The organism is Flavobacterium sp. UBA5153, assembly GCA_002413745.1.
GTDB lineage: Bacteria > Bacteroidota > Bacteroidia > Flavobacteriales > Flavobacteriaceae > Flavobacterium.
The window spans coordinates 95,496-153,166 of sequence record DHXP01000003.1; the positions used below are offsets into that span (position 1 = coordinate 95,496).

Genomic DNA, 57,671 nt, shown 5'->3' on the forward strand with positions numbered 1-57,671 from the left:
AAGGTGAAATGCCTGCCGACACTAGAGTAATGGAAACCAACTCTTCTGATCCACAAGCTTACCCAATCAGTGGTTTCACTTGGATCATTCTTTATAAAGAGCAAAATTACAATGGTCGTACATTTGAACAAGCACAAGCAAACTTGAAACTTATAGATTGGATGTTGCAACCGCAAGCTCAAAATATTGCAAAGGAATTAAAATATGCCCCACTGCCAGAAAAAGTCTTAAAAATGGCACAAGATATATTGAAAACTGTGACCTACGACGGGAAAGTAATATTAAAGTAAAAATATAAAATCAAGGATTAGATGAATTACGAATAGATAAAAAGTCATAATTATTTATTACATCCCCATATTTATCCTGTTAGCAAGCAAAAAGGTACCCACTAATTAAAGCGGGTACCTTTCTTGTTTTTGGGAAGTTCGTGGAGTAATATAAATTATACCAATTAATTGATTCAATTCGGTTTTTCATGGGAGAATGCCTGCGTTTATACCGCTAGTTATTTCAAATTAGTCCAATAAAAATTGAACTAAATGAAATATACAGCGGCATTATACCAGAACGATTGGACTAAAACATATTAACCAATGGTATTATTTTTCAAATACTTCAAATAATTCCTTCCAATCAAATGTGGTGTCAAATTGAGGCAATCCTTTATAGTTTTGAATTTCCAAAATATTTTCCATTCTGAAATCGTCTTGTTTTGCATAAGGAACCAATCCTTCTCTTTTTAATTTTTCGGCTAAATATTCTTGTTCATATTGACCTGGAGTTGGAATAAAAAAGGCTTTTTTGCCTAGTTTTGCCAAGTCCATAATCGTTGTGTAACCAGAACGGCATAACACTGTATCACTTTCGTTGAAGGTTTGTTCAAGTTGCCTGGTATTCATAAAGTTATAATAGGTAACATTTTCTATTTGCTCCTTTTTTTGAGCTTTTTCTATAATTCCTTTTATAAAAACAACCTTTCCGTCATATTTCAGAACTTCTCTCTTTAATTTTTCTTCCAGTAGTCCCCGTTGAGGTTCTGGTCCCGAGAGAATAATCATTAAATCAAACTGTTTTGGTGTTTCCTTTTTTTTTATTCGGCTCAACGGGCCAATGTATTTTAGTTCTAAATCTGCCTTTTTTATATGGCCTAGTTTGCCAGTCAAATTTGGAGTTTCTTCAAAATCAGGAATCCAACATTGCTCATATTTTTTTATGATCTGTTGATGCAGTTTGCTGGTAATCCAAGTGGTGTTTCCCGTCATCACGTTTAATTGATGGGTAATAAATACCGAGGGTGCCTTTTTGCTAAAAACCCCCAGTCGATTGTCGGAAATAATTCCGTCGATACCGTATTTCTTGATCCATTTTTTGACCATTTTTTTCTCGTTCAAAACCGCTTCAATCATTTTTGGACAACTTTTCAATAATTTCCATTTAAAATTTTTGCCATTCTTGGCATATTCTATTTGGTATGAAGGCAATTCGAGTGTTTTTATATACGGAAACTCTTTTCGCAATAATTCAAGCGCAACGCCATCGGAAGCTATAATCGGGATATAATTATTTTCCTGCAATGCATTAATAATGGGAATACAACGCGTAGCGTGACCCAAACCCCAATTTAAGGGAGCAATCAAAATAGTTTTATTGGCAGTATCTGAATTCATTTATTGAAATAGGTGTTTATGTCCTTTTAAATGTGAAAGATATAAAAAACAACAGCATTTCATATTTTCAAAGTATTACGATACCATTAAGTTATTTCTCCAATGGGATAGTTCAAGATTGTGTTTAAAATCTGTTGGGAACGAAATTAAGGATTTGTTTTGCCTTATTTTTTCATTTTGTTGAGGGATATTCTTTAAAAATAAGCTCTCAACTGAATGCTTCCTGTATGGATGGTTTGACTGGATTCACTTTTTCGACCTTGATAATTCAGGTTTATGTCCAGAAATTGTGTCAAGTTTTTTTGCAAAAGCAATCTCCAAGTCAGGTTTTGCCCCGACTGTAATCCTTCGAGCATTTGAAATCCAACGGAAGAAAATTCATTCCCAGTGAATTTATTTTGGTAAAAGGAAATTTCGCCATTCATTGTCAATTTGTTATTACCCGCATACGTAAAGGAAGTTCCCAAACGATTTTGTAATAAGGTTTCTGAATTCCCAATTTGATTTTCCTTGTTTTGCAACTCAAAAAATAAATCCCAACTGGTGTTTTTAGAAAATAAATAACTGATTTTTGGTGCCAGTTGATAGCCTTTTATTTTATAATTTTTTTCGTGATAATTTTCGGATAAAATAGAAGTATTTATTGTTTTGGTAAAAACCCCAAAGAGCCAACTTTTCTTGTATAAATGAGAATATTGCAATTGATGAGAACTGTTTTTGGCTTCCTGGGATCCAATGGAAAGTAGATTTTTATTCTGATTCTGTATATATGAATAGGTAATCGAATGGTTTTGTTTGCCTCGATTAAAAAACAAACTGTTCCTGAAACTGGAATTCAATCCCAATACATTTTCATTGGAATTACTAAAAGGATTTAAGTCAAAATTGCTCCCTTCGTTTTTTATTTTCCGATCAATTATAAAGGAAGTTTGATTATAAAAATGCGACAGTGTTCTTTTAATACCTCCCTCGTTTTGCCATTGATTCGGGTTTAGGGTTATCGATTGGGAAAACTTGTTTTGATGCGTTTTTATGTAAATTCGGTTGGGCAAGAACACTCTAATATATTTTGCCTGATCGATAAATGGAGCAACTTCAAATTCCTGTAATTCCTGAATTCCATTGCTGTTGTAGTCATTCCAAGTATAAACGCCCTGTCCGGCTGGAACTTCCAGATAGGTAAATTCCTGTTGCGGAATGGATCCGGAATTAGTCTCAAAAGCAGTTGTGCTTTGGATTAATTGATTGAAAAAACGGTCATTGTACACGATTCTTGAATTCAACGAAGGTTCCTTTTTCTTTGATGCATCAGCAAAAGTCAAAACCCTGTAATTCACATAAAAAGACAAATCACTTTTGTTTGTTTGGATTAATTTCGATTTCAAAATGAATGTTTGAGAATTATTTACACGTTGAATTATCCTCCCGACACTTCGGGATTGCAAACTATCATTCGTTCTTTTTAAATAGCCTAATTCCACAAAAACCTTGGTGCTGTCGCCGCGACCTGTAAAAAAACCATACTCGGAAAAACGTTGGCTCAAAGCAGAAAATTGATTCGTCGATTTGTTTTTTTCTTGGTTGTCTTCTAATCGCAGGCTGGTTCCGATCCAGTTTTTATTGAAATGAAATCGTATTTGGGATTGATTTCTTAAGAATTTTGAAGTTGAAACGGTGGCGTCACTTTTTAAGAAACTTCCCTGGTTTTGGACAGTCCAATTTTTCAATTTAAATATACCGTTCAAAATATGCCGATTTCCAGAAAAGCTCTCGGAAAAATCCAGCTTTTCAAATTGATAGGTCAAAATTCCTTTTTCTGGTAAAGCCAAATTCAATCCCGAGACCCAATAACTTTGATTTCCGATGGCAGTTGTCCCAAGATTCCAATCCCTGTCGAATTCAATGCTGTAAAGACGCTCAACAGACCTGAAATTTTTCTGTACAAACTGATAATTGGCAAAAGCGTCAACATTCCATTTTTTTGAAAACAGCCTTTGTTTTGCATTTATTTTCGCGGCCAATCCTTGATTATTGGCATCATCTGTCGAGGAAAAAAGATTTTTGTCATTGTTGCTTATGCCTATTTCAAAATCAACTGCTGTTTTTTCGGTGGGTTTGTATTTTCCTAAAAAAGTGGCCACTTGAACCTTTGTAGGAGCAACTAATTGGATAATGGGTTCGTAATTTCCCTGCAAAACAGCGTTTATCGGCTCGATATATTCATAAATTCTGCCAATTGCGGCCGCATTTTTCAAAATATAATTTCCCTTATTATTCCCAACCAAACTAAACCGGACGTTGTATAAAATGTCTTGGGGATTATTCGAATATTCGAAAATTTCAGCGGCGTTTACCAAGTTTTTTTTATACAATATTTTATTGTCAGAATAGGAATCCGCATAAGTTGATGGTGCCACCATTAGATCAGGATTATCTCCTGCATTGGCTAAAATATGGGCTTGTTCCGTCGAAAGATTTTGCTGTAAAGGCTGGTTTTTCAAATCGTTTTCGGAATACAAATAACTACCAAACCTCCATTTTTTGTTTTCGTGAGTGACACCGGCATAGGTAACAAACCGGGTGTAATTTCTGTCAGAATATTGGTATTCTATGGCGATTCGCATTTCGGAAGTAATGGTAAAAAGAGGCGTAAACACGATTTCACCCGCATTGTAATCAATGGTATAATCATTGTTTTCTCCTCGTTTTAAAAGAATTCCGTTGACATAAACCCGTTCTGAACCAGAAATCACAAGTACATATAATTCTCCGTTTTGTCCCTTTAATTTATAAGGTCCTTGATTGCCTTCTTGACCAACAAAATTACTTTTGGCATATTGTCCTTTTACCAATGCCGCCGAAGCGAAAACATTCGTTTTGTTGTCTTCGGTTCCAAAGTCGAAATTGGCCGCGATTCCTTGCACTTTTTTGTTGAAATTCAGGAATTGGGTTTTCTTGTTTTCAAGAAAAATATCACCCGCTCGGATATTCCATTTGTCGCTAAAAAGTTCCATAAACACGTTGTCAAATTGATCCAGTTTTTGCGAATAACCGCCATCTTGCATCGGAATGTTGCTATCCTGCAACGAAGCACGCAAACTCACTTTTTCGGATAGTTTCCCCGTGATTTGCAAATCCAGATTCGAGTTTAAAACCGTGTTTTGATTGTTTCCGATGGTAAGTCCGCGTGTGATGCTTCCGGAAGTATTCAGTCCGTCAAAAGGGATGTTTTTTTTCTGGGGATTTTCTTTAATTTTATATAAATTTTCCGAAGTTACTTCGTTGCTCACCACCCGGCTGGCATCATAAATGCGGTATTCTTTGGTTAGAACTTCGGGAAGTTTCAGGTAATGTGCCGTTATGGAATCTGAACTTAAAGGAAATTTTTCGTTTAAAACCAATGTTCCTTTTTGAAAATTTATTTCGTAGAAAGTGGTGTCAATAGGCTTGTCATTGGCGTCAAGCAATTTAAAAAAACTCGAGTTGAGACTAACATTTTCGAGGTGAATGGTGTCGCGGGAAACAAGCAATTTTTTTGTTTTGTACAGCGAATTGGTTTCTTGGGCTTGGAGTCCAGAAAAACATATCATTGCCAACAAAAACAACACTTTTTTTAGCATAAAGAGTATCTCTCGAAAGAATCAAAAGTAGCATTTATAATTGGGAAATTGTAATGAGGGAATTTTTAACTTAAAATCAACCGGCTGGGTAAAAATCAAGGGCTAGAACTTATATTTTGCCTCAAGATTAAAAAAATTACCGCAGATTCACAGATTATAAAATCTGAGAATCTGCGGTAAAATTATTTGCAATTTATGCTATATCTAACTTTCCTTAGTAACAATTTGCATTGTCTCGCGGCTTACTTGTTTTAGAATTACAGTTTTGTTTTCCTCAACGGTTTGTGCTGCTTTTTCGTCGAAGTGACGAATGGTATATAAGGTAACATTTTCGTCATAGTCAACCTTGAATTTCTTGGACAAAATAGCATTCAAATCCTTGAAATTTCCAAATTTATCCTCAACACATACCGAAAAGCTAATGGCAGAATTCTGGATTAAGTTTACTTTTAGTTTAAATTGGTGAAACAAAGCAAAAATTTCGCTAATGTTTTCTTCCATAATAAAGGAGAAATCTATGGAGGAAAGCGAAATCAACAGTTGGTTTTTCTTCACGATGTAACAAGGTAAATGAGGTTCTAAATCGGCACCTTTAGCAACGCGTGTTCCGGGTAACATTGGGTTTATGAACGATTTTACATACAATGGAATTTCCTTTTTTTGTAGAGGCTGCAAGGTTTTTGGGTGAATAACCGTGGCTCCGTAAAATGCTAATTCGATGGCTTCACGATAGGAAATCTGGTTTAATAAACGGGCATTTTCAAAATACCTTGGATCGGCATTCATCACCCCAGGAACGTCTTTCCAAATGGTTACACTTTCAGCATTCAAGCAATAGGCAAAAATAGCGGCGGTATAATCCGAGCCTTCACGACCCAAAGTGGTGGTGAAATTATTTTCGTCAGAACCCAAGAATCCTTGAGTGATATTCAGTGATTTTTGTTTTACGTTTTTTGAAATATTTTTTTGGGTTAATTCCCAATCTACTTCGGCATCTCTATAATTCGAATTGGTTTTTATGAAGTTTCGCACATCGAGCCATTGAGTTTTGATTCCCATAAAATTCATGAAATGACTCAGAATTGTGGTCGAAATCAGTTCGCCATAACTCACGATTTGGTCATAGACAAAATTGTAATTGGGCGATTTGTTGTTTGCCAAGAAATATTCTAAATCAGAAAACTGTGAATTTACTGCGGCAAAAACTTCGTTTTTGTCATCTTCGAATAAATCCAACAGGATTTGATTGTGGTATTTTTTTACTTCTTGAACGGATGATTGTAATTCGGCCGATTTGTCGAAATAGTTTTTTATGACCAGTTCAAGGGCATTCGTGGTTTTTCCCATTGCGGAAACCACCAACAATACATCTTCATAACCCACTTTTTGTAAAACGTCATATACGTTTTTAATTCCTTCGGCGTCTTTCACGGAAGCGCCACCAAATTTGAATACTCTCATTTAAAATTCAGATTTCAGATTTCAGATTTCAGATTGTTAGTATGAAATCAGAAACTTATTTATTTTCACTCTATTTATTTTAATCTATTGTCCACGAAATTGTTAATTCCTGCTTCGTCCATTTGTGCTACTTTCCAATCGTCAAGAACTTTTGCGCCTGATTTTTTATAGAAATCAATTGCGGGCGTATTCCAATCTAATACGTTCCATTCAATTCTTCGAACATTGTCTCTTTTTCCTTGTTTGATAATTTCAGAATACAAGGCATAACCCAAACCTGTGCCTCGCATTTTGTCTTTCACCACTAAATCTTCGAGATGAATCGTTTTTCCTTTCCAAGTTGAATAGCGATAATAATACAAAGCAATTCCCACAATTTGCTTCGCCTGTTCGTCCCGCTGTTGGGCGGGACTCGGGTCTGATTCAACCTCGGCAACAAAAACATAAAATAAAGGAACTGTACCAAAACCATCACGAATTAGATCGTCAACAGTTATAAGAACGGCCTCCGGCTCTTTCTCAAAAGCAGCCAATTCCTGGATAAGCCCTAAAACGGCTTCCATATCTTCTGGATTTCCTTTTCTAATAGTCATAATCTTTTATTTATAATTGCTCATTGGCAATAAAAACCAGCCTTTTGAGGATGTAATTTAATACTTTAAATGGCAAATATACAATTCTGATAAACGAACTAAATAATAATCAAATCATTTTCACAAAAAACACGATATTTGTGACTTGAAAACAACTACAACGATTTCGTAATGGAAGAACACAACAAGACTTTAGGTGAGTTTATCATCGAAAACCAAAATGCTTTTCAATATTCGTCAGGCGAATTATCACGAATCATCAACTCGATTCGATTGGCAGCCAAGGTGGTGAATTATAAAGTGAATAAAGCAGGATTGGTAGATATTGTTGGTGCCGCTGGCGAACAAAACATACAAGGCGAAGACCAACAAAAATTGGATGTATATGCCAATGAAGTTTTTATTCAAACCTTAATCAATCGTGAAATTGTTTGCGGCATTGCTTCCGAAGAAAATGATGATTTTATAACCGTGGCAGGGAACGACCGTGGACATAACAATAAATACGTCGTTTTAATGGATCCGCTCGACGGTTCGTCAAACATTGACGTAAATGTTTCTGTGGGCACTATTTTTTCGGTGTATAGACGAATAAGTCCGATAGGAACTCCAGTTACATTAGATGATTTTTTGCAACCTGGGATCAATCAGGTTGCAGCAGGATATGTTATTTATGGCACATCGACAATGCTGGTTTACACAACAGGACACGGTGTAAACGGATTTACGTTAAATCCCGCCATTGGGACATTTTATTTGTCGCATCCAAAAATGAAATTTTCGGTTGATGGAACTATTTACTCCATCAATGAAGGAAATTATGTACATTTTCCGCAAGGCGTAAAAAATTATTTAAAATATTGCCAGCTTGAAGAAGAAGATAGGCCTTATACTTCGCGCTACATAGGAAGTTTAGTTTCTGACATTCACCGAAATATGATAAAAGGAGGAATTTATTTGTATCCTACCAGCACAAAAGCTCCCAAAGGAAAGTTGCGGTTACTTTATGAATGCAATCCAATGGCATTTATAACGGAACAAGCGGGAGGAAAAGCATCGGATGGGTTTGCCAGAATAATGGAAATTTTGCCCACAGAATTACACGAAAGAGTTCCTTTTTTCTGCGGAAGCCATAATATGGTGGAAAAAGCCGAAGAATTTATGCGATTAGCAGAATTGAGTAAATAGTAATACAAAAATCATCTTTACTTTTTATTTAAAACCCGTTGGGTGTAATTATTAAAAATAAAAGAATTCCAAAAAAGATATAAAATTTAAACACATAGAATCATAGAAAAAAGAGTTTGATAGCCCAATTCTTGGGTTCACATAGCTATAATTTTCTCTAAGAAAGTGAAACGCCTTTCAAAATTCGAAAAATCTATGATTCTATGTGTTTAAAAAACAAGAAATTTTGAATTACACCCAACGGGTTATTTAAAGTTTATAAAATTACCCCAAATTCTTAATGCGACAGTTTGCCTTACAATTTGCGAATTTGCGGTAATTATTTACTTATTCATGTGTTCCATTTCATAAATAAAAGTATCTAAATCTACTTTTCGATCAACCAATGAAAGCGCTTTATCGACAATATAATTTACATTTCCTGGAGTAAAACCTAAAGCCAAACCAAATTTCCGTAACAACGAATCTTGTCTGTCTCCTAAATGGTGATCCACATGAACCATTCTTGCCAAATCATATAGACGTTCTAGTCTTTGAGTATACAAATAGGGAGGATTGATGGGATATTTTAGTGGATTCTCTAGAATTTCTTCGTATTCTATTTCCGAAATCTCAAGATTTCTAGCAAGTCTGTCTAAAAAGGCTTGTTCTTCTGGTGCAATTTTCCCTTCGGCAAGAGCCACGCGAACAATTGCAGAAAAATGGCCTCTGTTTCTTAGTTTGAATTCGCTATCGAATAAATCTGAAATTGACATAATTGGTTTCGTTTAAATGGTTATACAAATATAATTCTAATTTCGATTTTGACAAATATCAAATTCTAATATTTTTAGTTTTTTTCTTCCTTTTAATAAAATAAAGGGGACAATAATTGCTTTTAACAATATCGGTTCAAACTATTTTCAAAATAAATTGTAAGTTTGACGTCCCCTAATCTTTAAAACTATTTGCAATGTCAGAATTTTGGATTTATTATGAAATCGGGTTGAGACATGTCCTTAACATACGTGCTTATGATCATGTTTTGTTTTTGATTGCCTTAACCGTTCCCCACGCATTCAAGGACTGGAAAAGAATACTGTTGTTAGTTTCCCTTTTCACCATTGGTCACACCTTGGCCTTATTGCTGTCGGTTTTTGGAGTAATTGTTATAAAGGTCAATCTAGTGGAATTTTTAATTCCAATAACCATTCTCATAGTCGCTATTTTTAATCTTTTTACTGCTGGAAAATCGTCAAAGCATGAAAGCATCAGTATTGTTGGTTTTATCACTTTGTTTTTTGGGATTATTCACGGATTGGGGTTTTCAAACTATTTCAAATCCATACTTGGCGGTTCACCACAATCTAAACTGTTGCCGTTGTCAGAATTTGCACTAGGAATAGAATCCTCACAAATAATTGTGGTTTTTGTTGTTTTGATACTCTCCTATATTGTTCAAACATTCTTCCGATTTTCAAAACGCGATTGGACATTAGTGATGTCGTCTTTTGTGATTGGTGTAGTTTTGCCAATGATTGTCGAAAACGAAATTTGGAATAGATAAAAAAAGAAATGGAAAAGAAAAAATTAAATAAATACGACAAAGCTTATCTTAGAATCGCCAAAGAATGGAGTCTTTTGTCCTATTGCAAACGAAAACAAGTGGGCGCCATAATCGTTCGTGACCGAATGATAATCTCTGATGGTTACAACGGAACACCATCAGGTTTTGAAAATTGTTGTGAAGATGAAGAAGGATTAACACGTTGGGATGTTTTGCACGCAGAAGCAAACGCCATTCTTAAAGTGGCTCGATCTACGCAAACCTGTGAAGGCGCCACGCTGTATATTACTCTTTCACCATGTAAAGAATGCAGTAAATTGATCCATCAATCCGGAATAAAAAGAGTGGTTTATCAAATTGGCTACCGAGATACTTCGGGAATAGATTTTCTTGTTAAAGCAGGCGTAATCGTTGAACAAATTGAAGTTTTAGAATAGATGAAAATTAATCCCAAATATTTTCCAATACTTATTTTTGCAACTCTTGCCTTTGGGGTTGTTCTCGGTGGAGGATTGAACTTTCCCGGTCAAAATCATTTTTTGGCCAAAAACAATTCAAAAAACAAACTGAATAAACTCATTGATTTTATCGACAACGAATATGTAGATGACGTAAATACGGATTCTATCGTGAATCGTACCGTAGATAATATTCTAGCTCAACTCGACCCACATTCCGTTTATATTCCCCCGAGCGAACAAACCCAAATTGCCGAGAATATGAAGGGCGATTTTGTGGGAATAGGCGTGAATTTCTATATGTATAATGATTCTGTGGCGATAATAAAACCTGTCGAAAATGGTCCTTCAGAAAAAGCGGGAATAAAATCGGGAGACCGGATTTTATATGCCGATAAAACAAAATTGTTTGGACGCAAACTGCCAACCGACAGTTTGTTTTCCAAACTAAAAGGAAAAGAAGGTTCCGAAGTTGAGGTCACTGTTTATAGAAAATCAGAACACAAAAAAATAAAAATAAAAATAAAACGCGGTATTGTTCCCTTAAAAAGCGTCGATGCAGCAGTACTTCTGAATGCAAGCACCGGATATATAAAAATCAATCGATTTGCCGAAACTACTTACGATGAGTTCAAAGCCGGTTTGACCAAATTGAAGCAACAAGGCGCAAAATCTTTAGTCATTGATCTTCGCGACAATGGAGGTGGATATATGGAGGAAGCCATTGCCATTGCCGATGAATTACTGGAAGACAAACAATTAATTGTTTTTACGAAAAATAAAAAAGGAACTATCGAAAAAACATTCGCCACTAAAAAAGGAAGCTTCGAAAGCGGAAAATTATATATTCTAATCAACGAAAATAGTGCCTCGGCAAGTGAAATTCTGGCAGGGGCAATTCAGGATAATGATAGAGGAACAATTGTTGGTCGCCGTTCTTTCGGCAAAGGATTAGTGCAGCGCGAAATGGATTTTGATGATGGATCGGCAGTTCGATTGACGGTTGCCAGGTATTACACGCCAACGGGACGTTCGATACAAAAATCCTATTCGAAAGGAAATAAAGAATATTTCAAGGAATCCGACTCGCGTTTTGCAAATGGGGAATTATACAATAAAGACAGTATAAAAACTCCAAAAACACTAAAATTTATAACTCCAAAAGGTAGAATTGTATACGGCGGTGGCGGAATTGTACCTGATGTTTTTGTTCCGCTCGAAGTAGAACATGGAAATGAAAACACAGCTTATTTGCTGCAGTCAGGCATTGTTGGTCATTTTGTTTTTGAACAATTAGATCAAAATAGAAATGCTTTTAAAGGATTGTCCTTTGAACAATGTATGACTAAAATGTATGGAACCGATTCGTATTTCAATTCTTTCCAGCAATATCTTTCCAAGAATGGATTGGATTTAAAGTTGGACAAAAACAAGGCTTTGGTAAAACGATATATCGCAGCAGAATTTGCCCGACAGTTGTACAGCGAAGGCAAGTATTATTATGAAATTGTATTGAAAGATGATGCGATGATTAAGTCGATAATCAAGAAGGAATAGGGAAGAAAAAAGACGCCTATTTTTCATTATCCCAGTCTTTTCTAAAGCGAATGAGTTCTTTGTCTATCTTATTTTTAGAGGTGTTCAATAAAAATGTTGCATCTTCAGAATATATTGGTGGAAAAAAAGTTATTTTTATTTCAGTTGTAAGTTTACCAAAACATTTCAAAAAATGCGGAATAAATGTGTCATTACCTATAAAGGCATCCGTTTTTTCTTTATAATCAATAGCCACAGGAATAACTGCCGATTTTATTTTCGTGGCCATCACAAATGAACCATAATTAAAATCGACTGTAGTGGGCAAAATATGAGTTGTTCCTTCAGGAAAATTAATTACAGAATATCCCTTACTGAGAACTTCCCGAATATTTTCGGCGGTATCCTGCCTGCTTTTCTGACACTTTCTGTCTACAAACAACACGCCCGAGATTTTACAGAGATATCCAATGAGAGGCCATGACTCTACCTCTTTCTTTCCTACAGGAAAGGCGTGTACTTGATTTACGATGGCGATAGGGTCAAAATAGGAACGGTGATTGGCCACAATCAATCCTTGTACCACAGGTTTTTCTCCATAAACAATTGTTCGAATACCTAAAAGAACATTTGCTGCCCTTATTAAAAAATCGCGTAATAATAGTGCTTTGTGGAAATTAGTTTCTTTGCTCCAAAAAAAACTCAAAAAATAGTATATAACCGAAAAAAAGGAAACATATACAACAAAAATAATGAGCCTTGTGAAGCCTAATAACAATGAAAACATAAAAATAATTTACAGAAAATGTAAATCTACCACTATTTTTCTTGATATTTCAGTAAGTTAAAATCTTACTTCTTAATACTGTCGTGAACTTGCGTTTGAATCCCGTCATTCCATAAAGTAAGAATATCGGTTGCCACTGCAGCTCCGCTTCCTGCGGCAATCGCCACTTGGCTTCTGGAACCGGCAAGTGTCCCGGTCACATAAATGCCTTCGGCAACTTTGTGGTCATTATTTTTTAGTTGGATTCTTTGTTTTTCGGCAAGTGTTTTTTGGTGAGGTTCAACATATTGCATTAATCCTTCAATTGCAAAAGTATTTGCAGCGCCAATAGCCACGACAATCATTTTGGTTTTATAGGTATTCCTGTTAGTGGTGACTACAAATTCGGGGAATTTACCCTCGATTTTCAGAACTTTTTCACTCGGAATTTGCGTGACGTGAGGGTAAGTTTCCGATAAGTGTTGAATGCTTTCAGATAATAAATTGGCACCTAATTTACCTGGAGGAATTCCGTAGGCATTATTGATAACGGCTTCTTGAAGAGCAGCAGTTTTTTGATGGGTAATAATACCTATTTTTTTATCAATGGCAAAGCGCATAGTTTTCGCAGAACCCAAAACAAGTGCACATGACATTCCCGAAACACCACCGCCAATTATTAGAGTATCAAACATAATTAGAATTTATCATTCATTTTTTCTTCAATTTTCTTTGACATTCTAAAAATCAAAAGAATCAAAACGGCACAAAACGAAGCGGCAATTCCAATAAATGCAACCATACTGTCTCCTTGAAGAGGGTGTTTGAAATCGAGCAGACTAATATTGAATACAATTAGTCCCAATGCCAAGGACACCAATACGTTAGTGAAAATTTTCATAAAATAGTGTTTTGTTTTTATAAAAAAACAGAAAGATTTAGAAACAACTTTTATTTTGAATTTCTGTTTTCAAAAAAATCAAGACTGTTTTTGTATAAAAAAATGATGGGGTAAATTTATAAAAAAATATTTTAGGCAAACAAACCTTTAACATTAGCGGCAAATAATTTAACAGCTATTGCCAAAAGAATAACCCCAAACGCCTTTCTAATCACACCCAAGCCATTTTTTCCCAACATTTTTTCGATTTTCGCGGATGATTTCAAGACGATGTAAACCAAAATAATATTCAAAATAATCGCGACAACGATATTTTCTGAATGAAACTGGGAACGTAACGAAAGCAAAGTAGTCATTGTCCCGGCTCCGGCAATTAACGGAAAAGCAATGGGTACAATAGAGGCGGAACTTGCTTCTTCATCTCGATAGATGCGAATACCCAAGATCATTTCCAATGCCAAAAAGAACAAGACGAAGGAACCTGCAACGGCAAAAGAATTCACGTCGATACCGATTAATTTCAATAATTCTTCGCCAATAAAAAGGAAAACAATCATAATAAAACCAGCGACTAAAGAGGCTTTTTCAGATTCGATATGACCGTGTTTTGCTCTCAAGTCGACAATGATGGGAATCGTTCCCACAATGTCAATTACAGCAAATAAAACCATGCTAACAGTAATTATTTCTTTAAAATCAAATTCCATAATTTCTCTATTTATGGGGCAAAAGTATTAAATTCCACATAGTTAAAAGTCAAATTAAGGTTATTATTTGACATAGCCTGTCTGTCTCGACGATTTTCAATAATTATTTTATCCAACAGATTGAATTTTATTTATGTTATTCTCGACCCAAAAAACTCAAAATTTAACATTCGAAATTCAGAATTGCAAAGTATCTTTGCAAAATGTTTCAACTAGGAAAAACCATCGTATCGGAAGATATTCTCGAAAAAGAATTTGTTTGTAATTTATCGGCTTGCAAAGGCGCTTGTTGCGTTGATGGAGACGCCGGAGCTCCACTGAGTGAAGCCGAAACCAAAATTTTGGAAGCCATTTATCCAAAAGTAAAACCATTTTTACGCAAAGAAGGTATTGCTGCCATCGAAGCTCAGGGAACTTGGACAAAAGGAACCGATGGAGATCTCGAAACACCATTAATCAACAATAAAGATTGCGCTTACGTAATCTATGATGGAAAAACCGCGCTTTGCGGCATCGAACAAGCCTATAATCAAGGCGAAGTTACCTTTAAAAAACCAGTTTCCTGTCATTTGTATCCTATTCGCGTAAAAGATTTTACTGAATTTGCCGCCGTCAATTATGACAAATGGGAAATTTGTGATGATGCCTGTTCTTTAGGTAAAGAACTCGAAGTGCCAGTTTACAAATTTGTCAAGGAAGCACTTATCAGAAGATTTGGCGAAGATTGGTATTTAGAGCTCGAAAAAGTGGCTCAGGATATGAAAAAGTAATTCGCCAAAAATTAAAAAATTTCTTATTACCCACTTTTTAATCCCTATGTTTTAAGGTATTTCACATTTTTAACATTTTATAAAATATTGATTTTTAGTATTTTAGAATTTGTATGAAAAACATCCTAATTTTTTCTATTTGTTAAAAACTCAAGCCGATTGTGAATAAGTTTGACTTTTAATAACCATAAGAATTCACAATCTTTGTAATCTACGAAAACATAAATATTCGTTAAAATTTCAAAAAAAAACAAAAAATAGCAATGTCACAAGTTGAACCAATTTTACAAGAAAATAAAAATCGTTTCGTAATTTTCCCTATCAAACACCACGATATTTGGGAATTTTACAAAAAAACAGAAGCCAGTATCTGGACTGCCGAAGAAATTGATTTGGCGCAAGATTTGAATGATTGGAACAATAAATTAAGTGAAGACGAAAAATATTTTGTTAAACATATTCTTGCCTTTTTTGCAGCTTCCGACGGAATTGTTAACGAAAATTTAGCCCAAAATTTCATCAACGAAGTGCAATATGCCGAGGCAAAATTTTTCTATGGTTTCCAAATTATGATGGAAAACATTCATAGCGAAACCTATTCGCTTTTGATCGATACTTATGTTAAGGACGAAGCCGAAAAAGACGAATTGTTTACCGCAATTGAAGTTTTCCCGGCGATTAAGAAAAAAGCGGATTGGGCTTTGAAATGGATTGAATCTGAATCTTTTGCCGAAAGATTGGTTGCCTTTGCTGCGGTTGAAGGTATTTTCTTTTCGGGAAGTTTTTGCTCCATTTTTTGGTTGAAAAAAAGAGGATTGATGCCTGGACTTACCTTTTCCAATGAATTAATTTCTCGAGACGAAGGAGTTCATTGTGATTTTGCGGTGCATTTGCACAACCATCATTTGATTCATAAAGTACCAAAAGCAAGAATCAGAGAAATTATTGTTGACGCATTGAATATCGAAAGAGAATTCATAACCGAATCGATTCCGGTGAGTTTGATTGGAATGAACGCCGTTTTAATGACGCAATATTTAGAGTTTGTAACCGACAGATTATTGGTAGAATTAGGTTGCAAAAGAGAATACAACACGCCGAATCCTTTTGATTTTATGGATATGATTTCGCTTCAGGGAAAAACAAATTTCTTTGAAAAGAAAGTGGCCGAATATCAAAAAACGGGGGTGATGAATACTGATTCTGATGCACAGAAAATTAGCTTTGACGCTGATTTTTAATATTTTTTCGCCACAAAGACGCTAAGTCACAAAGAAAAAAGTGGCTTATTTAATCAGAAAAAAATAAAAAGCTTTGTGGTTTTTTGTTTTTATGGAAAAATGGACAAAGAATGTCAAAAAAAACTTTGTGCCTTAGAGTCTTCGTGGCAAAAATCACAAATACCAAAACCCAAAAACTTTGTGTCTTTGTGGCAAAATAATCACAACGAATACCGGGATTAGCTTCCCAAAAATAAACACAAATACACCAAAATAGAGAAGGGATTGTCTATTTTAAAAAAAAAGTAAGCTTATGTACGTAGTAAAAAGAGATGGCCACAAAGAGCCAGTAATGTTCGATAAGATTACGGATAGAATAAAAAAATTGTGTTACGGACTGAATGGGTTGGTTGATCCCGTGAAAGTGGCGATGCGTGTAATTGAAGGTTTGTATGACGGAGTTTCGACTTCGGAATTAGACAATCTTGCCGCCGAAACTGCGGCTTCAATGACGATTGCTCATCCTGATTATGCACAATTGGCGGCGCGAATTGCGATTTCCAACTTGCATTCCAATACCAAAAAATCATTCTCGGAAACAATGAACGAAATGTTTCATTACATCAATCCGAGAAACGGTCAGGAAGCACCATTGCTTTCGGAAGAAGTGCATAAAGTGATTATGGAAAATGCCGAATTCCTGGATTCGCACATTATATATAACCGAGATTTCAACTATGATTATTTTGGTTTCAAGACTTTGGAACGCTCTTATTTGTTGAGAATAAACGGAAAAATAGCGGAACGTCCGCAACATATGTTGATGCGTGTTTCGGTTGGAATTCACCTGAACGATTTGGAATCGGTGATAGAAACCTACGACTTGATGTCGAAGAAATTCTTCACTCACGCCACGCCAACATTGTTCAACGCAGGAACTCCAAAACCTCAAATGTCCTCTTGTTTCCTTTTGGCAATGCAAGACGACAGCATCGACGGGATTTATGACACACTGAAACAAACGGCCAAAATCTCGCAATCGGCAGGTGGAGTTGGACTTTCGATTCACAACGTTCGTGCGACGGATTCTTATATTCGTGGCACCAACGGGACTTCGAACGGAATTGTTCCAATGTTGAAAGTTTTCAACGATACGGCTCGTTATGTGGATCAAGGCGGTGGAAAACGCAAAGGAAGTTTTGCGATTTACATCGAAACTTGGCACGCCGATATTTTTGACTTCTTGGATTTGAAAAAGAATACCGGAAAAGAAGAAATGCGCGCCAGAGATTTATTTTTTGCGATGTGGACATCGGATTTGTTTATGAAACGTGTGCAGGAAGACAGTTATTGGACATTGATGTGTCCTAACGAATGTCCAGGTTTGTACGACGTTTACGGCGAAGAATTTGAAACGATGTACATTGATTACGAAACTCGTGGAAAAGGCAGAAAAACCATCAAAGCTCGCGAATTGTGGGAGAAAATTTTGGAATCCCAGATCGAGACCGGAACGCCCTATATGTTGTACAAAGATGCAGCGAACAGAAAATCGAACCAGAAAAATCTTGGCACCATTCGTTCATCGAATTTGTGTACTGAAATTATGGAATTTACTTCCAAAGACGAAATTGCAGTTTGTAATCTAGCGTCTATTTCGTTGCCAATGTTTGTGGAGAACGGAAAATTTGACCACAAATTATTGTACAACGTGACCAAACGAGTTACGAGAAACTTGAACAAAGTAATCGACAGGAATTATTATCCGGTGGTAGAAGCCCAAAATTCAAATATGCGTCATCGTCCTGTGGGTCTTGGAGTTCAAGGTCTTGCTGATGCTTTTATCCTATTGCGTTTGCCTTTTACCAGCGATGAAGCCAAGAAATTAAATCAAGAAATTTTTGAAACATTATACTTTGCAGCCGTAACTTCTTCGATGGAAATGGCAAAAGAGGAAGGGCCTTATTCCACTTTTAAAGGTTCGCCAATTTCGCAAGGAGAATTCCAACACAATCTTTGGGGATTGAAAGATGAAGAACTTTCCGGTCGTTGGGATTGGGGTTCATTGAGGAAAGAAGTGATGGAACACGGTGTGAGAAATTCACTTTTGGTGGCGCCAATGCCAACTGCCTCGACTTCACAAATCCTTGGGAACAACGAAGCTTTCGAACCATACACTTCAAATATTTATACAAGACGTGTGCTTTCGGGCGAATTTATCGTGGTAAACAAACATTTACTCGAAGATTTAGTGAAATTGGGTTTATGGAACGAAGATTTAAAACAAGATTTGATGAGAAAGAACGGTTCAGTTCAGGATCTTAATATTCCGCAGGATTTGAAGGAATTGTACAAAACCGTTTGGGAAATGTCAATGAAAGACATTATCGATATGTCCCGTCAAAGAGGTTATTTTGTAGATCAATCACAATCCTTGAACTTGTTTATGCAAGATGCCAATTATTCGAAATTAACATCGATGCACTTCTATGCTTGGCAATCTGGATTGAAAACCGGAATGTATTATTTGAGAACAAAATCAGCGGTCGACGCGATTAAATTTACCTTGAACAACGACAAAAAAGCAGAACCAATTCCTGTTGCAGTTGAAGTCCAAACGCAAGAAATGACCGCCGAAGAATACAGAGCAATGATTGAATTGGCAAAAAATGCCGGTCCGGAAGATTGCGAAATGTGTGGAAGTTAATTAGATATATGAAGTACGATAGAAACCCTTGCAGCAATGTTAGGGTTTTTTTGTTTTTAAATGAATAACCCCGAAGCTCTGCTTCGGGGAATTCTTTTGAGTAAAAAGTCAAACCTCTATATTTTTAAACTTACACACTTTTTAGGATAGTGTCGGTTTAAATATTCCAGCCTCCATTTATTCGTTTAAATGCTTATCCTCAAATTTTTCGTGTTTGATTATTTTGGCATTTACCATGAAATGAACATATTCGGCAATATTTGTGCAATGTTTGGCTATGCGTTCTAAGTGTTTCAATACAATAACAAGATTTGTTCCTGACACAACGGTTTTAGAATGCAACCTCATCTCTGCAATAATATCAAGTACAGTTGCATCACTTTTGATTTGAATTTTATTATTTAAAATAAAAATTTCTTCAATTATCTTTTCATCACGCGTCAAGAAACTTTCATTAGTTTTCATTAAAATAATCTCAATATTTTTAGCCAATTCGGCTATTTCAAACTTGGCAATTAAATCGTGCTTGTCTTTAATGCTTTTAGACCTTTTTATAACGCTAACGGCCAAATCACCAATTCGTTCTATCTCATTACTAATTTGCAAAGACGCCATAATAAAACGTAAGTCTGATGCGACAGGCTGGTATAAGGCAAAAATACTTTGACAAATTTCGTCGATTTTTACGTCTAATTTATCAATTTTGATTTCTGTTTTCTTTACTTCTTTCCCTTCAATAGGTTCCGAAAGAAGTGCTTTAACTGATTCGCTAACTTGGATTTCAGCCAAACTGCCAATTTTTATGATTACATTTTTTAATTTTTCTAATTCTATTTCAAAGTGTGTTGTCATATTTTTTCTATTTAAATATTTAAAATTGAATAATTAAAAGATTGAACAATTAAAATAGGATTTGATCAAATCATCCCTATTCAACCTTTTGTATCCGAATCTAGCCGTGATGCAATTTTCGGTTTATTTTTGTTCCCGTTTTGTAAATATAGTATTTGTTTTGCCAATTTCTATTAGTTTGCCAAAAATAAAAGAAGGCTGTATAATCACTTGTTCTTGCGGCTTGTTGCCTATTATGCGAAACAATAATTGTGGCATATTGTTCTTTTGGTTAGATCCTGGCCTAATTCTTCCTTTTCTTTTTCCATCTCATTCGAGTAGAACAAAGTTTGAAAGAGATTTGTCTTGAAATACCAAACGATGGCACAACAGTTATCAATGTTCCAATATCGAATATTACTTTTTTAACCTACAAACAATTGCCCCCCTTATAAACAATATAAAAAATCAGGTTGTCATAATTTAGTTAAAACTAAAGTGACAACCTGATTTAACAGTTTAAAAAATAGTAGCTATTTTTAGAAACCCTAAAACTATTATAAATTAAATTCTGCGTTTATGAAGATTTTTGATTGATCAGTCAAAGCAGCTTGAGCAAAATTATAACCTTGATAATTAAGAGCCAATTTCAATCCTTTTACCGGAGCATATTGCAAACCTGCAATGATTAAATTACCGTCTTTAGCTGAATTCCAAGCTGTTGCAGCACCTGCTAAAGTATTTGATTTCATTTGATCAAAACGAGCCAACACTTCAAATTTCTTGTTTATTACATAAGTAGAATAGAATGAAACTCCATTTAATTTATGATCAACCGATGGAGTTGCATAAGCTGTTCCATTATTTAATTTATTGTATTCTGCACCAATTCTAAAATCAGCTGCTTTATAACCTGCAAATAATGCCATACTTGTAATCGCTTTTGAACCAGTTGTAGGTTGGTTATCAAAATATATTTTGGTGATTAATCCTTTTATAGGAGTAAAAACTAAACTACCACCAATTTTTTGATTACCATTAGTATCTTGAACGCTTTTGTAACCTTCACCATTAACTATAAGGAAGTTAAATTTTAAAGTTTTGGCAAGACTGAATTCAGCGTTAATACCTAAATCAGCACTACTTCCTAAACCATTTTGGTCATCAAATGTTTTGTATAAATAACGGTAACCCCAAAAATCTTCTTGATCGTTAAATTGTTTTAAACCAATCATACCCATACTTAATTTTACACCAGAAGCTACTTTCCAATCCAATTGTGCTGCTTTTAAATAAGCTGTATAAGCACCAGTTCCAGCTGTATTATTTCCTACATCAAAAGTAACTTTAGCTGAAATTTTGTCGTTAAAATTATAATTATATCCAAAATAAGCTCGATCTAGTGCAAAAGCACTTTTTTTAGTGACATTAGGAGTGAAATCATAATTGTAATTCCAGAATACTTTAAAAAGCGGAGAACCACTAGGTACAAAATCTTTATTAGCTGTTTGAGCCATCATAGACAATGATGCAATAAAGAGGATACTTAAAAATAAGAATTGTTTTTTCATGTTGTTTATTTTATAAATTTTATTGGTGCAAAGATGAAACAGCCATGTTAACCTAACGTTAAGAAGATATTATCTTGTCAAGAAATAATTGTTACTCCAATGTTATTATGTAAAGTCTCTTATTTAGGTTTTAAACTCAGGAGCTACATTAACAAACAACGTTCAAGGATTTATAAGGTATGATGTTTTTTTGCCTTTTCCATAGTAAAAGAAAACTCGGAACCAATCCCAAACTCACTCTCTACATATATCTTTTCCTCGTGGGCTTCGATAATATGTTTTACAATAGCCAGTCCTAATCCTGAACCCCCTTCAGCTCTGGAACCACTTTTGTTTACCCGGTAAAACCGTTCAAAAAGCCTCGGGATGTTTTGTTTTTCTATGCCTTCGCCATTATCGCTTATTCGAACCAAAACTTTTTTGTCTGTCAAATTAACAACCCCAACTTCCGTCAGGCCTCCTTCTTTGCCATATTTTATAGAGTTTACAATCAAATTCTCAATTACTTGTTGGATTTTATCTTTATCGGCTTTTACAAAAATGGGCTGAATATGATAATTCTCGAATGCCAGCGTTATTTTCTTTTTATCAGCTTTCATTTCTAATAAATCAAAAACATTCTGAATTAATTCCACAATGTCAAATTCAGAAAAATCCAGATTCAAATCCCCCACTTCAAGTTTGGTAATCATATCTAAATCTTCTACAATGTAGATTAATCGTTCCACTCCTTTTTCGGCACGTTTCAAGTATTTTTTTCGAACGTTTTTATCGTCCATGGCTCCATCCAGAAGTGTAGACAAATAGCCTTGCACGGTAAATAAGGGCGTTTTTAATTCATGGGAAACGTTACCTAAAAATTCTCTTCGGTATTCTTCCCGAACTTTCAGCATTTCGATTTCCAGTTTTTTGTCGGTGGCAAACTTTTTTACTTCTCGGGTCAACGCTTCCATATCGGTTGTTATGGGCTGATTTATAAAAGTACTGGATTCGAGTAACGATATATCGTCATAGATTTTTTTTACACGCCTATAAATAAAACGTTCCACCCGATATTGTAAAACTATGAATGAAAAAATGTAAATTATAAGAATAAAGACAATCCCAAATAATAATAAACTCTGTGGCGTAAACTTGAAAATCATGGCCGCCAGCATCATTACAAATACCGTAGCAAAAACACTGATGTATAAAGCTGATTTTACGGCAAACTTATAGGTTTTTTTAAAACTAATTTTCATCTGTTTTTATTATGGATTCTTTATTGTAAAAAGACAGAATAAATGGCATCCCCTTTCTAAAATTAAAAATTTAAGCGAGTAACTTTTAAACTTCAAATTTATATCCTACTCCTTTTATAGTTTTAAAAAAATCTTCGCCGATTTTTTCTCTTAATTTCCTAATATGAACATCAATCGTTCTTCCGCCAACAATGACTTCATTGCCCCAGACTTTATCTAAAATTTCATCGCGTTTGAATACTTTTCCGGGTTTTGAAGCCAATAAGTAGAATAATTCAAATTCTTTTCGGGGTAATGCTATTACGATGTTGTCTTTTATTATTTTATATTCTTCTCTATTTATTTCGATTCCGCCCACATTTAGGGTTTCGCTATTTTTTTCTTGTTCTTTCAATCTTCGTAACAATGCCTTTACTTTACTAACCAATAATTTTGGTTTTATTGGTTTTGTAATATAGTCATCGGCACCGGCGTCAAAACCGGCCACTTGCGAATAATCTTCGCTTCTTGCGGTCAAAAAAGTAATGATAACATTATTCAATTCCGGAATTTTTCTAATATTTTCACAAGCTTCCATTCCATCCATTTCAGGCATCATTACATCCATGATGATTAGATCTGGCAATTCTTTTTTGGCTTTTATTATCGCTTCTTTCCCGTTTGCCGCCGTAACAATTTGATACCCTTCTTGCGCAAGGTTATACCCAACAATTTCCAAGATATCCGGCTCATCATCAACCAATAAAATTTTTGTATTTCTTTTTTTCATTTTAGAAAATTAAGTATTTGCGATTGTAAATATAAATATAAAACAATCCAGTGACAAGTCTTCGCCGAAATTAATAAGTTAACTATTTAGTAATGCGTTAAAAACAAATTGGTAACATTGCCGTGGTTTAAATCCTGTTTTTATTAAAAAAAAGTAATTTTTTTATCAATATCACCCTCTTTTTCCGTTGTTTATTTGATTTAAAAAACGATATGATTTTATTCCGAAATTTCGGAATAAAATTGTTTTATGGGAGTCTAAATTTATCTCTGTTTTTAGTTAATTTTTTGATAAATAACCTACTGTAACGCATTTTTACATCTTTTGGTATATCAATTGAAATGTTTTTTCATATCTTTACTACTCCAAATCGAAACTGATGGCAAAAAACTACTTTTATATTACTATTTTATTGGGTTTTTTCTTTACTGTGAGCGTCTCGTCCCAAGAGATAAAGCAACAAACAAAACTCCAAGAAACCGCTACTATTGAGGGGCTAAGCTTGTATCCAAACCCTGTGAGTAATGGCAGAGTGTACATTACTTCAAAAAATGACTTAGATAAAGAAATAATTGTCTTTGATGTTTTAGGGAAAAAAGTGCTTCAAACCATGCTTAGTTCAAAAGAATTGAATATTTCAAACCTTATTTCCGGCGTATATATCATAAAAATTAACGAAAATGACGCATCGGCCACCAGAAAACTAATTGTAAGATAACAAACCCTTCATGTAAATAACTCGAAAGCTCCAATTGATGTTGGGGCTTTTTTTATTTTAAACCCGTTTAGTCCCGAAGTCTTGGGATAAACGCTGAAAGGGTTGCTAAATATTTATACCTTTGTAAAAAATAATTCTTGATTACAGCTCCTGACATATTTACCATTTCAAGCCAAAAGCAATTTGAAAAAACAGCCCTTAAAGTGTTTCGTTTTCAATATGAAAACAACCTAGTGTATCAGGAATTTTGTGATTTTTTGAAAATTGAGGTTCAAAAAGTAAAATCATTGCAACAAATCCCTTTTCTTCCCATACAGTTTTTCAAAAGCCATAAGGTGGTTTCCAACGAAAACGCCGTACAAGAAACCTTTACCAGCAGCGGCACAACCGGGACAAACACTAGCAAACACTTTGTAACTGACGTTTCTTTATATGAAGAAAGTTATCGAAAAGGGTTCTCTCAATTCTATGGTAATATCGAGGATTATGTAGTTTTGGCTTTACTTCCTTCCTATTTGGAACGCGAAGGTTCGTCATTGATTTATATGGTCGAAGACTTGATAAAAATGACCCACAATCCCGAAAGCGGTTTTTACCTCCACAATCACGAGGAACTAATCGAGAAATTAATACGATTGGACAATGCGGGACAAAACGTGATTTTGATTGGGGTTACGTATGCTTTATTGGATTTAATTGAAACCAAAAAATTCCAATTGCAAAACACCATTATTATGGAAACCGGCGGAATGAAAGGCAAACGAAAAGAAATGATTCGGGAAGAACTGCACGAACAATTATGTGAAGGTTTTGGCGTTTCGTCAATTCATTCTGAATACGGAATGACCGAATTGCTGTCGCAAGCTTATTCTCTGGGAAATGGCGTGTTTGAATGCCCTTCTTGGATGCAAATCCTCATTCGCGACACCGAAGACGCTTTGACTTATGTCGATGCTGAAAAAACGGGCGGAATCAACGTAATTGACTTGGCCAACATCAATTCCTGTTCCTTTATTGCCACACAGGATTTGGGCAAAAAAAATCCCAACACCACTTTCGAAGTATTGGGACGTTTTGACAATAGTGATATTCGCGGTTGTAATTTGATGGTTATTTGAAAAAATTGTGAATTATAAGTTCTCCAACTCTAATCACAAAATAATTTTTCATTCATAAATGTCTTTTCGATGACCTAAATCTATAACGTCAATCAGAAGAATATCATCAAAAACATCATAAATAATTCTGTAATCTCCAACACGAATTCTGAAACCATTTCTGCCTTTCAATTTTTTATATCCTTGAGGTTTTGGATTTTCTGCTAAATTTTGAATTGCCACAATTATAGGTTCAGCAATCTTATCAGATAGTTTGTCTAAATGTTTCACAGCCTTTTTAGTTAAACTAACTTTATAATTAGGCATTCTTTTCTTCTCTTGATTTCACGTAATCATCGAATGAAATACGTGTGCCATCATCATTTTTTTTTGCTTCGTCATACAGTCGGATGTCTTCTAATTCTTCTAAATCACGCATCAATTTTTCATATTCTTTTATCGAAATTAAAACTGCCGTTTTTTTTCCTTTTTTATCTGTCAAAAATTGAGTTTCCATAGCTTTCAGTAATTTAGAGTAAAGTTATAAAATTATTTAACCCGAATCACAAAATAATTTTTCTTTCCGCTTTGCAACAATACAAACTGATTATTGATTAAATCTTTGGCTGAAAGCACAAAATCTTCGGTTACTTTTTCCTTGTTTACCGAAATAGAATTGGCGGTCAAAGCGCGTCTTGCTTCACCGTTCGATTTTAAAAATCCTGTTTTTTCGTTTAAAACATCAACAATGTTTATTCCGGCTTCAATTTCATTTCTTGAAATTTCCGCCTGCGGAACACCGTCAAAAACATCCAAAAAAGTCGCTTCATCCAATTGTTTCAAATCATCCGAAGTAGAATTCCCAAACAAAATATTAGATGCCTTTATAGCATTTTCTAAATCTTCCTTAGAATGAACCATTACCGTAATTTCTTCCGCCAAACGTTTTTGTAATAAACGTAAATGTGGTGCTTCTCTATGCTTTCCGGTTAGAATCTCAATTGCTGAATTTGATAAAAAAGTGAAAATCTTAATATATTTTTCGGCGTCAACATCCGAGGTGTTTAACCAATATTGATAAAATTTATAAGGAGAAGTTCTAGCTGAATCCAACCAAATATTTCCACCTTCTGATTTTCCAAATTTTGTTCCATCCGCTTTTGTAATCAACGGGCAAGTCAAAGCATACGCTTTTCCACCCGCTATTCTACGCACTAATTCGGTTCCTGTGGTAATATTTCCCCACTGGTCACTTCCTCCCATTTGTAACGTACAATCTTTGTTTTTGTACAAATGTAAAAAGTCATACCCCTGAACCAATTGATAGGTAAACTCTGTAAATGACATTCCTTCAGAAGCCTCAGAAGACAAACGTTTCTTGACTGAGTCTTTCGACATCATATAATTTACCGTAATGTGTTTTCCAATATCCCGAATGAAATCCAGAAAAGAAAAATTCTTCATCCAATCGTAATTATTCACCAACTCCGCCGCATTAGCTGCATTGGAAGTAAAATCCAGAAAACGAGCCAATTGCCCTTTTATAGCTTCCTGATTGTGACGCAATGTGGCTTCATCAAGCAAGTTTCTCTCATTCGATTTTCCCGATGGATCACCTATCATTCCTGTTGCACCACCCACTAATGCAAGCGGTTTGTGTCCAGACAATTGAAAATGTTTCAATAACATCACACCCACTAAATGGCCAATATGCAATGAATCGGCAGTTGGGTCAATTCCCACATATGCCACATGCATTTGTTCCATCAGATGTTCTTCTGTGCCCGGCATAACATCGTGAAGCATTCCTCTCCAAGTCACTTCTTCAATAAAATTCTTCATCTTTTTAACAATTTCGACAAAGATAACAATTCAAAAAGCAATGACAATAGTAATAGCAATTTCAATGGCATTAAAAAATGCAATTTTATTGACAAAATATTCAATAAAAAACTTTGCGCCCTTGCGACTTCACGGCAAAATAGTATATTTACAAAATGGTTTTAGTCACAGGAGGAACGGGATTGGTTGGTACACATTTATTGCTTCATTTAATTGAAAATGGAGAAAACGTTCGTGCCATTTATCGAAATGCCGAAACAATCAAGAAAACAAAATCTCTATTTTTACTTTACAAAAAAGAATCTCTATTTGAAAAAATTGAATGGGTAAAAGCTAACATTACCGATGTGCCCTCCTTGGAAAGTACTTTCGAAAACATTGATTATGTGTATCATTGTGCCGCCCTGATTTCGTTTGATCCTAAAGACGAAGATTTACTTAGAAAAACCAATATCGAAGGCACGGCAAATATTGTCAATTTTTGCATTGCCAACGCCGTAAAAAAGCTGTGTTTTGTTAGTTCTATCGCTGCTCTTGGTGATTTGGCAGCATACGAAAAAATCATTACCGAAGAAACGGAATGGAATCCTGAAAAGCCTCATAGCGATTATGCCATTTCTAAATATGGTGCCGAAATGGAAATTTGGCGCGGACAACAAGAAGGTCTAAATGCAGTAATTGTAAATCCTGGAGTTATAATTGGCCCTGGTTTTCAAGAACAAGGAAGCGGAAAACTTTTCAAGAATGTGCAAAATGGATTGCCGTTTTACACCAAAGGCCGTACGGGATTTGTTGCGGTTACGGATGTCGTTAAAATTATGTCCGAGTTGATGAAAAACGAAACAGAAAATGAGCGATATACCCTAATTGCACAAAACATTGTTTTCAGGGACTTTTTCAACACTATTGCTAAAGCCTCCAAAACAAAAAAACCTTCGATCTATTTAAGCCCTTTAATGATGGAGATTTTGTGGAGAATTGACTGGCTTTTTTCAACTATTTTTGGACAAAAAAGGCATTTGGATCGTGCTACCGCCAAAGCTTCTTTTTCTAAAAATCTGTATTCCAATGAAAAAATCAAAAGCACTTTAGACATTGAATTTATAGATATTCATCAGTATATAAAAGAAATTTCAAGTTTATAAACTCAGGTTTCTTTCTTTGATTCTTTTTATTGAATCTGCATCTCTCGTAATTTTCAGCTCTTGTTTTGCCTTTTTTATTGAATCAGCTTCTTTTTTGGCTTTTAATTTCCCTTCTGCTATTTTTCGTGCCTTGCTTTTCTTGCTTTCAATCTTAACCAGGGATTCCACCAAAGATTTTCTCTTGTCTAATCGTGATTTAACCTGATCATACATTAATTTATACTCCTTGTAATCAGAGGCATAATAGGCATTGCTTTGAACAAATTGAATACTGTCAATTTTATACTTTTTATAAATATATTCGGTTGGATTTATTTTACGGGTCTCCAAAGAATTCGGATTTTGATTTCTTATGGCTTCCAAAATGGATAAATCATACATCACATTTACCATTTTCTCCTTTTCGATAAGATTATTTGGTTTTTTGATAATCTCATTTTTACAACTAAATAGAATTGTTAAAAGGACTAAAAATGGAATTATTTTTTTCATCTTTATTGCATTATTTATCTATCAAACAACAATCGTTTTCCGGCACGAATATCTTTTACTTTAAAGGCAGAATAAACCAATTGTCCATTTACAAAGGTATGGGTAATTCTAGATTTAAAAGTAAATCCCTCAAACGGCGACCATCCACATTTAGAGATGATATTCTCTTTATTTACATTCCATGGCATTCCAGGATTTACAATAACCAAATCAGCATAATATCCTTTTTTGATAAAACCACGCTTTTCAATTTTGAAAATCTTGGCTGGATTATGGCACATTTTTTCCACGATTTTTTCAATGCTAATTTTGCCTTGATGGTAGGCCTCAAACATTGCCACTACAGCATGCTGCACTAATGGTCCACCAGAAGGTGCTTTTAAATAGGATTGTTTTTTTTCTTCTAGGGTGTGTGGTGCGTGGTCTGTGGCAATAACGTCAATTCTACCATCAAGCAGGGCTTCCCATAAAACTTTTCGATCATTGGCTGTTTTTACGGCAGGATTCCACTTTATCAAATTGCCTTTGGTTTTATAATCCTCATTGGTAAACCACAAATGATGGATACAAACTTCGGCTGTGATTTTCTTGTCTTCCAATGGGATTTTATTGGTAAATAAATCCATTTCCTTGGCGGTCGAAAGATGAAAAATATGCAATCGTGCACCCGTTTTTTTGGCCAAAGCAACGGCTTTTGAAGAGGAAATATAACAAGCCTCCTCGCTACGAATAAGATGATGCACCGTTACCGGAACATCCTCGCCAAATTCCGCTTTGTATTTTGCCAAGTTTTTTTGGATTGTGGCTTCATCTTCACAATGTACCGCAATAAGCATCGGCGTGCTTGAAAATATTTTTTCTAAAACGGCTTCATTATCGACCAACATATTTCCTGTTGATGAACCTAAAAATATTTTTATTCCCGCAACATTCCTAGGGTTTGTTTTTAGAACTTCGTCTAAATTATCATTAGTTGCACCCATCATAAACGAATAATTCGCATAGGACTTCTCGGAAGCCAATTGGTATTTTTGCTCCAAAATTTCCTGCGTTACCGCATTGGGTATCGTGTTGGGCTGCTCTATATAAGAAGTGATTCCTCCGGCAACTGCCGCCTTGGATTCTGATTCTATGTCCCCTTTATAAGTAAGTCCAGGTTCCCTAAAATGTACCTGGTCGTCAATGGCACCCGGAATCAAATAATTCCCTTCGGCATCAATAATCTTGCATTCGGATGATTTAGGACTTATGCTTTCAGAAATTTCAACGATTAAGTCGTTCTCAATTAACACATCGCCTTCAAAAATCTTTCCTTCATTTACAATTTTGGCATTCTTGATTAAAACCCTGTTCATTGTGTTTTTTCTTATAAGATGTTGACTAATTTTTTTAACCGGAGAGATATAACTCCCAGAACAGCTTCTTTAAAAATGGCACTGCTCATTTTAGACTGTCCTTTTGTTCTGTCCGTAAAAATAATGGGAACTTCGACAATTTCAAAATTCTTGCAAAATGTTCTGTATTTCATTTCAATTTGAAAGGCATAGCCCACAAATTTTATTTTATCTAAATTGATTCCTTCAAGCACTTGTCTTTTATAACAAATAAAACCCGCCGTGGCATCATGTATTTTCATTCCTGTAATGAACTGCACGTAAACCGATGCAAAATAAGACATCAACACCCGACTTAAAGGCCAGTTTACAACATTTACACCTGTCACATAACGAGAACCAATAGCTAAATCAGCGCCACCAAAATGACAGGCATCATACAATTTTTCCAAATCATTTGGATTGTGCGAAAAATCGGCATCCATCTCGAAAACAAATTCATACTTGCGCTCCAAAGCCCACTTAAAACCGTGCACATAGGCTGTTCCAAGGCCTAGTTTTCCTGCTCTTTTTTCTAAAAACAATCTCCCCTCAAATTCCGATTGAAGCATAATTACTTTTTCTGCGGTATGATCTGGCGAATTGTCGTCAATGACAAGAACGTGAAAAGGTTTATGTTGGGAAAGCACTGATCTAATGATGCTTTCGATGTTTTCAATTTCGTTATAGGTAGGAATTATAACAATACAATCGTTCATATTTTGAGTAATTTCAACGCAAAAGTAAACTTTTTATGCCATTTGATTCATAATAAAATTATAATAAAAAGAATGAAATAAAAAATCAGTAATTTTGCATCGCTATGATTGAAAATATACTTCATCCAAGAATAATCGAAAATAAAGATTGGGCAACGGTCTTATTTACAATGGCATTTGCCACAATCGCTATAACCAAATCGGTTTTTGAGAACCGATTTTCAGACTTTGCAAAATTAATTTATTCGGACAAATACACAAAAGTATATAGAGACGGCAGTCACCTTAAAAGTGGCTTTACCATTTCATTGTTTTTTGTTCAAGTGATTTCTTTCGCCTTCTTCATCCAACTTTCGATGGGTTATTTTGGTTATGCTTCAAAAACAGATTGGATTCTCTATATTCAAATAATTACTTTCCTTGTTTTTTTTATTTTATCCAAGTATTTAATCGAGAAAATTATTGCCACTGCATTCAATATTGATGAATTTATTGACCAATTCAACCTGCAAAAAGTTACTTATAGAACTTATATTGGATTATTTATACTGCCAATTAACGTTATTCTATTCTATTATGACACAATATCAAAAAATATTCTGATATTACTTATAGCTATCGTTCTAACAATAAACCTATTAACTTATTTTGTATCAATAAAAAGTTATCAAAATTCAATATTCGACAAGTTGTTTTATTTTATTTTATATCTTTGCGCTCTTGAAATAGCACCGTATTATTTTATGTATTATTGGTTTACAAAAGGCGTTACTTAGAAAATATTAAATATGAAAGTGAAAACAATTTTGGTGTCACAGCCAGAGCCTAAAGTGGAAAATTCTCCTTACTTTGAGCTCCAACAAAAGCATAAAGTAAAAATTGATTTCAGATGTTTTATCCACGTAGAAGGTGTTAGCGCAAAAGAAATCAGACTTCAAAAAATTGATCTTAATAATTTTACCGCAATTATATTAACGAGTAAAAACTCTGTGGATCACTTTTTTAGGGTTGCAGATGAAATGCGTTACAAAGTTCCTGAAGGGTTAAAATATTTCTGTCAATCTGAAGCAGTTGCATTCTACCTACAAAAATACGTGGTATACCGTAAACGTAAAATTTACGTTGGCCCAAAAGATTTTGCCGATTTATCGCCATTGATAAAAAAATACAAAGACGAAAAATTCTTGTTGCCCGCTTCAGACCAATTGAATGCAGACGCACCAATAACCCTCAATAACCTAAAAGTAGATTGGACACAAGCTGTCTTTTATAGAACGGTTATGAGCGATTTGTCTGATTTAGCCGATGTGTATTATGATGTTTTAGCTTTCTTTAGCCCAACTGGAATAAAATCATTATTTATGAATTTTCCGGATTTCAAACAAAACAACACCCGAATTGCCGTTTTTGGAAGTTCAACCCAAAAAGAGGCATTAGATAGTGGTTTAAGAATTGATATTCTTGCCCCAACTCCCGAAACACCATCGATGTCAATGGCATTGGAAAAATATATCAATGACGTGAATAAAGCAAAATAAACACTCATTCAAGTTCCTTTTCGAAATAAAAATTACAAAAAAACCGCGAAATCGCGGTTTTTTTTATGTCCCAATCTTTAAATAAATTCTTACCCTTTTTTTTATTATTTGTTTTTTGCCTAAATTTGATTTTCAATTTAAACTAAATCCTAAACTTTAGTTTCAAATAGCAACTTATGAAAATCAACTCTCTCATTGTAGAAATAGACGGAATCGACAAAGAAATTTTACGTTTCCTGATGGAAGATGCCCGAAAACCAATCCTTCAAATTGCCAATAAACCACTATGGACTTAAAGTCCATAGTTTCGGTTTAGCAGACTGAAAGTCTGCACGGCTGAAAAACATAAAAAAATTAAACCGCAAATTCGCAAATTTAAGTGAACCCATAAAAGTAAAAAAAATAATTTGCGAATTTGCGGTAAATGTTTTTAGAACCTGAAAGGTAGATGCACTAAAGTGCATAGTTTTAACTATCTCTGTGACCAAAAAAATAGGAATTTCCGGAGCCGCCATCCATCAACGGCTTCGAAAACTGGAACAATCGGGTGTGATATCAGGTTCTAAATTAGTGGTAAACCATAAAGTTTTGGGCTATAATACGATGGCGTTTGTTGGGGTTTATCTGGACAAAGCGGCACGAAATGCGGAAGCCGTAAAAGATCTTAGAAAAATTCCAGAAGTCTTGGAATGCCATTACACCACGGGAAACTGGTCCATTTTGATAAAAATTATTTGTCGTGACAACGAGCATTTGATGCATTTGTTGAATACCCGAATTCAGGCCATCGAAGGCGTTTCAAGAACAGAAACTTTCATTTCCTTGGATCAACAAATCGACAGACAGATTCAACTGTAGCTTTTAGAATAAATAAAAAATCCGCCTCAATAAAATCGAGACGGATTGTGTTTTTTAAATATCCTGTATTTACCTTCTGTTGAAAATCGAAATGTAATACATCAAGGATGCAATCGATCCTAAAGCGGCAACAACATAGGTTCTCGCGGCCCATTTTAGTGCATCTTTTGCCCCAGTTTGTTCCTCTTGTGAAAGCATATTTTTATTTTCTAACCAAGCCAGAGCCCGATTACTCGCATCATATTCCACCGGCAAAGTAACAATCGAAAACAAAGTGGTAGCGGCAAAAATCACGATTCCCACCAATAAAAGTTGAGGAAAAGTTCGCATCATCAAAATTCCTCCAATCAAAATCCACTGCATATAAGTCGATGCAACATTGACAACCGGAACCAAACTGGGACGCATTGTCAACCAACTGTAAGCCGTTGCGTGTTGTACGGCGTGACCACATTCGTGGGCAGCAACTGCAGCCGCAGCCGCATTTCGTTGGTTAAAAACTGCTTCGCTCAAGTTGACTGTTTTGTCAACTGGATTATAATGATCCGTTAATTGTCCTGCTACCGAAATCACTTTTACATCGCGAATTCCGTGATCAGCGAGCATTTTTTCGGCGATTTCCTGTCCGGACATTCCGTTTTGCAATTGCAATTTGGAGTATTTTTCAAACTTGTTTTTCAATTGGTTGCTTATCAACCAGCTTACGAGCATAATTGCTCCCGCCAAAACTAAATAACTCATTCCCATAATTTCTATTTTAGGATATTAATTTAGAACATTATATCAAATTTAAAGCCAAATTTTTGAATGCCAATTTGACATTATGTGTTTTTGTAGAGACGCACTGCAGTGCGTCTCTACGGTGCGTCTCTACCCCACCAAATTTATCACCTTACCCGGAACAATGATTATCTTGTTTGGAATTTTCCCGTCCAATTGTTTCAAGGTTCTTTCGTCCTTCATAATGATTTCCTCGATTTGTTCCTTGGATAAATCCAAAGGCAATTCTATGGTGAAACGCATTTTCCCGTTGAAAGAAACTGGATATTCCTTGCTGCTTTCCACCAAATGTTTTTCGTCCAATATTGGAAAATCCACCGTAGAAATTGAACCTGAATTTCCTAATTGACTCCACAATTCCTCGGCAATATGCGGCGCATAAGACGAAATCAATATGGTCAATGGTTCCAGAATCGCACGTTCGTGACAATTTTGGGTCGACAATTCATTCACGCAAATCATAAACTGCGAAACCGAAGTGTTGAAAGAGAAATTCTCGATATCTTCTGCTACTTTTTTGATGGTTTTATGCAATGATTTTAAGTTGTCTTTTGTTGGTTCGTCGTTGGTTACAATTAAACCATTGTCATCAAAATACAAACGCCATAATTTTTTAAGGAAACCAAAAACTCCCGAAATTCCTGCCGTATTCCAAGGTTTCGCCTGTTCCAATGGCCCTAAGAACATTTCGTACAAACGCAACGTATCTGCACCGTATTCGTTACAGATGTCATCCGGCGTTACCACATTGTATTTGGATTTAGACATTTTTTCGATTTCACGACCTACGATGTATTTTCCGTTTTCTTCGGTGATGAATTCTGCATCAGCATAATCTTCTCTCCAGTTTTTGAATTTTTCAACATCTAATTCATCTGAAGAATTCACCATTGAAACGTCAACGTGAATTGGAGAAATAACATAACTTGTCACATATTTACCATCATCTTCAAAATACTTTTCATCTTCTACTTTTGTAGAATTTTTAAAAGCCAGATTCTTTATCTTATTAAAATCTTTTACTACATCTAACGGAAATTCCTTATCATCAATTCCTTTGCTTTTCAAATACTTTTTAAAATCCGAAATATTATTACTCAAAAAAATTGATTGATTTAACTTTATATCTTTAACATGTTTCCCAATGCTACCTTTTTTAATTCCACTTTTATCAGCTTCAATTATCTCAAATTCGTTTATAAAAATTTCATCAATTCTATACACAAACGCACTCATTCCCAAAATCATTCCCTGATTAATCAGTTTTTTGAATGGTTCTTCGGTTGGGGCAAAACCTTTGTCTTTCAGGAATTTGTTCCAAAAACGAGAATACAATAAATGTCCGGTGGCGTGTTCGCTTCCGCCAATGTATAAATCCACGCTTTCCCAATATTTCAAGGCATCTTTGCCGGCAAATTCGTTTTCGTTGTGCGCATCCATATAACGCATCCAATACCAAGAACTTCCCGCCCAACCCGGCATCGTGTTCAATTCTAATGGAAAAATCGTTTTGTTGTCGACCAAATTCGTTTCGACCACTTTATTGTTTACGCTATCCCAAGCCCAAACCAGAGCATTCCCTAATGGAGGCAATCCGTCTTCGGTTGGCAAGTATTTCTCCACTTCCGGCAACACGATTGGCAAGTGTTTCGCATCAATCATTTGCGGCAAGCCATTCACATAATATACAGGAAACGGTTCGCCCCAATATCTTTGGCGAGAGAAAACCGCATCACGCAAACGGTAATTGATTTTTCCCTTTCCTTGATTTATTTTTTCGAGTTCTGAAATTACTTTTTTGGTTGCTTCTTTATAAGTTAATCCGTTTAGGAAATCAGAATTGGCAATAACAACATTGTCTTTCGAACCGTAAGCTGCTGCCGAAATATCAACATTCGCAAAAATATTCTTGATTTCAGGCATTCCGTTTTGACCTTTGAAGAAATTGGTAAAAGCATAATCTCTTTCGTCGCCACAAGGAACCGCCATAACAGCGCCAGTTCCGTAACCTGCGAGAACATAATCGCCAATCCAAACCGGAATTGGTTCTTTCGTAAACGGGTGTTCGGCATACGCACCGGTAAAAACTCCCGAAATGGTTTTTACATCGGCCATCCGTTCTCTTTCGGAACGTTTTGCCGTTTTTTCGATATAAGCTTCCACATTTTCACGACATTCTTGAGTGGTGATTTCCTGAACCAAAGGATGTTCTGGTGCCAATGTCATAAACGTAACGCCGAAGATGGTGTCGGGACGAGTGGTGAAAACCGCAATCCCTTTAGATTCGGAAGGAGAAACAACGGCGTTGTGCAATTCGTGTTTAATAATATTTAAAACGCTATCAATATTGTTTAGAATTTCTTTAGTATTAAAACGAATTACTTTAAACCCTTTTTCAGCAAGAACTTTTGTACTTGCTGCATCCGTTTTTTGTTGAGTCGTATAAAGAATTCCTCCATCGACTTCAATAATTAGTTTTTTAGGCAGGCATACAAAATCTACAATATAGTCATCAATTAAATGTTGCTGTACAAATTCAGAATCTAATGCTTCCGCTTTTAAATTTAACCATAACATTTTTTCAGCCTCGGTTGGATTATTACGTAATTCCCCAATACTTGCTGTTTCCTCGACTGCGCTCGGGATGACATTAAAAGAAACCATCGCTCCAACCGACTTTCCAATCCAATTTCTTTGGCTTTCCTTGATGCTTTCACTCCAATCGATTTCATTTAATCCTTGCAACAAACGTTCCGCATAAGCAGAAATTCGCATACTCCATTGGGTCATTTTCTTGCGAATCACTGCGAAACCACCACGTTCCGAAACTCCGTTCACGATTTCGTCATTTGCCAAAACCGTTCCCAATCCAGGACACCAGTTCACTTCGGTTTCGGCGAGATAAGTCAATCTGTATTGTAATAGTATTTTTTGTTGGTCTTCTGACGAAAAAGCGTTCCATTCGTTTGACGAAAACGGATTGATATTATCATCGCAAACCGCATTTACGTTTGCATTTCCTTCTTTTTCGAAAAGGGCAATCAAGGTCGAAATAGCTGACGCTTTGTCCGTATTTTTATTGTACCAAGAATTGAATAATTGGATGAAAATCCACTGCGTATGTTTGTAATAATCCGGATTCGAAGTGCGTACTTCGCGGCTCCAATCGAATGAAAACCCAATTTTATCGAGTTGTTTTCTGTAACCGGCAATTATATTTCCTTCTTTGTCAACGCCACCGTCAATATTTACCGAAGTCGTGTCTTCCGGACGTTGACCGGTTTGTATCGCATATTGTTCAGCAGGTAATCCAAAACTGTCATAACCCATTGGATGCAAAACATTAAAACCGCGATGTCTTTTGTATCGGGAATACACATCCGAAGCGATGTAACCCAGCGGATGCCCAACGTGCAACCCCGCTCCTGACGGATAAGGGAACATATCCAAAACATAATATTTTGGTTTTTCTGAATTATTCTGAGCTGCAAAAGTTTGATTTTCGGCCCAATATTTTTGCCATTTGGCTTCTATTTCGTTCGGATTGTATTTCATATTTTTATATAAGCCCTTCAGCATTCAAAACCTGGAAAGGATGTTTAATTTACTAATAAAATTAGGTCGCAAATTTACATTTATTGTACGAAAGTTGAAAGTTTGAGCGTTATTAACTTTAAATAAAGAAATTCTTTGTTATTTTTACCCCATAATTACAGTAAACTATGGCTTCTTCATTTGATAAATTTCAAAAACGCAGGTTAATTTCCTCTTATTTCTCGGTAGTGCTAAGTGTATTCTTGGTGTTATTTCTATTGGGAATATTGGGGTTTTTTATTATAAATTCTAAAAAACTGGCCGACGATTTTAAAGAAAAAATTGCGATGACGGTGTTTTTCAAGAACGATGCCAATGATAGCATTTTGAAGGCTTTTGGAGGAGAACTAAAAACCGCTCCTTTTGCAAAATCGTTTGTGTTTGTTTCCAAAGAAACTGCCGCAAAGCAACATACTGACATTATTGGAGAAGATTTTATGACTTTTCTGGGCACGAATCCTTTGCAAAATTCGTTCGACATCAACCTCAAAGCTGATTATGTAGTTAAAGACAGCATCGTAAAAATCGAAAGCCGTATTCGTAAAAATGCAATGGTTTCGGATATTGTTTATGATAAGCAATTAGTAAATTTAGTAAACGACAACATCAAAAAAGTGAGTATGTGGATTTTGATAATCAGCGGTTTTCTGACGTTTATTGCTGTTTTATTAATCAATAGTTCTTTGCGTTTATCCATTCATTCCAATCGTTTTATTATCAAAACCATGCAAATGGTGGGTGCCACAAAGGCATTTATCAGAAAACCATTTGTGATGCGAAGTATAAAATTAGGCATGATAGGCGCGGGTTTAGCCGTTCTTGCATTGATAGGGGTATTGGCTTACCTTCAGGTTAATTTCCCGGATTTAGGCATTCTTGACAACAAATTACTCGTTGGAATTGTGTTGCTGTTGGTTTTTGGCATTGGAGTATTAATTACTTGGGTGAGCACTTATTTTGCGACACAGCGCTTTTTGAATTTAAGAACAGACGACCTTTATTAATTTACAATATTAGATTTACGCTTTTTTATAAAAAATGATGAAAAAACAAGAACAAAAAAACGAACAAAAACACGAATTTCTCTTTGAGAAAATAAATTACAAAATTCTATTGATTGGTATTGCCGTGATTGCCTTGGGATTTGTTTTAATGTCTGGTGGCGGAAGCGACGATCCAAAGGTGTTTAGCGAAGCCATTTTTAATTTCAGAAGAATTCGCCTGGCCCCAACAACCGTTTTGATAGGTTTTGGAATCACCATTTACGCTATTCTTAAAAATCCAAAAAAAGCATAAATGAATACTTTTCAAACTATTGTTCTTGCCATCATTGAAGGAATTACCGAGTTTTTACCGGTTTCTTCAACAGGCCACATGATTCTTGCCTCTTCTTTTTTTGGCATTGAACATGATGATTTTACCAAACTTTTTACGATTGTGATTCAATTGGGAGCCATACTTTCAGTCGTGGTTTTATATTTCAAACGATTCTTCCAAACTTTCGATTTCTATTTTAAATTATTGGTGGCATTTATCCCTGCCGTGGTTTTTGGTTTACTGTTCAGTAAAAAAATAGATGCTTTATTGGAGAGTCCTTTAACGGTTGCCGTTTCTCTCTTGATTGGTGGAATTATTTTATTAAAAGTTGATGATTGGTTTACCGGTTCTGAGGAAATTCAAACCTCAAACGAAATCAGTTATTTACAAGCTTTTAAAATAGGTTTATTCCAATGTCTGGCAATGGTTCCCGGCGTTTCCCGAAGCGGCGCAAGCATCGTGGGTGGGATGTCGCAGAAATTATCTCGAACAACTGCCGCTGAATTTTCATTCTTCCTGGCAGTGCCAACCATGCTTGGTGCGACAGCGAAGAAATGTTATGATTATTACAAAGATGGACTTGTGCTGTCTCACGACCAAATCAATTTTTTGATTATAGGAAATGTCATTGCCTTTATTGTGGCACTTTTAGCCATTAAATCTTTTATTGATTTTTTGACCAAACACGGTTTCAAAGTATTTGGTTATTACCGGATTGTTGCTGGAATTGCACTATTGGCGATCCACTTTTTCATTCATCCTTTGACAGTAATTTAATGTCAGCCGAAGATTTCCTAAACGGACAAATTTTACTCATCGACAAGCCTTTGCATTGGACGTCTTTTCAGGCAGTGAATAAAATGAAATGGGCTTTGAAAAGCAAGTTGGGTTTAAAGAAAATCAAAATTGGTCATGCGGGAACTCTAGATCCTTTGGCAACCGGATTGTTGCTGGTTTGCACAGGAAAATTCACCAAAAGAATTACTGAACTTCAAGGTCAAGCCAAAGAATACACGGGAACTTTCTACATTGGGGCAACAACGCCATCGTACGATTTAGAAACCGAAATAGACGAAACTTTCGCAACTTCGCATATTGACGAAGGCTTAATTCACGAAACCGTGAAACAATTTTTGGGAGAAATTGACCAAAAACCACCCATTTTTTCAGCCATAAAAAAAGACGGAATCCGCCTTTATGAACACGCTCGTGCTGGAGAAACTGTAGAAATAGCAACTAGAAAAACAACAATCCACGAATTCGAAATCACGCGAATCGCACTTCCCGAAATCGATTTTAGAGTCGTTTGCAGCAAGGGAACTTATATTCGCTCCTTGGCTTTTGATTTTGGAAAAGCTATGGATTCGGGCTCACACTTGACGGCGTTGCGAAGAACAAAAATTGGCGATTACGATGTGAAAGGAGCCATGGATGTGACTTTATTCGAACAAAGTCTAGTGCCTCAATTATAAGCAAAAAGCAAAAACACATGACAAATACTAAATAGAATTTGCGATGTGTTTTTTCTAAAATTAAAGTAATTTTAATCCATACTCTTTTTACCTACTTGGCACGCTATTAGTTAAATAATTAGTTGCGTTTTTACCTCCAAATAGTGAGTATGATAAATAATCATAAATTCTTTCAAATAGCTTTTTCATGACGATGTTTTTTTGATTGTGAAACAATATTTAAACACCAATAAAAAAGTAAATTAACAATAAATAATAGACTTGGTTAGCAAGTACTAATTTACAAAAAAAATTAATAAAAACAAAATTAATCGTTAAATAAAAAACTTATGATTTCATATTTTACATCAGGGCAATAATTTTATGTTGCGCACCCAAACCTTTATCGAATAAACAGCAAAATCGCACCAACAGAAATCGACTTTGGAAAAGTGATGGATTCCGGTTCACACTTGATGGCGTTGCGAAGAACAAAAATTGGCGATTACGATGTTTTAAATGCTATGGACGTCACCTTGTTTGAAGATTCTATTGTTCCAAATCAAGCATCAAATCAATCAACTCATCTTGGGTAGAAACGCCTTTATCGTGCAAATACCACAATTGTAAATCGGCTTTTGCAGTTTCATCTACAATTCCAAATTTCTCCTTATAGTTTCTAATTAAATCGTTGGCTCCTTTAGGTCTTGGCCCCCAATTACCGCAAACATTTCCCGTTTCTTTATTTACAATAATCAATTTTGGAACAGCCCTTGTTCCATTGGTCAAAAACAAATTCATCAAATCCTCGTTTTCATCACGCAAAACAATTTTCAACTCAATTTTGTCTGATTCATTTGCCATTTTGTTGAAAACCGGCAATAACTGCGCTCCATCGGCACACCAGCCTTCGGCGATAACTAACCAAATGTATTCATTTTTTAGCGATTGTAATTTCGAGAGGTTTTCATCGGTAATTTTCATTGTTTTCTCCAAACGATTCATTCGCGTTTCATTCAAAGTGCTGTAATGAGTCAGATTTTCTGATTGCTCATTTCCAGTGGATTTTCCTTCAACCAATAAATCAGAAACTATTTTTCTATATACAGGATACGTATAACTGTTAAATAATGCTTTGGCAACTGTCGTTTTCATATTATTCTTTTTTATCTTACACAAAATTACCTCTATAAAAAAGAAAGTTGGGTAACATTTATTACATTCAAAAAAAATATTTTCTACCGATTGACATTAAAAATAAACCCAATTATTAATTTTTTAAAAAATCAGAATATAACTATATTTGCACAACTCAACTAAACAAAGTAATGAAGTACAAAAGAATTCTTCTAAAATTAAGTGGCGAAGCATTAATGGGCGATCGACAATATGGTATTGATCCTGTAAGACTAGCCGAGTATGCCGATGAAATCAAAAAAGTTCATGACAAAGGGGTAGAAATTGCCATCGTGATAGGCGGAGGAAATATTTTTAGGGGCGTTGCCGGTGCAAGTAACGGTATGGATCGCGTTCAAGGCGACTATATGGGAATGTTGGCCACTGTTATTAACGGCATGGCATTGCAGGGCGCACTCGAGGAAAAAGGAATGTTGACCCGTTTGCAAACTGCCTTAAAAATGGAGGCTATCGCCGAGCCATATATAAAAAGAAGAGCCGTTCGCCATCTTGAAAAAGGCAGAATCGTTATTTTTGGCGCCGGAACAGGAAACCCCTATTTCACTACCGATACCGCAGCTGTTTTGCGTGGTGTGGAAATTCACGCCGACGTGATTCTGAAAGGAACTCGGGTAGACGGCGTTTATGATTCTGATCCCGAAAAAAATAAATCTGCCGTGAAATTTGATTTTATCTCGTTTGAAGACGTATTAAAAAAAGGATTAAATGTAATGGACACTACTGCATTCACTTTAAGCCAGGAGAATAAATTACCCATCGTGATTTTTGATATGAACAAATCGGGTAATTTATTGAAGATTTGTGAAGGCGAAAACATAGGAACAGAAGTGAATATATAAATAGCAGATGTCAGTTAACAGATGGCAGTGAAAAAAATCTGAAATCTGAAATCTGAAATCTGACTCGAGCCAGAATGGCGAACAGGCGAAGCAAATCTGAAAATTATGACTGAAGAAATTGAATTTATTTTAGACAGTACCCAAGAATCTATGGCGGGTTCTATAGCACATTTAGAGAAAGCATTCTTGAATATTCGTGCCGGAAAAGCAAATCCAGCCATGTTGGGAAGCGTTTTTGTTGATTATTATGGAGCGGCGACACCGCTTTCGCAAGTCTCAAATATAAATGTGCCCGATGCAAGGACGATTACTTTACAACCTTTCGAAAAGAAAATGTTGCAGCCTATCGAGAAAGCGATTATGGTGGCCAACATTGGTTTCAATCCAATGAACAACGGTGATGTAATCATAATCAGCGTCCCTCCATTGACCGAAGAACGAAGACGTGACCTTGCAAAACAGGCAAAATCAGAAGCCGAGGATGCAAAAATAGGAATTAGAAATGCCCGTAAGGACGCTAATTCCGACATTAAAAAATTGGAAAAAGAAGGAACATCCGAAGACGTTTGTAAAAGCGCCGAAGATGAGGTGCAAAATTTAACCAATAGTTATATCAAAAAAATTGATGAACTTCTTGTTCACAAGGAAGCCGAAATCATGAAAGTGTAACTTTCAATAAAACAATATCAAATCCGCTTCGTGCGGATTTTTTATTCTTATTTTTGTCAGAATAAAATGAGATTGTTGGCGTCTTGTAAACCCTTTTTTTATGAAGCATTTATGTTTACTGTTTTTCTTTTTTACATTTTCGCTTCAGGCGCAATTTCGGGTAAACGGAATCGTGAAAGAATCTTCTGCTAATAAACCGTTGCCTTTCGCAACGATTACTGCAAATGATGGCACAAACACCATTTCGGATGTGGACGGAAAGTTTAGCCTTTTATCTTTAAAAAGAATTGTTTCTTTTGATGTTTCTTACATTGGATTCACCAAATCAACAGTTGTTATTGTAAATGACAAACCTTTTTACACAGTATTTCTTTCCCCAAAAAGGGATGATTTGAAGGAAGTCGTGGTTTCAAATGAAAATCCGGCATTGACAATTATCAAGAAAGTAATCGCAAACAAAAATGCCAACAATCCGCAAAAAAAGTTGAACAGTTTTGAATTTAAATCCTATAATAAGCTCATCGTAACGGCCAATCCCGATTCAATAGACGGACGAATAGATTCTGTATTCGTTGAGAAATCCATAGGGAAAAAATTCACTAAAATTGATTCCTCCAATTATAAATTTAAAGAAATCATAAGCAAGCATCACTTGTTTCAAACGGAAAAAGTTTCGCAGTACCAATTCGACAATCCTAAATTAAAAGAAACCATATTAGGCACAAAAATGGCGGGTTTTAAACAGCCTATTTATGAAGTTATCGCCTTTAACCTACAGTCTTTTTCCATTTATGATTCGAGTTACGAACTTTTTGAAACCAAGTACAACAGTCCAATTGCCAACGATGCTTTGCAAGATTACAATTATAAATTACTCGATACCGTATCCATAAATGGAAGAAATACATATATGGTATATTTTAAAAACAAAAAGAAAAGAAAAGCATCGGGACTGGAAGGCGTGATTTACATTGACCAAAATAATTATGCAATTGCCAAAGCCGTAATGCGAATAAAAGGCGTTCTTGACATTAGCGGAATCCATGAATTTCAATACATTCCAAAGGAAAATTTATGGTTTCCAATTCAAAAAACTTTCAAAATCGTAAAGGGGAAAAATGATGACGACATTAAAATTCTGGGCGGAACCATTCAATTTGAAGGCGACTTGGAAGAAGATTCCAAACCTCATAAAAAAGCAGCCTCGGATTATGTTTATTTACTTTCGCAAACCAATAATTTCGACATTAATTACAACATTCCGATACAAATAAAAAAGTCGGCGATTTCAATCGAAATAAAAGAGGATGCCGTCAATAGACCCGAAAGTTTTTGGAATAGTTATAGGAAGGACAGTCTGGATATTCGAAGCCAAAAAACTTATTTGGTTCTTGACAGCATTTCCGTAAAAAAACGAATCGAAAGCCGATTGCGTTTTGGCAGAAAAATCATCAACGGTTATTTGCCTGTAGGATTCTTTGATTTGGATTTACGCAAAATATTCAGTTACAATAATTACGAAGGTTTTCGGTTAGGACTTGGTGGTGTCACTAATGAAAAGTTTTCAAGAAAATTCAGAATCGAAGGTTATTCGGCATACGGAACGAAAGACGGAAATTTTAAATACAATCTGGGAATGGCAACGCGAATAGACAAATTGTCAAATTCCTGGATTGGTGCTTCTTATACTGATGATGTTCGGGAAATCGCCAGTACCACATTTGCGGTTGACAAACGAATTTTTAAAATTTATGACCCAAGACCCATAAATATTAGCACGTTTTATAATTATGTCAGTTGGAAAACATTTATGGAAACCAAAATCATTCCCAAAACCGAGAGTATTTTGGAGTTTTCACACGCTATTGTTGAACCCAAATTTAATTATATTTATAACTTAAACGGCAAACTATACACTATTTATACCATGACAACGGCGATGGTTTCTTTGCAATGGAATCCTTTCAGCAATTATATGCAAACTCCAACGGGGCGGATTGAAGTGGAAAAGCGCTTTCCAAAATTCACTTTTCAATACACGCAATCCTTGCCAAAAACTTGGGGCAACGACTTTGTATTTGGTAAAATAGACTTTAAAACAGAATTTGAAAAAAAATATTTGAATGGTCAAAAAACAAACCTGCTTTTTCAATCTGGATATGCTTTTGGCGACATTCCAATTACCCATTTGTACAACACTTCACCCAATAACATTACCAAAGAAACCATTATTCAAAGGATTACTTTTGCGGGGAGGAACAGTTTTGAGACGATGTTTTTTAATGAATTTTTCTCCAGCCAATATGCGTTTTTACAATTCAAGCACAGTTTAAATCGTATTGGCTTATTCAAAAAAATAAAACCGTCATTGGTTCTTGTTTCCAGAATGGCCTGGGGAAATATGAAAAACCCGGAACAACATATAGGAATCAATTACAAAACCTTGGACAAAGGTTTTTTTGAGTCAGGAATAGAACTCAATCAAATATATAAAGGAATTGGATTGACAGGATTTTATCGTTATGGCCCCAATCAATTGAGTAAATTTGAAGATAATATTGCAATAAAATTGAGTTTTGTCCTGAATTTGGGATTGTAAAAACTAAGGCTTGATAATCAATACAGAAGGTACTCCACTCAACCAAATACTGCTTGAATCTACAAGGGCTTTCCAACTTTCGATACTGATTATCATCAAGTCCTGTTTGGCCAAAAGCTCTTTTTTTATAATTTTATCATTAATTATTGTGATATTATTAGGGTATTTTTGTTCTAATGAATTTATAGCACTTTTGAGAACAAAATTAGTGTTGACATGACCGTTTACATCCAAAACAATAATTTTGGAATTGTTGTTGTAAATCAATTTTTGGGCATAATCAATCAAAAAAGAATCTTCGGAACTAAAAATTGGAATAAAACCCTGATTTACTTTTTGCAATCCTTTATCTATCAAAATCCCCAAAGGCGTTTTTGTTTTCGAGATAATCTTTCTTGTCCTTTCGTCAAAAGGAGAATTTTCGAACAACCCTTCTTTCCCGGTAAATTTATCAATCAATCTGTCAGGATTGACTATTCTTGTTGTAAATCCTAATACTTTCCCGAGCAGCGTTCCTTCAAAAATAGATTTGCCAAGACCAACCAAAAGCAAATCATATTCACCATTATTGGCAATATCAGAAATGTTATTTTCAATATCTACAGTTGCTTGAAAAAGTGTTGTAATCTCTTGTTTCAAAATCTGGGATTCTTCAATTATTGGCAAAAACCTATCTTTTTCATATTTCTCTAAATTATAGGGATGCACTTCGTCACTCAATGTGAGATGCATCACGGTAATGGCTGAAGTTTCTTTTTGTTTTTTGACCAGACTATTGGCTAATCGCAAAAGAGACTTTCCTTTTTCCCTATTTCCGAACGATATTAATATTCTGTATTTATTTCCATTTAAAATTTCATCTAAAACAGCGGCATCTCTTGTCTTAAAAATATAATTTATTAAATTCAATGCCGGTCCAGTCATAAAAGTGGTAACTAATGCCATGATTACCATCATAGTAAACACTTCCGGAGTAAGCACTTTTAAATCCAAACCTATATTCAAAACTATCAATTCCATTAATCCCCTTGTATTCATCAAAGCCCCAATAGTAAAACTATCCCTCCAGTTTTGACCAACAAATTTGGCAGCCAAAGCACTTCCTAAAAATTTCCCTACCACGGCAACAAGTATAATAAAACCCGTTACTTTCCATAAATAAGGATCGTTAATCAGTCCAATTTCTGTTCGCAATCCAGTATAAACAAAAAATAAAGGAAGCAATAATATCACCGAAACGTCTTCCACTTTTTCGATAAATACATTTCTGAATTTGGTTATATCAGGCATAATTACACCAGTCATAAAAGCGCCAAAAAGGGCATGGATCCCAATAGCTTCGGTCGTATATGAAGAAATAATTAATGTTAAAAAGAAAATAGCAACAACAGATTTATTCAAATTATCTTTTGTTCCGTATAATTCACCAATTTTTTTTAAAAATGGCTTCACCACAAAAAGCATTACAATCACATAAAAAGCTGCCAATAAAATAATGTATAATGAACTCACGAAAGTTCCCGCTTTCACAATGGCGATTACCGCAGCAAGCAAACACCACGCGGTAATATCGTCGGCGGCGGCACAAGTAATGACTATGGCACCTAATCTGGTTTTATGAATACCTCTTTCCTGAACAATTCTTGCCAAAACAGGGAAGGCTGTTATGCTCATGGAAATCCCCATAAATAACGCAAAAGGCAAAAAAGCAACTCCTTCAGGAGCAAATCTATAGTAAACAAAATAAGCCAAACCAATGCCCAATGCAAATGGAATTATAATACTGGCATGACTAATAACAACGGCTTCATTGGCCCTGTTTTTTAATACCTTTAAGTCGAGTTCCATGCCAATAACGAACATGAAAAGTATCAATCCAATCTGACTTAAAAATTGTAAATTTCCCAAAGAATCAACTGGAAATAAGGCAATGGAAAATTCAGGGAAATACAACCCCAGTAACGAAGGTCCAAGAACAATTCCAGCTATAATTTCACCAATTACGGAAGGTTGGCCTATTTTTCTAAAAATCCAACCAAAAAAACGAGCCACTAAAATAATAGTGATAATTTGAGCTAAAAGTATAGCCAAAGGATGGTGCAAATTTTGGGTTAAGGAAGATAAAAAATCATTCCAGTGACCCTTTTCAGATACGGAAACCGGGAATTTTTTTCCAATTTCCAAACTCTTTGCTTTGCTTACAATCCAGTATATCAATGCCGAGAAACCGCCAGTAACAACAAAATAAAATATTGTATTTCTATATTTCTTCATGAATTATTGTTTCAACTTTTTTTATAATTTCAATACAAAGATGAGAAAACCAAATATATAAATTATAACATCAAAAAAATTAATAATACAAATTTAATCTTGACAAAAAAACAACGCAATTAAACCCTAAATGTAATAGTAAAATATCTCCCGATTTATTTACCTTTGCACCCATTTTAATACATTTATGAAAAAGAAATTAAAAGTAGGATTCTGGGAATTGATTGCCAGAATTATACTCAAAAATAGAATCGTAATATTAGGGATTATTCTTGTCCTAACGGTTTTTCTTGGTTTACAATGGAAAAACCTGAGCATGACTTATACCGAAGCCAATTTACTTCCCGAAAAACATATTGTCAACAGGCAATACCAAGATTTCCTAAACAAATTCGGGGAAGAAGGCAATTTGATTGTTATTGGTTTCAAAGACAATACTTTTTTCACGCCAAAAGCTTATGCTGCTTGGAACGAATTAATGACGGGTCTGAAAAATTCAAAGGAAGTGGAACTCGTAGTTTCTTTGAACGATTTAAAAAAATTACAAAAAGACACTATCGCCGAGAAGTTTAAATTGGTTCCACTTATTGACCAAAGTCAAACGAATAGTGCTGCTTATCTTGGGAAAATAAAAAACGAACTTTTCAACAAATTGCCTTTTTACGAAGGATTATTGTTCAATAAACAATCGGGAAGCATCCGTTCAGCGGTTTATTTGAATAAAAAAATCGTCAATACGGCGGCAAGAAAAACTTTTATCATTGATAATCTGGTTCCAAAAATAGAGAAATTTGAAAAAACCACCGGAATCGATCTTCGCGTTTCTGGAATGCCCTACATTCGGACTATCAATGCCGAAAATATGAAAGGTGAAATCGGGCTCTTTATTGGTGCGGCTTTGCTCATTACCTCATTAATATTTTTCTTCTTTTTCCGTTCCTTCAGGGCTACGTTTATTTCGATTTGTATTTTATTGTTTGGAGTTATGTGGTCATTTGGAACATTGGGATTATTCCATTACAAAATCACAATTTTAACGGCGATAATTCCGCCATTAATAATCGTTATAGGCATCACAAACTGTATTTTTCTCATCAATAAATACCAGCAGGAAATAAAAACCCACAATAACAAAGCTCGAGCGCTACAACGCGTAATTTCGAAAATTGGGGTTTCTACATTGATGACAAACCTCACAACGGCTGCGGGCTTTGCCACTTTTATGATTACTGGCAACGATTTGCTTTTTGAATTTGGATTAGTGACATCCATCAATGTGATTACGGTTTATCTTTTAACATTATTGATTGTACCAATTGTGTATAGTTTTATGGATGCTCCAAAAGAAAAACACTTGTATCATCTAAGCAAAAACTACCTTTCTGCGGTGCTGAATTGGGTCGAATATGCCGTAAGATACAATCGAAAAACCATTTATATCATTTATGGTTTGCTTATGGTTTTTAGCGTAATCGGGGTTTCGCAAATGAAAGTTTCAGGAAGTTTGATTGGCGAAATGCCAAAAAATGCTTCGTTTTTCAAAGATATTGTCTTCTTCGAAAAGGAATTCAACGGAGTTATGCCTTTGGAAATAATGATAAACACCAAGCGCAAAAAAGGAGTCATGAAACTGTCCACAATGAAAAAAATGGACGAATTGCAACAGACGATTTCCCAAATGCCCGAATTGTCGAAACCGGTTTCCATTGTTAATTTAGTGAAATATTCCAAACAAGCCTATTACAACGGGAATCCTGAATATTACGAATTACCGACTTCTCAAGAGCAAACATTCATCCTTTCGTACGCTAAAAATGCCACGAAAAACAACAAAGACAATTTGATGAAAAGTTATGTGGATTCAACAGGGCAATATGCCCGAATCACTACTTTCATGAAAGACATTGGCACCGAAGAAATGGCAAAAGTTGAAGGGAAATTGCAAAAAAAAATAGATCAAGTTTTCCCAAAAGAGCGATACGAAGTTACGATGACAGGAAAGGCATTGGTTTTCCAAAAAGGAACTTCCTACTTGATCGACAACCTCATCGAATCGCTCATTTTCGCCATTTTCCTCATTGCGGGACTGATGGCTTATATGTTCCGCTCCGTGAAAATGATATTGGTTTCCATCATCACAAACATACTTCCGCTATGCATTACGTCAGGATTGATGGGCTATTTTGGCATTCCGCTCAAGCCATCAACGATTTTGGTTTTCAGTATTGCTTTTGGAATTTCGGTGGATAACGCCATCCAGTTTATGGCGAAATACCGCCTTGACCTGATTCAAAACAACGGAAAAATTAAAAAATCAGTATTCAGCGCGCTACGGGAAACAGGGATAAGCACGTTTTACACCTCCATCGTTTTGGTTTTTGGATTCGCCATTTTTACTCTTTCCAGTTTTAGCGGCACGATTGCCCTTGGAGGGTTAATTTCCTGCACTTTGTTGTTTGCGATGTTTGCTAACCTATTGGTTTTACCATCATTGGTACTGACTTTTGAAAAAAAACAAGCCATAAAAGAGGATATTATGGAGGCCGAAATCGTGGAATAGTTTTTTTTAGGAGCTGTTTCCCGCTATTCGTTACAATCCACGCAAAAAAGCGTGGGATTTCCACTGCTATCAGGGCTACGAAAATCACAATAAATCAATTATATTTGCAATTCGATTGCAACACCATTTATAATATCAATTCTAAAATCACAATGAGACATACAAGAGTTAAAGACTTGCTGAACAGCACAACGACGCTTCAGGCAATAAATGCAAAAGGCTGGGTGAGAACTTTTAGAAACAATCAATTTATTGCGTTGAACGACGGTTCAACCATCAACAATATACAATGCGTTGTCGATTTTGAAAACACGCCCGAAGAAACACTAAAAAGAATCACAACGGGAGCCGCAATTTCGGTTACGGGGGATTTAGTGGAAAGTAAAGGTGCTGGACAAAAATATGAAATTCAGGTTACGAAACTGGAAATTCTTGGCGACTCGGATGCAGAGAAATTCCCAATCCAACCTAAAAATAAACCAAGCTTGGATTTCTTGCGTGAAAATGCTCACTTGCGTCCCCGCACCAATATTTTTGGAGCAATTATGCGGGTGCGTTCGGTTTTGTCATTCGCCGTTCATAGCTATTTTCAACAAAAAGGTTTTGTGTATGTAAACACGCCAATCATCACCGGTTCTGATGCCGAAGGTGCTGGCGAAATGTTTAAAGTTACCGCTTTGCCTTTCGACAATCCGCCAAGAACCGAAGACGGAAAAGTAAATTACAAAGAAGATTTCTTCGGAAAAGAAACCAATTTAACGGTTTCCGGACAATTAGAAGGCGAAACTTTTGCAATGGCTTTAGGCCAAATTTATACTTTTGGACCAACATTTAGAGCCGAAAACTCGAATACTTCTCGCCATTTGGCTGAATTTTGGATGATTGAACCCGAAGTGGCTTTCAATGATTTGAATGACAATATGGATTTGGCCGAAGATTTTATTCAGTATGTAATCAAATACACAATAGACAAATGTCCTGAGGATTTGAAATTCTTGGAAGGACGATTATTGGAAGAAGAAAAATCAAAACCGCAAGCCGACAGAAGCGAAATGGCTTTGCTGGAAAAACTGAATTTTGTTTTGGAAAACAACTTCAAACGGGTATCTTACACCGAAGCCATTGATATTTTGAGAGATTGTACTCCAAATAAAAAGAAAAAATTCAATTACATTATCAACGAATGGGGTGCTGATTTACAGTCGGAACACGAACGCTATTTGGTGGAAAAACACTTTAAATGTCCCGTGATTTTGTTTGATTACCCAGCGAATATCAAGGCATTTTATATGCGTTTGAACGAAGACGGAAAAACCGTTCGCGCAATGGATATTCTTTTTCCGGGAATCGGAGAAATCGTGGGTGGCTCACAAAGAGAAGAACGTTTTGACGTTTTGGTCGAAAAAATGAAAGCATTGGGAATTGACGAAGAAGAATTGTGGTGGTATTTAGACACCCGAAGATTCGGAAGTGCGGTTCACTCTGGTTTTGGACTTGGATTCGAAAGATTGGTACTTTTTGTAACCGGAATGACGAACATTCGTGACGTAATCCCTTTTCCAAGAACGCCGATGAACGCCGAGTTTTAAGTCCCGAAAGCTTTGCCACGAAGACGCAAAGACTCCAAGTTTTTTTGTTTTGTGAGTTTAAATAAAGCCAAAAATGATAGACGAAAGAACGGAAGAAATTGCCAAGATAATTGTTAATTCAGCTTTTAAAGTTCATAAGGAACTTGGGCCAGGTTTATTGGAACGAGTTTATGAAGTTTGTTTGGCGTATGAAATAAACAAGGCTGGATTAGATGTTCAAAGTCAAATTGATGTGCCAATTATCTATGATGGAGCAATACTTAAAGAGAAATTGAGACTCGATTAATAGTTGAAAATTCTGTGATTATAGAAGTGAAAGCAGTTGAAATAATCAATCCTGTTTGGCACGCACAAATAATTAGTCATTTAAAATTAACCGATAATCAATTGGGATTTCTAATTAATTTTAATGTCCCATTAATAAAAAGCGGAATAAAAAGATTCATAAATACAAATTATTATTAAAACCCGCTTTGAGACTTTTCGTTTTTAAAAATAAAATAAAAACTTTGTGACTTAGCGCCTTCGTGGCAAAACAAATTAGAGACTTAAAAACAAACAATAAAAAACTTTGCGCCTTAGTGCCTTCGTGGCAAAAAATAAATTAGTGCCTTATGTTAAAGCAATTTCTAAATCTAAAATTATCCCAGAAATTATCTCCACAACAAATCCAGTTGATGAAGTTAATCCAATTGCCTACGCAAGCATTCGAACAACGTTTGATCGAAGAAATGAATGAAAATCCTGCATTGGAGGCTGGAACCGAAGAGGAAGAAAACTACGAAAAAGACGAATTCGACAATGATGATGCCAATGACGAATTCGACGATTATGACGACACTGAAAGTGAAGATACCAGCGACATCAATATCGACGAATATTTAAGCAGCGACGAAACACCAGATTACAAAACCCAAGCCAATAATTACAGTGATGATGACGAGGAACGCGAGTCGCCACTGGTGGCACCAATAAGTTTTCACCAAGATTTAATCAATCAATTGAACACTTTTATACTGAATGACGACGAGCGGGAAATTGCGGAATTTCTTGTGGGAAGTATCGACGATATGGGATATATTCGACGAAGCATTCCAGATATGGTTGACGATATGGCGTTTACCCAAGGCATTTACACCGATGAAAAAACGGTCGAGAGAATGTTGAATGTCATCCACGAGTTAGAACCTTCGGGTGTTGGCGCACGCGATTTGCAGGAATGTTTGTTGTTGCAATTGAAACACAAAACACCTACGGAATATGTCGCATTGGCAACGGATATTATCGAAAATCAGTTTGATGCTTTTTCCAAAAAACATTACGACAAACTGTTGCAAAAATACAATGTTTCGAATGAGCAACTCAAAAAAGCCATTCACGAAATAGAGAAACTCAACCCAAAACCAGGTGGTTCCTTTACCGGAAGCAACAAAATTACGGAACACGTTGTTCCCGATTTTGCCATACGTATTGTTGACGATGAATTGGTCTTGACCCTAAACGGAAGAAATGCACCTTCGTTACACGTTTCCAAGGATTACCAGGAAATGATGCAAACCTATAAAAGTTCCCGAGACAAATCGAATGCACAGAAAGATGCCGTTCAGTTTATCAAACAAAAACTGGATTCGGCCAAATGGTTTATCGATGCCATCAAACAACGCCAGGAAACGCTTTATGTGACGATGAACGCCATTATGCATTACCAACGGGAATACTTTCTTGAGGGCGATGAAACCAAGCTAAAACCGATGATTCTGAAAGACATTGCCGATATGGTGGGTCTTGACATTTCGACTATTTCCCGTGTGGCCAACAGCAAATATGTGGAAACGCCTTACGGGACAAAACTGATCAAGGAATTTTTCTCGGAATCGATGACAAACGACCAAGGCGAAGAGGTATCGACGCTCGAAATCAAGAAAATTCTACAAAACGTGATTGAGGACGAGGACAAACAAAAACCACTTCCTGACGATCAACTTGCTGAAATCCTAAAAGAAAAAGGCTATCCTATTGCCCGAAGAACCATTGCAAAATACAGGGAACAGCTGGATATTCCCGTGGCGAGGATGAGGAAGAAAATGTAGGGATTTTAGATTTACCCTTTTTGTCATTCCGACGAAGGAGGAATCTCAACAAACAGAGATTCCTCCTTCGTCGGAATGACAAATAAACCATTAACTTTATAGAATGAATTTAAAAAAAATCCTTCCTTTTTTTTCCTATTTATTCCACCCGATATTCATTCCGGCGTATGCCGCCTTGATCTACTTTTTTTTAAATGGTTCGCATTTTGAAAATCCAGAAAAATACTTCGTCCTTTTTCAAATAGTGGTTATCACGATTCTTCTTCCAATTCTCTTTTTTTTCGTGCTGCGTACCGTAGAACAGGTTAATTCCATAATGATTTCGGAAATATCGCAGCGCAAAATTCCGCTGGTTATTCAATGTTTTTTGATTATTTTATTGCTGCGAAAAAGCGTTACTTTGGATCGAATCCCTGAGTTGCATTTTTTCTTTTTAGGAGTATTATTAGGCACATTGCAAGCAGTTGTGTTATTGTTTTTTAAAACAAAAGCCAGTCTTCACATGATGGCCATAAGTGCCTTAACACTATTTGTTATTGCCTTAAGCATCCATAATCAAACCCGAAACATCAATATGATTGCGTTTTTAGTGCTTATGAATGGTTTTGTGGCTTCATCCCGTTTAGAAATGAAGGCGCATACAGGAAAAGAATTGGTGATTGGTTTTCTTTTGGGAAGTATCCCGCAACTGTTATTGATGTATTTCTGGCTATAGAATATAGAAAATAACCCCAATGTTCATCGAATTCATTTTTATGGATCCATTATCGGTTTTTGCCGATTTAAACAATGAATTTAAACCGTAATACGCATAAACATTAAACGTGTTATAACCCGAAGAAATATAAGCGCCATATTGGAATTTATTAAAATCTTTATTACCGGTGACAACTATTTTGCCTTGGCCGTCTTTATAAATTGATCTGTCATATAACAAATAACCCAATTTAAGACCACCATAAATCCTCCAAAATTTATAACTTTCATAGGTTGATGTTCGCCACCTAAACTCAATAGGCACTTCGACCAAAAACTGTGTAAATCTGTTTTTATTATAAGTCTCCTTGGAATCAATAATCGTGTAAACCGGTGTTTGATTGAGCTGTGTAATGGCTAGATTTTGATTGTAATTGTTATATGAAAAACCAATCCCGGAAGCTATTGCAATAGTTCTATTTTTATTTATGGGCATATCTCTAAGAAAACCCGTGGAAAAACCCGTGGAAAATTTACTTTGGGATAATCCTGCCGGTTTTCGCTGCAATGTATTGTAGGTAAACCCAAAATAAAACTGGTCTTCCCTATAAAGCGAATCTATTTTTGTGGAAGGCAATATAGGATTAGTGGTCTGTGAAAATACATTGACCACCATAAACAAAAGAAATGTTTTTAGGAATAAACGCATACTGAGTTTTTTGTGGGTTAAAATTACAAAAAAAAGGCAACCGAAAGACTACCTTTTTTAGATTGTATAGAATTATGTGCAGAGAGGAAGGGATTCGAACTTAATATACAAAAAACTCACTTTTATGAATAGCCATAAGGCCTAAACCCCTATATTACAAAAGGATGTATATTCATTTATTTAATGAAAATTAAGGCTTAGATATAATATTATGCCCCTTATTATGCCCCCGTTCAAATATAATTTTTATATTTGAAAAAAATAGTTATGAATTATCCCTTCACATTTAATCTATAAGGAACCAAATAGCGAAAAGGAAACACTTATTTATTTAAGAGCCAGAATTAAAAATGACGATAAATACTTGAAATATTCTACAGGAGAAAAGATAAATCCAAAATTTTGGGATAAGGAAACGAGTTTACCAATATCTACTTCGGGCAAAACAAAAGAAGCCATTGAAAGAAGACAAATTTCAAATCAATTAATTAGATACTCTAATGAATTTTCAAGAATATGCACTTCATTAGAATATATGGATATTCGGATTGAATTAGACGTCATAAAAGAGGAATTATATAAAGTATTCAAAAATTCCCCAACAATAAAAAATAATTTTTTCAGCATTATTGATCTATATATTAATGAAAAAAAGGCGCTGGGACAATGGGGCAATGCATCAATAGAAAAATACAATACTTTAAGCAAGCTACTTAAAGAATTTCAAGAATCAACAAAATTCACAGTCACTTTTAATAACATTAATCAAAGATTTTATGTTTTATTTATTCAGTACTGTAGATAATATAAAAACTTTCAATTGAAATGCTCTCTCTTTGAAGAGTCGGTCATATGTTTTGCAAATTTATTTTATGCTTTAAATCAAGATTTTTGTTCTTAATAGAAAATAAAACTAAATCAAAATATTCTTGCAATTTAAATAGAAATATAATTTTTGAGCGTTTATTTATGTTAGTTTCAAATAAATTTAGCTTATAATTGTATTTTTTACGCGTAATTAAATTAATTGATCTTTTAAACATATTTTTCTTGAAGAATTTTGCACTACTTCTTGTATTATTATTAGTTTTTTCTTTAACAGTTTTTTCTCAAGAGTATCCGGTTAAATTTCTCGATATATCTGATGGTTTGTCTAATAATTCTGTAACGACAATTTATCAGGACAGTGATGGTTTTATGTGGTTTGGAACATATGACGGATTAAACCGATATGACGGATATGATTTTAAAGTCTATCGCAATAATATTAATAACAAAAACTCATTGTCATTTAATACGATTTATGTTATAGAGGGGGATTCGAAAAAGAATATTTGGGTAGGGGGAGCTAATGGAGCCTGTGTTTTTGATAGAAGAGAATCTGTTTTTCATCCTCTTGAACATGTTTCGAAAAATAATAAAATTCAAGTATTAAAAGACGTTATTCACCAGATACGCTCCGTTTCAAAAGAACTAGTATTAGTTGCTTCTCAAAATTTTGGTTTGCTGATTTTTGAAAACGGATCATTTATTGGCAAGCATATAGAACTTAAAGCGCAAAATAATAAAATTATTAAATATAGTTATGACGCCAAAGTTCTTGAGGATGATAGAGTAAATGGTCGTTGTTGGGTATATGTAGTTAATATAGGTATTTGTAGTTATAACTATAGTTCAAAAAGCTTTAAGGTTATATATCCGCTATCAATGGACGTAAAATGCATGAAGGTTTCCTTAGATGGTAATCTTTGGCTAGGAACCGATGAAGGTCTTTATCTGTTTAACATTAAATCTAGTTTGCTTTCAGAGAATTATTTTTTAAATAAATGTATTGTTACTGATATTCTTATCGATAAGAAAAAGGAGATCTGGCTAACTACAGATGGTTGTGGTATTTATAAAGTAATCGATAAAAATAAAAAAGTAATTCCCTACAACTTTGCTAACGGGCAACAATTTGTAAAAAGTAA

The 57,671-nt window shown here is 35.2% G+C and carries 50 protein-coding genes and 2 pseudogenes (2 of these 52 cut by a window edge); 28 read left to right on the top strand and 24 right to left on the bottom strand.

Annotated features, from left to right (window positions below; translation table 11 throughout):
* Positions 1-290: the 3' portion of a phosphate ABC transporter substrate-binding protein PstS gene (pstS, locus tag B2145_RS00835; protein WP_291097157.1), read on the top strand. Its footprint begins 787 nt before the window's first position; 290 of the gene's 1,077 nt are visible here — the last part of the coding sequence; its start codon lies beyond the left edge, outside the window; it ends in the stop codon at positions 288-290.
* Positions 291-602: 312 nt separating this feature from the next.
* Here pstS and B2145_RS00840 read toward each other — a convergent pair whose 3' ends face one another.
* The 4 genes from B2145_RS00840 to B2145_RS00855 form a co-directional block, all read right to left on the bottom strand.
* Positions 603-1,670 (bottom strand): glycosyltransferase, encoded by a 1,068-nt coding sequence (locus tag B2145_RS00840; RefSeq protein ID WP_291097159.1) that lies wholly within the window; start codon positions 1,668-1,670, stop codon positions 603-605.
* A 194-nt stretch (positions 1,671-1,864) separates the two neighbouring features.
* On the bottom strand, positions 1,865-5,290 hold the full coding sequence (locus B2145_RS00845; protein ID WP_291097161.1) for a hypothetical protein: 3,426 nt from the start codon (positions 5,288-5,290) through the stop codon (positions 1,865-1,867).
* Positions 5,291-5,494: 204 nt separating this feature from the next.
* Complete coding sequence (locus B2145_RS00850; RefSeq protein ID WP_291097163.1) at positions 5,495-6,751, bottom strand: aspartate kinase; 1,257 nt, start codon at positions 6,749-6,751, stop codon at positions 5,495-5,497.
* Positions 6,752-6,825: 74 nt separating this feature from the next.
* Complete coding sequence (locus tag B2145_RS00855) at positions 6,826-7,344, bottom strand: GNAT family N-acetyltransferase (RefSeq protein WP_291097165.1); 519 nt, start codon at positions 7,342-7,344, stop codon at positions 6,826-6,828.
* A 171-nt stretch (positions 7,345-7,515) separates the two neighbouring features.
* Between B2145_RS00855 and fbp the strand changes: the two genes are divergently transcribed.
* Entirely contained in the window at positions 7,516-8,532 is a 1,017-nt protein-coding gene (gene fbp / locus B2145_RS00860; RefSeq protein ID WP_291097167.1) for a class 1 fructose-bisphosphatase, read from the top strand.
* A gap of 323 nt (positions 8,533-8,855) precedes the next feature.
* On the opposite strand, the gene B2145_RS00865 is transcribed toward fbp, so the two are convergent.
* Positions 8,856-9,287: a TerB family tellurite resistance protein gene (locus B2145_RS00865; RefSeq protein WP_291097169.1), complete on the bottom strand. Its 432-nt coding sequence runs from the start codon at positions 9,285-9,287 to the stop codon at positions 8,856-8,858.
* A gap of 197 nt (positions 9,288-9,484) precedes the next feature.
* Here B2145_RS00865 and B2145_RS00870 point away from each other — a divergent pair, with 197 nt between their 5' ends.
* The 3 genes from B2145_RS00870 to B2145_RS00880 are packed head-to-tail and all read left to right on the top strand — an operon-like array spanning position 9,485 to position 12,093.
* Complete coding sequence (locus B2145_RS00870) at positions 9,485-10,078, top strand: HupE/UreJ family protein (RefSeq protein ID WP_291097171.1); 594 nt, start codon at positions 9,485-9,487, stop codon at positions 10,076-10,078.
* Positions 10,079-10,086: 8 nt separating this feature from the next.
* Complete coding sequence (locus B2145_RS00875; protein WP_291097173.1) at positions 10,087-10,515, top strand: deoxycytidylate deaminase; 429 nt, start codon at positions 10,087-10,089, stop codon at positions 10,513-10,515.
* Positions 10,516-12,093 (top strand): S41 family peptidase, encoded by a 1,578-nt coding sequence (locus B2145_RS00880; RefSeq protein WP_291097175.1) that lies wholly within the window; start codon positions 10,516-10,518, stop codon positions 12,091-12,093.
* 16 nt (positions 12,094-12,109) lie between these two features.
* On the opposite strand, the gene B2145_RS00885 is transcribed toward B2145_RS00880, so the two are convergent.
* The 4 genes from B2145_RS00885 to B2145_RS00900 form a co-directional block, all read right to left on the bottom strand.
* Positions 12,110-12,778 carry a lysophospholipid acyltransferase family protein gene (locus B2145_RS00885; RefSeq protein WP_291097177.1) on the bottom strand — a complete coding sequence of 223 codons (669 nt, stop codon included), beginning with the start codon at positions 12,776-12,778 and terminating at the stop codon, positions 12,110-12,112.
* A gap of 146 nt (positions 12,779-12,924) precedes the next feature.
* Positions 12,925-13,533: an FAD-dependent oxidoreductase gene (locus B2145_RS00890; RefSeq protein WP_291097179.1), complete on the bottom strand. Its 609-nt coding sequence runs from the start codon at positions 13,531-13,533 to the stop codon at positions 12,925-12,927.
* 2 nt (positions 13,534-13,535) lie between these two features.
* The gene (locus B2145_RS00895) at positions 13,536-13,739 is read right to left on the bottom strand and encodes a hypothetical protein (RefSeq protein WP_291097181.1); all 204 of its coding nucleotides are present in this window, start codon (positions 13,737-13,739) and stop codon (positions 13,536-13,538) included.
* A gap of 131 nt (positions 13,740-13,870) precedes the next feature.
* Positions 13,871-14,449: a MarC family protein gene (locus B2145_RS00900; protein WP_291097259.1), complete on the bottom strand. Its 579-nt coding sequence runs from the start codon at positions 14,447-14,449 to the stop codon at positions 13,871-13,873.
* 200 nt (positions 14,450-14,649) lie between these two features.
* Between B2145_RS00900 and B2145_RS00905 the strand changes: the two genes are divergently transcribed.
* From B2145_RS00905 to B2145_RS00915, 3 genes are all read left to right on the top strand, one after another.
* Positions 14,650-15,216 carry a DUF3109 family protein gene (locus B2145_RS00905; protein ID WP_291097183.1) on the top strand — a complete coding sequence of 189 codons (567 nt, stop codon included), beginning with the start codon at positions 14,650-14,652 and terminating at the stop codon, positions 15,214-15,216.
* Positions 15,217-15,479: 263 nt separating this feature from the next.
* Complete coding sequence (locus B2145_RS00910) at positions 15,480-16,457, top strand: ribonucleotide-diphosphate reductase subunit beta (RefSeq protein ID WP_291097185.1); 978 nt, start codon at positions 15,480-15,482, stop codon at positions 16,455-16,457.
* 292 nt (positions 16,458-16,749) lie between these two features.
* A complete protein-coding gene (locus B2145_RS00915; RefSeq protein ID WP_291097187.1) occupies positions 16,750-19,143 on the top strand; it encodes a ribonucleoside-diphosphate reductase subunit alpha in 2,394 nt (797 codons plus the stop codon).
* A 177-nt stretch (positions 19,144-19,320) separates the two neighbouring features.
* Here B2145_RS00915 and phoU read toward each other — a convergent pair whose 3' ends face one another.
* The 4 genes from phoU to B2145_RS00935 all read right to left on the bottom strand — a co-directional run bounded on the left by phoU (position 19,321) and on the right by B2145_RS00935 (position 23,555).
* Positions 19,321-19,995 (bottom strand): phosphate signaling complex protein PhoU, encoded by a 675-nt coding sequence (gene phoU, locus B2145_RS00920; protein WP_291097189.1) that lies wholly within the window; start codon positions 19,993-19,995, stop codon positions 19,321-19,323.
* Positions 19,996-20,531: 536 nt separating this feature from the next.
* Positions 20,532-21,545 (bottom strand): hypothetical protein, encoded by a 1,014-nt coding sequence (locus B2145_RS00925; protein ID WP_291097191.1) that lies wholly within the window; start codon positions 21,543-21,545, stop codon positions 20,532-20,534.
* A 170-nt stretch (positions 21,546-21,715) separates the two neighbouring features.
* The gene (locus tag B2145_RS00930; RefSeq protein WP_291097193.1) at positions 21,716-22,786 is read right to left on the bottom strand and encodes a sensor histidine kinase; all 1,071 of its coding nucleotides are present in this window, start codon (positions 22,784-22,786) and stop codon (positions 21,716-21,718) included.
* Between the two features lie 85 nt (positions 22,787-22,871).
* A complete protein-coding gene (locus B2145_RS00935) occupies positions 22,872-23,555 on the bottom strand; it encodes a response regulator transcription factor (protein WP_291097195.1) in 684 nt (227 codons plus the stop codon).
* 379 nt (positions 23,556-23,934) lie between these two features.
* Here B2145_RS00935 and B2145_RS00940 point away from each other — a divergent pair, with 379 nt between their 5' ends.
* Positions 23,935-24,273 carry a T9SS type A sorting domain-containing protein gene (locus B2145_RS00940; RefSeq protein WP_291097197.1) on the top strand — a complete coding sequence of 113 codons (339 nt, stop codon included), beginning with the start codon at positions 23,935-23,937 and terminating at the stop codon, positions 24,271-24,273.
* A gap of 137 nt (positions 24,274-24,410) precedes the next feature.
* Positions 24,411-25,391 carry an acyl transferase gene (locus B2145_RS00945; RefSeq protein ID WP_291097199.1) on the top strand — a complete coding sequence of 327 codons (981 nt, stop codon included), beginning with the start codon at positions 24,411-24,413 and terminating at the stop codon, positions 25,389-25,391.
* A 48-nt stretch (positions 25,392-25,439) separates the two neighbouring features.
* Here B2145_RS00945 and B2145_RS00950 read toward each other — a convergent pair whose 3' ends face one another.
* From B2145_RS00950 to tyrS, 3 genes are read right to left on the bottom strand one after another with little or no spacing between them, the layout of a single operon-like run.
* Positions 25,440-25,697: a type II toxin-antitoxin system RelE family toxin gene (locus B2145_RS00950; RefSeq protein ID WP_291097201.1), complete on the bottom strand. Its 258-nt coding sequence runs from the start codon at positions 25,695-25,697 to the stop codon at positions 25,440-25,442.
* A complete protein-coding gene (locus B2145_RS00955; protein ID WP_291097203.1) occupies positions 25,690-25,887 on the bottom strand; it encodes a hypothetical protein in 198 nt (65 codons plus the stop codon). Before B2145_RS00955 ends, B2145_RS00950 begins: the two co-directional genes overlap by 8 nt.
* Positions 25,888-25,919: 32 nt before the next feature.
* Positions 25,920-27,212: a tyrosine--tRNA ligase gene (gene tyrS / locus B2145_RS00960; protein WP_291097205.1), complete on the bottom strand. Its 1,293-nt coding sequence runs from the start codon at positions 27,210-27,212 to the stop codon at positions 25,920-25,922.
* Positions 27,213-27,367: 155 nt separating this feature from the next.
* On the opposite strand from tyrS, the gene B2145_RS00965 reads away from it, so the two are divergent.
* Positions 27,368-28,357: an NAD-dependent epimerase/dehydratase family protein gene (locus B2145_RS00965; protein WP_291097207.1), complete on the top strand. Its 990-nt coding sequence runs from the start codon at positions 27,368-27,370 to the stop codon at positions 28,355-28,357.
* Here the strand turns inward: B2145_RS00965 and B2145_RS00970 are convergent.
* From B2145_RS00970 to B2145_RS00980, 3 genes are read right to left on the bottom strand one after another with little or no spacing between them, the layout of a single operon-like run.
* Positions 28,352-28,849, bottom strand: coding sequence for a DUF4296 domain-containing protein (locus tag B2145_RS00970; protein ID WP_291097208.1), 498 nt, complete (start codon positions 28,847-28,849; stop codon positions 28,352-28,354). The two genes, B2145_RS00965 and B2145_RS00970, sit on opposite strands and share 6 nt — an antisense overlap.
* A 14-nt stretch (positions 28,850-28,863) precedes the next feature.
* Positions 28,864-30,204 (bottom strand): dihydroorotase, encoded by a 1,341-nt coding sequence (locus tag B2145_RS00975; protein WP_291097210.1) that lies wholly within the window; start codon positions 30,202-30,204, stop codon positions 28,864-28,866.
* A gap of 11 nt (positions 30,205-30,215) precedes the next feature.
* Positions 30,216-30,941, bottom strand: coding sequence for a polyprenol monophosphomannose synthase (locus B2145_RS00980; protein ID WP_291097212.1), 726 nt, complete (start codon positions 30,939-30,941; stop codon positions 30,216-30,218).
* 104 nt (positions 30,942-31,045) lie between these two features.
* Here B2145_RS00980 and B2145_RS00985 point away from each other — a divergent pair, with 104 nt between their 5' ends.
* The 3 genes and pseudogenes from B2145_RS00985 to B2145_RS01000 all read left to right on the top strand — a co-directional run.
* Positions 31,046-31,717 (top strand): DUF4271 domain-containing protein, encoded by a 672-nt coding sequence (locus B2145_RS00985; RefSeq protein WP_291097214.1) that lies wholly within the window; start codon positions 31,046-31,048, stop codon positions 31,715-31,717.
* A gap of 12 nt (positions 31,718-31,729) precedes the next feature.
* Positions 31,730-32,479 carry a uroporphyrinogen-III synthase gene (locus tag B2145_RS00990; RefSeq protein ID WP_291097216.1) on the top strand — a complete coding sequence of 250 codons (750 nt, stop codon included), beginning with the start codon at positions 31,730-31,732 and terminating at the stop codon, positions 32,477-32,479.
* A gap of 486 nt (positions 32,480-32,965) precedes the next feature.
* Positions 32,966-33,337: pseudogene (locus tag B2145_RS01000) on the top strand (Lrp/AsnC family transcriptional regulator); the annotation flags it as partial.
* 69 nt (positions 33,338-33,406) lie between these two features.
* On the opposite strand, the gene B2145_RS01005 reads toward B2145_RS01000, so the two are convergent.
* Positions 33,407-34,084, bottom strand: coding sequence for a zinc metallopeptidase (locus tag B2145_RS01005; protein ID WP_291097218.1), 678 nt, complete (start codon positions 34,082-34,084; stop codon positions 33,407-33,409).
* A gap of 123 nt (positions 34,085-34,207) precedes the next feature.
* Positions 34,208-37,672 (bottom strand): leucine--tRNA ligase, encoded by a 3,465-nt coding sequence (locus B2145_RS01010; RefSeq protein ID WP_291097220.1) that lies wholly within the window; start codon positions 37,670-37,672, stop codon positions 34,208-34,210.
* A gap of 167 nt (positions 37,673-37,839) precedes the next feature.
* On the opposite strand from B2145_RS01010, the gene B2145_RS01015 reads away from it, so the two are divergent.
* The 4 genes from B2145_RS01015 to truB are packed head-to-tail and all read left to right on the top strand — an operon-like array spanning position 37,840 to position 40,500.
* Positions 37,840-38,715: a cell division protein FtsX gene (locus tag B2145_RS01015; RefSeq protein ID WP_291097222.1), complete on the top strand. Its 876-nt coding sequence runs from the start codon at positions 37,840-37,842 to the stop codon at positions 38,713-38,715.
* A gap of 37 nt (positions 38,716-38,752) precedes the next feature.
* The gene (locus B2145_RS01020) at positions 38,753-39,007 is read left to right on the top strand and encodes a DUF3098 domain-containing protein (RefSeq protein WP_291097261.1); all 255 of its coding nucleotides are present in this window, start codon (positions 38,753-38,755) and stop codon (positions 39,005-39,007) included.
* On the top strand, positions 39,008-39,805 hold the full coding sequence (locus B2145_RS01025; protein ID WP_291097224.1) for an undecaprenyl-diphosphate phosphatase: 798 nt from the start codon (positions 39,008-39,010) through the stop codon (positions 39,803-39,805).
* Positions 39,805-40,500, top strand: coding sequence for a tRNA pseudouridine(55) synthase TruB (gene truB, locus B2145_RS01030; RefSeq protein WP_291097226.1), 696 nt, complete (start codon positions 39,805-39,807; stop codon positions 40,498-40,500). Before B2145_RS01025 ends, truB begins: the two co-directional genes overlap by 1 nt.
* A 528-nt stretch (positions 40,501-41,028) precedes the next feature.
* Here truB and B2145_RS01035 read toward each other — a convergent pair.
* The gene (locus B2145_RS01035) at positions 41,029-41,634 is read right to left on the bottom strand and encodes a thioredoxin family protein (protein ID WP_291097228.1); all 606 of its coding nucleotides are present in this window, start codon (positions 41,632-41,634) and stop codon (positions 41,029-41,031) included.
* Positions 41,635-41,807: 173 nt separating this feature from the next.
* Here B2145_RS01035 and pyrH point away from each other — a divergent pair, with 173 nt between their 5' ends.
* From pyrH to B2145_RS01050, 3 genes are all read left to right on the top strand, one after another.
* Positions 41,808-42,515 (top strand): UMP kinase, encoded by a 708-nt coding sequence (pyrH, locus tag B2145_RS01040; RefSeq protein WP_291097230.1) that lies wholly within the window; start codon positions 41,808-41,810, stop codon positions 42,513-42,515.
* Positions 42,516-42,620: 105 nt separating this feature from the next.
* Positions 42,621-43,184: a ribosome recycling factor gene (gene frr / locus B2145_RS01045; RefSeq protein WP_291097232.1), complete on the top strand. Its 564-nt coding sequence runs from the start codon at positions 42,621-42,623 to the stop codon at positions 43,182-43,184.
* Positions 43,185-43,284: 100 nt separating this feature from the next.
* Positions 43,285-45,783 (top strand): DUF5686 family protein, encoded by a 2,499-nt coding sequence (locus tag B2145_RS01050; RefSeq protein ID WP_291097234.1) that lies wholly within the window; start codon positions 43,285-43,287, stop codon positions 45,781-45,783.
* 3 nt (positions 45,784-45,786) lie between these two features.
* Here B2145_RS01050 and B2145_RS01055 read toward each other — a convergent pair whose 3' ends face one another.
* A complete protein-coding gene (locus B2145_RS01055) occupies positions 45,787-48,057 on the bottom strand; it encodes a cation:proton antiporter (protein WP_291097236.1) in 2,271 nt (756 codons plus the stop codon).
* A gap of 187 nt (positions 48,058-48,244) precedes the next feature.
* On the opposite strand from B2145_RS01055, the gene B2145_RS01060 reads away from it, so the two are divergent.
* The 5 genes and pseudogenes from B2145_RS01060 (at position 48,245) to B2145_RS01080 (ending at position 55,011) form a co-directional block, all read left to right on the top strand.
* The gene (locus tag B2145_RS01060; protein WP_291097238.1) at positions 48,245-50,617 is read left to right on the top strand and encodes an efflux RND transporter permease subunit; all 2,373 of its coding nucleotides are present in this window, start codon (positions 48,245-48,247) and stop codon (positions 50,615-50,617) included.
* A gap of 152 nt (positions 50,618-50,769) precedes the next feature.
* Positions 50,770-52,206, top strand: coding sequence for an asparagine--tRNA ligase (gene asnS, locus B2145_RS01065; protein WP_291097240.1), 1,437 nt, complete (start codon positions 50,770-50,772; stop codon positions 52,204-52,206).
* A 73-nt stretch (positions 52,207-52,279) separates the two neighbouring features.
* A pseudogene (locus B2145_RS01070) lies at positions 52,280-52,671 on the top strand (GxxExxY protein).
* A gap of 149 nt (positions 52,672-52,820) precedes the next feature.
* On the top strand, positions 52,821-54,296 hold the full coding sequence (gene rpoN / locus B2145_RS01075; protein ID WP_291097242.1) for an RNA polymerase factor sigma-54: 1,476 nt from the start codon (positions 52,821-52,823) through the stop codon (positions 54,294-54,296).
* Between the two features lie 103 nt (positions 54,297-54,399).
* On the top strand, positions 54,400-55,011 hold the full coding sequence (locus B2145_RS01080; protein WP_291097244.1) for a hypothetical protein: 612 nt from the start codon (positions 54,400-54,402) through the stop codon (positions 55,009-55,011).
* Here B2145_RS01080 and B2145_RS01085 read toward each other — a convergent pair.
* Entirely contained in the window at positions 55,006-55,701 is a 696-nt protein-coding gene (locus tag B2145_RS01085; protein WP_291097246.1) for a porin family protein, read from the bottom strand. The two genes, B2145_RS01080 and B2145_RS01085, sit on opposite strands and share 6 nt — an antisense overlap.
* Before the next feature lie 289 nt (positions 55,702-55,990).
* On the opposite strand from B2145_RS01085, the gene B2145_RS01090 reads away from it, so the two are divergent.
* Both B2145_RS01090 and B2145_RS01095 read left to right on the top strand, forming a co-directional pair.
* Positions 55,991-56,506, top strand: a complete 516-nt coding sequence (locus B2145_RS01090; protein ID WP_349677710.1) for a hypothetical protein — start codon at positions 55,991-55,993, stop codon at positions 56,504-56,506.
* A 245-nt stretch (positions 56,507-56,751) separates the two neighbouring features.
* Positions 56,752-57,671, top strand: the 5' end (the start) of a protein-coding gene (locus B2145_RS01095) for a hybrid sensor histidine kinase/response regulator transcription factor (RefSeq protein WP_291097250.1). 3,154 nt of this gene lie beyond the right edge of the window; the window shows 920 of its 4,074 coding nt (coding positions 1-920); it begins with the start codon at positions 56,752-56,754; the stop codon falls past the right edge of the window.

Bases quoted from the DNA above. Each gene is read 5' to 3' on its own strand.
- fbp (WP_291097167.1), top strand. From the start codon at position 7,516: ATGGAAGAACACAACAAGACTTTAGGTGAGTTTATCATCGAAAACCAA.
- B2145_RS01085 (WP_291097246.1), bottom strand. From the start codon at position 55,701: ATGCGTTTATTCCTAAAAACATTTCTTTTGTTTATGGTGGTCAATGTA.
- pyrH (WP_291097230.1), top strand. From the start codon at position 41,808: ATGAAGTACAAAAGAATTCTTCTAAAATTAAGTGGCGAAGCATTAATG.
- B2145_RS00975 (WP_291097210.1), bottom strand. From the start codon at position 30,204: ATGAACAGGGTTTTAATCAAGAATGCCAAAATTGTAAATGAAGGAAAG.
- B2145_RS00930 (WP_291097193.1), bottom strand. From the start codon at position 22,786: ATGAAAATTAGTTTTAAAAAAACCTATAAGTTTGCCGTAAAATCAGCT.
- rpoN (WP_291097242.1), top strand. From the start codon at position 52,821: ATGTTAAAGCAATTTCTAAATCTAAAATTATCCCAGAAATTATCTCCA.
- B2145_RS00890 (WP_291097179.1), bottom strand. From the start codon at position 13,533: ATGTTTGATACTCTAATAATTGGCGGTGGTGTTTCGGGAATGTCATGT.
- B2145_RS00865 (WP_291097169.1), bottom strand. From the start codon at position 9,287: ATGTCAATTTCAGATTTATTCGATAGCGAATTCAAACTAAGAAACAGA.
- B2145_RS00845 (WP_291097161.1), bottom strand. From the start codon at position 5,290: ATGCTAAAAAAAGTGTTGTTTTTGTTGGCAATGATATGTTTTTCTGGA.
- B2145_RS00965 (WP_291097207.1), top strand. From the start codon at position 27,368: ATGGTTTTAGTCACAGGAGGAACGGGATTGGTTGGTACACATTTATTG.
- B2145_RS00925 (WP_291097191.1), bottom strand. From the start codon at position 21,545: ATGAAAAAACAATTCTTATTTTTAAGTATCCTCTTTATTGCATCATTG.
- B2145_RS00850 (WP_291097163.1), bottom strand. From the start codon at position 6,751: ATGAGAGTATTCAAATTTGGTGGCGCTTCCGTGAAAGACGCCGAAGGA.
- B2145_RS00990 (WP_291097216.1), top strand. From the start codon at position 31,730: ATGAAAGTGAAAACAATTTTGGTGTCACAGCCAGAGCCTAAAGTGGAA.
- B2145_RS01055 (WP_291097236.1), bottom strand. From the start codon at position 48,057: ATGAAGAAATATAGAAATACAATATTTTATTTTGTTGTTACTGGCGGT.
- B2145_RS01035 (WP_291097228.1), bottom strand. From the start codon at position 41,634: ATGAAAACGACAGTTGCCAAAGCATTATTTAACAGTTATACGTATCCT.
- B2145_RS00870 (WP_291097171.1), top strand. From the start codon at position 9,485: ATGTCAGAATTTTGGATTTATTATGAAATCGGGTTGAGACATGTCCTT.
- B2145_RS00895 (WP_291097181.1), bottom strand. From the start codon at position 13,739: ATGAAAATTTTCACTAACGTATTGGTGTCCTTGGCATTGGGACTAATT.
- B2145_RS00980 (WP_291097212.1), bottom strand. From the start codon at position 30,941: ATGAACGATTGTATTGTTATAATTCCTACCTATAACGAAATTGAAAAC.
- B2145_RS00915 (WP_291097187.1), top strand. From the start codon at position 16,750: ATGTACGTAGTAAAAAGAGATGGCCACAAAGAGCCAGTAATGTTCGAT.
- B2145_RS01080 (WP_291097244.1), top strand. From the start codon at position 54,400: ATGAATTTAAAAAAAATCCTTCCTTTTTTTTCCTATTTATTCCACCCG.
- B2145_RS00875 (WP_291097173.1), top strand. From the start codon at position 10,087: ATGGAAAAGAAAAAATTAAATAAATACGACAAAGCTTATCTTAGAATC.
- B2145_RS00940 (WP_291097197.1), top strand. From the start codon at position 23,935: ATGGCAAAAAACTACTTTTATATTACTATTTTATTGGGTTTTTTCTTT.
- B2145_RS00855 (WP_291097165.1), bottom strand. From the start codon at position 7,344: ATGACTATTAGAAAAGGAAATCCAGAAGATATGGAAGCCGTTTTAGGG.
- B2145_RS01020 (WP_291097261.1), top strand. From the start codon at position 38,753: ATGAAAAAACAAGAACAAAAAAACGAACAAAAACACGAATTTCTCTTT.
- B2145_RS00950 (WP_291097201.1), bottom strand. From the start codon at position 25,697: ATGCCTAATTATAAAGTTAGTTTAACTAAAAAGGCTGTGAAACATTTA.
- B2145_RS01025 (WP_291097224.1), top strand. From the start codon at position 39,008: ATGAATACTTTTCAAACTATTGTTCTTGCCATCATTGAAGGAATTACC.
- B2145_RS00985 (WP_291097214.1), top strand. From the start codon at position 31,046: ATGATTGAAAATATACTTCATCCAAGAATAATCGAAAATAAAGATTGG.
- B2145_RS00955 (WP_291097203.1), bottom strand. From the start codon at position 25,887: ATGGAAACTCAATTTTTGACAGATAAAAAAGGAAAAAAAACGGCAGTT.
- B2145_RS00880 (WP_291097175.1), top strand. From the start codon at position 10,516: ATGAAAATTAATCCCAAATATTTTCCAATACTTATTTTTGCAACTCTT.
- B2145_RS01050 (WP_291097234.1), top strand. From the start codon at position 43,285: ATGAAGCATTTATGTTTACTGTTTTTCTTTTTTACATTTTCGCTTCAG.
- tyrS (WP_291097205.1), bottom strand. From the start codon at position 27,212: ATGAAGAATTTTATTGAAGAAGTGACTTGGAGAGGAATGCTTCACGAT.
- B2145_RS00905 (WP_291097183.1), top strand. From the start codon at position 14,650: ATGTTTCAACTAGGAAAAACCATCGTATCGGAAGATATTCTCGAAAAA.
- B2145_RS00910 (WP_291097185.1), top strand. From the start codon at position 15,480: ATGTCACAAGTTGAACCAATTTTACAAGAAAATAAAAATCGTTTCGTA.
- B2145_RS01015 (WP_291097222.1), top strand. From the start codon at position 37,840: ATGGCTTCTTCATTTGATAAATTTCAAAAACGCAGGTTAATTTCCTCT.
- phoU (WP_291097189.1), bottom strand. From the start codon at position 19,995: ATGACAACACACTTTGAAATAGAATTAGAAAAATTAAAAAATGTAATC.
- frr (WP_291097232.1), top strand. From the start codon at position 42,621: ATGACTGAAGAAATTGAATTTATTTTAGACAGTACCCAAGAATCTATG.
- B2145_RS00970 (WP_291097208.1), bottom strand. From the start codon at position 28,849: ATGAAAAAAATAATTCCATTTTTAGTCCTTTTAACAATTCTATTTAGT.
- B2145_RS01010 (WP_291097220.1), bottom strand. From the start codon at position 37,672: ATGAAATACAATCCGAACGAAATAGAAGCCAAATGGCAAAAATATTGG.
- B2145_RS00840 (WP_291097159.1), bottom strand. From the start codon at position 1,670: ATGAATTCAGATACTGCCAATAAAACTATTTTGATTGCTCCCTTAAAT.
- B2145_RS00935 (WP_291097195.1), bottom strand. From the start codon at position 23,555: ATGAAAAAAAGAAATACAAAAATTTTATTGGTTGATGATGAGCCGGAT.
- B2145_RS01005 (WP_291097218.1), bottom strand. From the start codon at position 34,084: ATGGGAATGAGTTATTTAGTTTTGGCGGGAGCAATTATGCTCGTAAGC.
- asnS (WP_291097240.1), top strand. From the start codon at position 50,770: ATGAGACATACAAGAGTTAAAGACTTGCTGAACAGCACAACGACGCTT.
- truB (WP_291097226.1), top strand. From the start codon at position 39,805: ATGTCAGCCGAAGATTTCCTAAACGGACAAATTTTACTCATCGACAAG.
- B2145_RS01060 (WP_291097238.1), top strand. From the start codon at position 48,245: ATGAAAAAGAAATTAAAAGTAGGATTCTGGGAATTGATTGCCAGAATT.